A 57,671-nucleotide genomic window follows, 5' to 3' on the forward strand; every position below is an offset into this window, starting at 1 on the left:
TTCGTTGAATTTCATGACTGTCTATCAGCGTACCTACACGCCGAAGATTTTTGTCGAAGACTTGCATAGTTGGGTTAGGCATTTTCCACCTCAATATCTAATAAAGGAATTTATCACGATGTGTAATTCGCATTAGAACTGTTCTACCCGTTTCAGGATCAGTCCAGGTCAGGTTATTTTCGCCAAGATTTAAATAAAAGAAGTCTCCGTTATATAGATGAGAAACGTTCTGACCGTTGCGTAAGATTTTAAATTTGTCTGTATCAATAATGATCTGATCACCGGGATTGAACACGTCTTCAAATTCGATATAATCCACATGATATCTGGAAGCTGCGGCAATCAATCTTGCTTCACCAGACAATTCTGAGCGCATGTTTATTTCACGTACATATTCCCCACTAATTCGTGCTTCGCCTGACATAGGAACAGCTTCTAATACAATTTCCCGAACGAAATCAGCTTGTAACTGGGATTCCCCAGACATATCCGATGAAAGGCTCATTTCCATGGCATATTCCAGCTCATATTCATCTGCATCTCGTTTGGTATACATCTGAGCACCACCAGAAAGGTGAGCCGACATATCAATGATGTTTTCTCCACCGCCAGTGTTAAAAGCAATTTCGTTAAATCCTCCACCGAACAAGACCGCCGCCTCCCTCTGCCTTACGCTTCGTATTGTTGCTCTGTAATCTGTTCGAATTCATCAGGAGTAATTACGCCAAAAGATACATACTGTCTTAGCTGCGGTTCCTTGGCCCATTTCTTTTCGTAGTAGTATTGGAGTCTTTCAAAGTCAGAATTAAACATTTGCCTCGTCTCCTTTCGATTGTGTTTCCACAGTTAATACTCGTAATTCCAGACCAACAATTTGGCCGCCTAACGCTTCATTTTGTGCCTTTAGGTCAGCGCCTTCCAACTCCCTCATCACAATCTGTTGGCCCAAGATTTCATTCTGCTGCTTTAATTCGAGGGCTTCCAGCTCTCGCTGTACAAGCTGTTCGCCAAGACGATCCAGCTCGGTTGGCTCGGTAGGCTGTGGCTTGGTCAATTCGTCAATCTCTTCCTGGCTTAATCCCTCAACCCACAAGTCAGACAACTCGGGACCAACATATTGAGGCGCTTCTTCCTTTTCTTCCTCCGGCAATTGAAGCCACGCATCATAAAGAGATTGATACTCAGTTCGTGCTGTCACTTCCTCTTCGAGATGTGCTTCCCATCCCTTCAGATCGAACTTCGGCAGATACAATCCAGCAGGAACTGGCACGCCTACGATATACCCTGCAATCTCCCTCTCTACTTCTTCCTCGTCATCCGGGATTTCAGGCCCCGCAGGCTGTTCAGGCGCTTCGGGATTGAATACCACAGGCTCAGGATCGGCATAAAAAGGGACGACACCCGAAAAGGCATCGTCCACCAACTCGTCCTCTAAATAGAGTCCGTCTGTATTTACTTTAGGTACGGCTTTCATATGATTCCTCCTTTATTGTTCGGCTTGAAATGGTGGCAGGAACAATGTCACAAAACTATTCTGACTTACTCGATGGAGCGATACTGTACCGTTTGGAACAATGTTCAACAGAGTTATAGCTGGCGTATTTCCGTCAGAGCATGTCACCGTGAACATAATATGTTTTGAAGGTCTGTATCCAACAGGCAAGATAAACAAAGGTACATCAACCGCAATAGCCCCGCCGCTGATCAACCCGCGTATAGATACGTTCCCGTATGCATCTTTTCGGAATCCAACAGCAGGATAGTCATTTGTGGAGTAGTTCGTCCACCCATTTAGCAATGTCGGCGCAATCCATGCAGGAGCGTCCTTCTCGGCTTTTTTGGACTCCACAACGCTAAGTCGAGCGGTAGCTTGTTGAACATCCTGCACCAAGTCCGTAAGCAACGCCTTTTCGTTCTCAGCGACTGATCCGACGAATGGAGTTATTGGAGATTTGTCCAGCATCATGTACGTTGTCGTGTATAGTCCGTCCTTAATAAAGTCTTTGCCTTCGATATGAGCGTCTTGTTTTCCGTAAGCTTCTGGTTCGGTTTTTATGACAACTCCATTAGCTCGTTTTCCGTTAGCGTACATGTTTAATATCTTTTCAACTCGATATTTAAACGGGTTATTTACACCCGGATCAATATTATTGAAATGATAGTACTCAATACTTCCGACTTTAGTCATTACGGCTTTAGTTGATTCGCGCAGCACAATTCCCGTTCCGACTTCAACCTGATTATCTCCCTCAATTAACGTCAATTGTCCTTCTGACGTGATCGATTCGACGAATGGCGTAGCAAGTTGATATACGAGTTGGTATGGCGTATACGTGTTACCGAGAGTGTCTGTTCCTGCATTAGTCGTCGGAAGAGTTGTAGTATAGTCGATGTATCCCGTGAGTGGAATAGAATCCGACATACGCGTAATTCGTATCCAGACCTTCGCGCCTGTGCCGTTGTATGCGGTAGCTCGTGGAGTACCATCTACACTCATTTTCCATCCCATGAAATACGCCTTAATCTCGTCTGCTGTCGGTGTGTATGCGTCTCCCCATCCGCTGTCTGTATTGGCAATAGATAAGTTGAAGTCCGATAATTCAGAAGTCCTAAAGTATGCATTATCAGGACCTGTCATATTACCAGACTTCGTCAACAGGCTTCCGTTATACTTAGTCGCAAAAAAACTGCTATAAGTTACAGTGGGATTCAATAGATTGCATCCAACTATTTTATAAGTAGATGAAGCAAAGGATAGCCAACGGTACGTAAGTGATCCATCCAGTACAGCCTTACGCCACTTCTTCAACTTGAAATATTGACCGTCCTTCTCGAACACTTCGTCAGCATTCGTTTCGGTTACTGGATTGGCGTGTAGCTCCGTTTGCAATGCGAGCATAGCGTCCTCACGCGGTTTAAATGGTTTGGCTACGTTGCCAAGCGTGAGCATCCATTTTTTAATATTGAACGTTCCAACCACTTCATCATTAAACAAGTAAATTCGAATTATGTTTGCACCAGACGGAACGACAAAAGTCATTTCTGATCCGGTAAATTTAACCCGACTACCAATCATTTCTCCTGTTGAAGTAGCAGAATCCCATGTTTTATAGTAATCCCATTGAATTTTATTCGCTGCTGATTCAGCATTGAAGGAGTACGTTTCCCCCGGAATAACGTTCAATACGTATGAATAAAATCGAGCTACTGAATCAGGTGAAATAATCGTTACGTCATATGGCGCATTTATTGTCGAGTATGCAGCACTGCCAGTTTGATCCGTCCACTCATAAAACGGCGGCAACAAGTTTTCTCCATAACGAATCGCATACGGATTTCGCACGGGTTGGACGCTATCAACGTACGGAAGATACTCTCGTATGTTGGCGGCGGTTATATCTACGTCGATACGTGCGTATAGAGCGTCGGACACTTCATAAAGACTTGCTCCATCGAACTGCACCCAAGCGACAGCACCAATAGGCGTATAATTGTACAAACGTACCGTGACTGCCGTATCCGTAGTTGGTGAAAACTTAATAAAGTGAACTTTGTTCTCTTTCGATTGGGCGCCTTCAATGGTTGTGCCACTTGTGTACTGTGCGTTTATCTTGCAAGTTCCGACACCGTCAGTTAGCACATCAGCCAGAAGTACATACTTTTTGCCAGCTTGGACATTAACATTTCTTTCTACGCGTCTGAATGGGCTTGGATCGCTCGCTTTCGTTGTAATTCGTTGAGCTTTCCCTCCATATTTCGCGTTTACCGTCTCGATTGATGCGGTCGCTCCATTAAGGACACTAACCCATCCGTCACCTGCTCCATCGTTGTTTGAATCCGTTTCAAAGTTACCGTCACGTCCCAGCAAATTAACCAATGTACGTCCTTTAATGTTCCCAAGCCTAAACGCCGAATTCTGATCTGCCTGAACTACGTGGATACCTGGTTGGAGTGTAATAGTTGCACGCTCAGGAGTATCCAGCCTATCAGCTAGTTCCAATATATTTTCACGAGCTGCATCCCAATCCGCAGCCGCAAAATTACGAGCAACCCGTGTTCCAGATGTCCAAGCTCGTGCAATGCCTTGATACCCCCGCAAACAACCTTTTAAGGTATTTCCTTCAACAGATGTATAAGTTATCGTTTCTGCTGTTTCCCCATTACCTATGACGGCTATCCCCTCGCCTGGTAAGAGTACACTTGGATCAGTAACCGAAATATCTGTTTGTGTCTGCGTGATAGCCGTCGCAAGTTCCGTTTTGGGAGAATTTACGATTGCCGGATACATCTTTCTCATAAGATTACCTACCCCTCATCAATCTTTAGTTGACCCGCTAGATAACGAATCAGGTCATTGGTCAGTGCTGTTCTTGGCGTTTTTACAGCTCCGTGATACAAGAGATTCCCGCCTGTAACAGCGTCCCTTATGCCTACATGTGTAATCAGGCCCAAATCCGCTGTTGCAATAGGGAAAGATACATCTGCTGTATTCTGAACTCCTGCCCTCCGGTCCGAAATAACAGGGTCTCCGAAAACAACTTGCTGCCGGGCATAGCCTCCACCTGTCACTTCTTGTCCTGTATCGGCGTCTGTAGGGTTAGATGTGTAAAGTGCAATGTATACTTTGGGTGGAGCAGTAAAGTTAACAGCTCGGAGAGCCGCATTGATTGAAGCTTTCTTCCAATAGTTTGATTTCGATAGTAAAATCTCTGCCAAGATAATCCCTCCTATTCAATTAAATACTCATTGGCTATTCTGAATTTACGAATTGCATTAGTACCTTGATTGGTTAAAACGATAACCGGACTCGCCTTCTCATCTCCTGAAGACGTAATAGAAACAGTTTGGGGAGAATTCGTTATAACAATCTCCTTTAGATTCTCTTCACTTTCTGGAAAAGGATGTTCACCCATCTTGATCGGGATTGTCAGTTCTCCATCAAAAAGAATCTTCTCAATATCAAGCGTTCCGGCATACCGACCGATGTATCTTCTTCCGGGTAAATCGTCGAAAGTGAATACGATATCCCCTTTTTTAGCATTAAAAAGAGCCGCCACTTGGGCGACTCTTCTATGATAGTCAAGGGTAGTATCATCAGCCATGACGATACACTCCAGGTTAATTACTCTTGGGCCATAAGTGCTACCAAAATCAATCTCTCCATCCCGTCCTGCAATTTCGATACTGTAGTCCCTCGTCGGTGGTAACACCGGGATGTTATGCTTCTTCAGGCCAAGCCCAATCTCTCGAAAGGACTTTCCGTCAGCAGTAGCATTGATCATTATCCCTTACCTCCCCTTGCCTGCATCCTCCGCATCAAATTATCGCGCTCACTCCAAAAGACCTTCGCAGCCGATTCGTCCGCGATATAAGTATCTCCTGATTTAATTACGAATTGATTACTGGTTCTCTCTGGATTTACTCCGTTTGAACCTTGAGGAACTGAGAATTCAGGCATTGTGAAGTCTAGTCTGTGCATTCGTAGATTCAAGAGATTAAATAACGAGTCCTGTTGACGGTCATTAAGAATAGCCTCTCCAGCATGAGCAATAACTGGAACAGCCGCACCGCGAGGACCTTTGACAACCCCACCTTCGGAAAAATGCTGAAGTTTACCTGTGTCCTTCTCAATGCCGTATTTCTTACGAAGGGCATCGTTTTGTTCTTGAAGGAGCCGCATGGTTTCAGCATCACCACGAGCTTTAGCTGCGTCCCAGGCATCCTTGTTGGAATTGTACGTATAAAGATCAATTTCTTTCTGATATGAAGGGTCCTTCGATGCAGTACCAGGAGCCAAAGCTCCACCAGGAACGTCAGTCACTCCAATCGCAGCGTTTGCCGCAGCAATCTGATCAAGACGGCTCTGGTACTCCAAGACAAATGCATCAAGCATTCCAAGGATCGTTTCGTTTTTCTCGCTCTCCTTTAATATCTGAATGTTTTTCAGATTCTCAGCAGACAACTCAGTATTTGAAGAAAACTCATCAAAAGCGGAAGAAAGATTATCATAATGAGATTTAGCATCCTGAAGTTTATCGTCAAAATCCTTTTCACGAGTAGTTTTTTCCTCTTGCAATGCCGTTTTCTGATCCTCCAGCGCTTGTTTAGCAAGCTTACGACCATGTTCTCGATCCAGATCCTCTATATCCTTTTGGACTTGTTTCCGTTCTGCAATACCTTCTGGACCTACAGCAGACTGAAGCTCTTCAAGACGAGCGACCTTCTCTGCACGCTGCCTCTCATAATCATCCTGATCGTTACTTCGTTCCATGGCTTGAATCAGATCATCAATAGCTTTGATTTTGGCTTCTTGAGCTGAGGTAAAGGCATCCTTCTCTTCCTGGATACGTTTAATCTCCTCATCTCTCGCACTGTCCAGTAACTTTTTCTGCTTGGTTACCGATTCGGATAAGGCTTTGGTCATTTCATCCATGAGTTTTTTCTTTAGATCGTAGACCTTCTCATCGGCATCCATTCGTTGGTCGCTTCCTACCAGGTAAGAAGCTTGGAGTTTCATATACTCGGCAAGTTCTTGTTCGGTAGTCATTTCACCGATGGCCTTCAAGTGATTGATTCGTTTCTCAGCAGCAGAATAGTACTCCTTATCCAGATCATTACGTTGCTTATATATTTTCTGTTCTAGATCCCATAGCTGTTCAGAGGACATAGTCTTATCGGCTTGCATTTTCAGAAACTCTTGAAGCTCCCACTTCATGATGTCTACTTTTTGAGCACCGGACATTTCCATCTTCATAGCTTCCTTAGTCATCCACTTCTCAGAAAATTCATAACGAGATGCAATCAATTTTTTGGAAGTATCTTGATACATTTTCTCCGCTTCAGCTCGTTGTTCTGCTTTTAGCGTGGTATCGTTTCGCATCCGGTTGTATGCCTCAGCCTGCATTTGATAAATCTCAACCTCTGACTTACCTTGACGTTCCATCTGATCCGTTTGTTTATCAATCCAATTGGTTGAATTTTTAAATTTCAGATCCGTAACCTTGTTCGTCAAGTCATACACTTGTTTAGCTGATTCAACACGCTGTTCCTCAGTTAGGGCAGTGTTTTTGAGTTGTCCCTGATAAAACTGCAGCTGCGTCTTGATCATTTCCATCTCTGAACGGCCTTGTTGACGCATCCGCTCAACACGAGCTTCCATATTTGCCTGTGCCGTATCAAACTGATCACTGGCGTACTGATCCTTCATGTCTTCTTTTTCAGACTGTACATCCCCGATTTTCTCAGTCAGGCTCCGGCGCTTATTAATCAACTCATCTGATTTCAGCCCGGATTGTTCGATCATCTGACGCTGCTCCTGCATCAGTTTCTGGATTTCTGTTTTGAGTTTCAACTGCAACTCATATTCAGCTTTATATTCTTTTGAATCTTTCTTCATGTTCTTCTGCCGTGCTTCAGATTGTTTTAAATTCAACTCTTTGTCAGAGATTTTCATATCTTTGATTCCGAGTTTACTCTCTAGTTCCGAAACATCAATATTATAAAGTTCATCACTAATCCGAAGCAGTTCGCTATCAGCAGTGTTTTTTGCATCCTTCAATTGCTTCTGTGTAGGTTGTGTAGTTGTACCGGCCTTTTGTGGAGAATAATCAGCCAACACTTTATCTACATACCCCACATCTCCGTATACATTGCTTTTGTATACTTTCTTGTACTTCTCAGAATAAGCGACCATATCCGCCTTATTGTAACCACCAGACTTTTTGAACCAATCGATGATTCCTGATCCCATGTTGTATCCGCCCAGAGCCATGGCGACATCTCCACCAGATTTCTTCAGTAGCTCGGAGAGCATCTTAGTCCCTGCATCAATACTCTGTTTTACTGTCGCATTGTTCATGCCATTAACTTGCATGACATTGGTTACGCCATTGGCTCCAAAAGTTGATTCGCGTTGAATCACAGCAGCAACAAGGTATGGGTCAACATTAAATTGATTGGCAGCAGCATTAATCTCAGAAGCGTATTTCCCAGCATATGCGACTCCGCCAGAAGTTGTTTGGGAACTAGTGGATGTCGGGTAGGCAGCATCTGTCGAAAGCCCAGGAATACGAGTTGCTCCGTTGTACTTCGGCGCCCAGTAGCTGCTATTTAAATCCGAAACCTTTAATCCCGATTCCCCCATTTGAATAAACTTGCTATCACCCATATAAATACCAACATGTGAGTTGTCTTTGCCATTCGTATTGAAGAACACAAGATCTCCAACTTGAAGATTTTTCTTTGATACCGCAGTTCCCGCTTTAGCTTGTTGAGCTGCTGTACGCGGTACCTGTACTCCGATCGTTTCAAACATCTCCTGCACAAACTGAGAACAATCTGAGTAGGCTCGTTGTTTGAAGTCATCAAACGAACCGGTAAATTCACCGCCAATTTTCTTGTATCTCATTACACCGGAGTTAGCCAGGTCAACGGCAGTGGACAGCATTCTTGTAATGTCTGATGACGTTCCGCCACCTGTCGTAATCTCCGTTTGAGAGGACACGAGTTGGGATGGATCATTGTACCCTTGTTCGTAAAGTTTCTGTTCCTCCAGTAGGGCTGTACGCTTCTGAGCTAGGATATCAAGGTATTCTTTGGACGACTTCGCAACTCTTTTCTGTTGTGAATCCAATTTTTCCAAGGACTTATTGTAGCCTTCAATCGCCTTCTGTAAGTCTGTCATAATTTCTACGGTTTCTTTACGAACCTTATTATTATTTTCTACTCCATACGTATCATCTTCCAAAAGTTTGGTCATGGCCTCGATTTGGTTGTTACTTAAGTTCAATTGATCCCCGTACTCCCGGATGGCATCCTTCACAATATCTAATTGTTTCGTTTGTTCTTCCAGTTGTTCGTTTGCTTTCTTGCGAAAAAAGTCCGCCATTTCCTTGCTCATGTAAAGGGAATTGGAAAGTTCTTCTTCGGTCTTCACCTTTTTATCGGCAATTCGTTTTTCTATCTCCGCAACCTTCTGACGAGCATCTGAAATGCTGGTGATAGTCTCCAATTCCGTTTCATAGAACTGGATTCTTTTTAGCGCCTCTACAGCAGCGGCGCTTGTTGAAGTCCTCTCAGCTTTAAGATCATCTATCGCCTTTTTGATCTTTGATTGTCTAAGTTTTTCGAGCGCTTGCCCCTCAAATGTCCACCCATCTGTCGTCTTTCGAATCTGGGAAGCTAGTTCGGGATACTTGAGAATTAGGTCAGCAACAGTTTGAGCATTAAGAGATTGGCCTTCTGTTAAAGTCGCTGATGTTTGATTTAATTCGGCGACCGCAGATACACTAGCCTGCGTGACTCGCCGTAAAGCTTCAGCCTGTTCAGTTATACTTTCGGTCGCCTCCCCCGAAGCGTCTGACATTTTTCCAGAAGATCCTGCCAAAGCATCCGTTTCATCTTTAGCCTCTCCTGTGCTGATCACCAATTTTTGAATTTCTTCATGGGTTTCGCCCATTGACAACGTCAAATTAAGACCCTGAGTCTCTAAATTAGACAATTCATTTTCTAAATTATTGATAGAATCAGAGGCTTCGTCCAGACTTTTGAAGCTGAAAACATTCTTTAAAAAATCTAAACCGCCAGCCGCTAAACTATTTTTTATCGATTCAATCTTTTCTTTAGTCTTATCTATAGCTGCATTATTTTCATCAATTTGACTTTTTAAGTTCACTTCTTCTTTTTCTAAGACATCCTTACGTGCTTTTTCCCGTGCTTTGATCAATTCATTCAGTTTATCGATCTCTTTTTGCGTTGCTTGATCAGTGTATCCTGATGCTTCTAGACGAGCTAACCCCTCTTTACCGATAGTCATTGTAAGTGCCTTTGATACTTCTTCCAACTGGCGTTTTGCTTGTTCATTCTTGCTTTCCGATAACGTTCCGCTATCGATCATTTGCTTGAGAGAGTTATGCGCTTTGACCATTTTCGGTAGTAACTCGATTTGCCGTTGGTACTGACTGACCATTTGTTGGCTAGCAGAATCATTATCTTTCATGGCCTGTATCCGGTCCCGTTCAGCTTTCTCCGCTTTACCGCTACTGAGTGCAAACACAGTAATAGCTCCTACCAATAGGGATATCCCTGCGGTTGCTGCTGCCATAGTCACTGTCGCCGTTGCTTGCGCTTTACTTAAAGTACTTGTGGCGACAGTAGCCGCTCCGGTAGCGACAGTCTGGGCTTCTCTCGCCGCAGTCTGTTGTATTGTAGAGATCACTACCCCCTCACCAGACACGATGTTAACACTATTTGCTGCTGAATTAGCAACTGTTGCAGTTGTACTAGCGACAGACGATGCCGTTTCTTGAGCCTTGGCAGCATTGAGGACCTGAATAGCTGCTACAACAGACATAATGGGTCCGCTTAGCGCCTTATAGGCTAATAGCAAACCACTCAAACCTGCTGCTGCTGCAAATACTCCTGTTGGAATTTTGGTAAGACCAATCAAAAGCTGATCTATACCGTCAAGCACATCCTTAATCATCTGACGTAAACCATCTTCTCCCGCCGTATTAAAAATCTCCAAAAGAGATGTCTTGGTCTGCGCAGCCTTCCTTTGAATGGTATCCATTTGAACTTTTAGATAGTCCATTGTTGATCCAGTAGATCCAACGGAAGCAGCAGTTCCTAATAGAATGTCTCCCACATTAAGAGAGGCAGCCAGTTTTGCGTACTGATAAACCCCGCGCGAGATATCCGCATAAGACTGTGTAAGGTCGTAGTTCTTGTCCGTAACCTGGATGGATAAATCCAAGAGAATGTCCTCGGCCTTCCGCCACTGTTCGACCCCGTCAACAACTTCCTTCGTTTTAACCCCAAGGCGTTCAATCTCACCCACGGCTTTATCCGTCCGAATTGTACCAAGGACCGTTTTCCACATGTTACCCAAGTTTTCCCCGGACAAGGCTGTATTCCGGACACCGGCAGAAATGAGTCCATTCATTACATCAAAAGAGACTCCGGTTTCGGCTGCGATTTTACCCGTTCTCTGGAAAGCAGCTCCCAAGTCACGAGCTGGAGCCATCGTATCATGGGCAACCTTGGACCAGGAATCAAGCACTCGGTTACCAATGACCATAGCTTCATTAGCATTCGTGATATGAACTCCATACTGTGACATAACGGATTCCATAGATTTAGTTGCTTCTTCGAGTTCCACCATGTCCACCGTGGACAGCTTGGTAGATTGACGCACAAGCTCTTGAACCACATTGACATCCTTATACATTCGGCCCCAGAGTCGAGCAGATTCCGTGACATCCAAGATATTAGAACCGAGTTCATGAGCTGTATGGATAAACTGTTGCGTCTCCTTGTTGAGCTTCTGGTTGTCCATGATCATTTTGTTCGTTCCATCTTCAAAATGAACAAAATAGTGTTCGTTGGTCTGCACGTATCCGGCCATGTTTGACTCTATGTCCACCAAGCCCTCATGCATTGCCTGTGTGACTTCATGCATTGCTTTATACATTGTGTTGAACACAACGGCATGTGTAGCCATGTCACCTAATCTACCGATCCAGCTTTTAGAGACAGCATCCATAGTGGTACCCATGCGCTTGGTCTGTTGTTCAGTTTGGGACAACGCTTGCCGAATCCTTTGTTCCTCCGCTAGCACTTTCTCCCTGAGAGCTTCTTCTTTCCTTTGCCGTTCTGTCAGAGCAGTGCGTATCTTCTGTTCTTCTTGCAGGACACGTTCCCGCGTGCGCTCGTCTGTACCCGTACCGGTTGCTTTCGCAGCCTCTTGACCTGATTTAACTGAACGATTTTGCAGAATCTGCATCTTCTGCTGGTGCTCACGTTCGGATTGTTCGATCTGTTGATTTCGTCTCTTAATCAAGGCTTGCTGCGCCTGCATTTTAGCATCGATCAAGCGGTTAGTTTGCTCGATCTGTTGAGCCTTTGCACCGAGCAAAGCAGTTTGAGCAAGTTTTTGCTTTTGTTGAGCTTCATATTCGGCTATTATCTTCTGACGGCGCTGATCCGAACTTAAAGCCATTTTATCCATTGCTGAAGTTATATTCTTGTATGATTTCTCAGCGGTTGATAGTTCAGCATTCAAGGCCTTAAATGCATCTGCGTTTCCTCGCGCTCCAGTATCGATATTTTTGAAAGACTGAAGGACTTTGCCTGTATCTAAATTAATCCGCGCAGCAACGACATCTCTATTTGTACCCTCTGCCATATTGCCTCCTTCCTACCTTGGCTGGAAGAAACCAAGATCGGATAAGTATTTTGCTTTCTTCGGCTTTTTGTTTTCGACCGTACCACCATGAAGAACAATTTCGAATTCACGAGAACGTTGTTTTTCATTCATGAGTGCTCGGATTTTAGGTATGGTCATATTAGGCCACTCTGTATCTGATATACCGTTACTGATACAGAGTGCCCACAGACCCATCCAGTCCGTTCCTGGTTGATCTACTTCACCATCCTCCGAATCCTCATCATCGTCAGCTGAATCAGGATCTGGAGGAAAAGATTCTTTATAGAAATCGATCCAAAACGTTATCCAAAGCCTGGATGCCCTCCATGTCCACTTGTTCATACTCTTCATCCGTTAGGCCCTCAACAAAAATCAGATCGAAGGCTTTTTGATACGCCTGCTCAATAGCCGGACAGTCAATAGCTGGGATATCCTGCTCACCAACTTGCGTTGCTTCAATGGCATCCCGTCCAATTACATAGCTAAAGCGAATACCCTTGAGGTTCTTCGCTTGCTGCCGAACTTCCCGAATCAACTTGATCGTTCCGACCTTAATTGTCTTCTGTAGTCCCTCAGCCAAACGTACGGTGCTGCCAATGTTCAAGGTCTGGTCCAACGTTTTCTCTTCTTGGGTTTCAACTGCTTGTTCAACTTCACTCATGTTCATTCTCCTTTGAATTGAAATATAGTTTTTACCAAAAAAAGAACCCCGCCGAGTACCGGCAGGGTTGAGATTAAGGTTTAAATTCCGAACTTAATTGTCATAGCATGGCCTTCTGGATTATCAGCTGAGCGCCCAGGCTCCATTACTTGAAGGTCAATCGTAGTCGTGTTTGCCTTTTTACGTTCTTGTGATACATCCAATGTACCGCCGCCCAGAGCTTTGAAGATAGTCACTTGGACCGGAACAGGTTTTCCGTACTTGTCATCAAGCAGCTCAAAACGGTGAGTAAGTTTAAAAGGAGCTGGACGACGTGTTCCATCAAATGCCGTTTCTGTGCCCTCTCTAGTCCATTTATATCTGACCAGAATTTCCTTTCCTTTATTCGCATCGGAAGATACGATTTTCCCCGTTGCATCGATCGTGTATTGTTGATCTGTTGGTGTAGTCGCTGCGCGGGTCAAAAGAGTACGCTCATCAGTATCAGCATCAACAAGATGCACTTCATCACTTTCTTCGATAAATGTACCTGAGTACTTTGCCGGAGCCTTGATCATGTAGCCATCAATTCCCAGTATACCTTGCTCCGTCTCATCGAACTCCATCGCAGTGCTGCGCTTTGTTGTAGCACCCTGAGACATGTCTGCAATCACAGGAGAATAACGAGGAACTTCAATACTTACTTTGTCTTGCAAATCCCCTGCCGTGTAGTGGAAAGCATATCCACTATCGCCACCCATAACCCCTTGCCAGTCAAATTGAAGCTGCAAGGTGAGCTTTGATACCTTGTCCTCAACGTACTTCACTTTCCCGTCCAAATCTGTTGCTACAACTGTACCAACACCGTCAAATACTAATGGTCTCATGTGTATCCTCCTTAGGTATAGAGTTGATTAGACAAGCTCCCAGAGCCGCATATCAATCTCTTCAATTCGTTTGTAATCTTCGGTTTCTTTGTATCCCTCAATAGGCTTCTGACCGTCTATCAGCCCAAGTTTCTTTGCCAGTCGAATTTTTTCTTGAGTCAGCTTCTTAAGCTCAGGAATTTTTTCCTTAGCTTCAGGTTTTCCCTCTACTTCCTCGCGCTGTTGTTCAGACATATTTTCACCTCAATTCATTCGGAGATAGTCCACGTCGAAAATGGCCTTATACCCTTTGACACCTTGTATTCCAGTTGCAAAATCAGCATCATACGTTAATACGCAGAGGTATGTGCCCCAGCCCGGCATTGTAATACGTTTATCGTGCAGCACTTGAAATGATCTTTCAAAAAGCTCTTTCGCCGCATAACCTGTCCCTGCATAGAAGTCCAGACAGAATTTACCCTCGAACACCAATTGATTGGGTGAAAATCGCCCTGGCATCACATATTGGCAAATATGAGGAACTGTTTCGTTGCTGATCGTGATTTCTGGTTCCATCCCCTTCGTAAACCTCATCACTACTTCGTTGGAAGGTGAAGAGGATTCGAGAGACAACATTTCCATTAATTCCGTGTCAGCTTTCAGCGCATGCTGGACAGCATCCAACAATCTTAAGCTCAATCCTTCACCTCCCTGAAGTAGCGATGATATGGGAAGTCAGTAATAACGCGACTGATTCCGTTCAATATCCGCTCGCGATTGGATTCAAGAGCAATACGCATGAAATAAGTAGGAGGAGTGGCTTTGAACGAAGGATCAAGGTCCCCACGTTCTGCCAACTCCTCCAAATCTACACCTGCGTATCCGCCTTTGGACTTTTTAATTGTGCCATCGATAGCTCTGTAAGTACCTCTACCCCGGCCTACGACTACCCGGCTACCCTTTGACCTCAGCTTGTTCCATGCCTCACTGTTCATGTAGCTGACTAAGCCTGGGTTTTGACTCGGTCCAGCCATAAGTGAGCCTTTACCGAATTGCTCAAGCCACGCTTGCCAGTAATCAGCGGTGATGTCTCCTGAAATCATTTGGTTCGCTAGCACGATCATTTGCATCTCCAACCGCTCACGGACAGCAGGGTAGTACCGAATGCCGGTCTTCGCAGTAAGTAATACGATTTTCGTTAGACCTGTAATTTCAACCGCCAACTTGTTTTCCAAGTCCTTCGCTGCACGTTCAGCATCATAACCGGTAATCATCGCCGGTCCTCGCATAATTGGATGTACAGTAGATTCGGATACTTGATCCGATCAACTACATCTACTTGATATTTCTTACCGGAAATCACAATGCGATCTGGACTCATAAGCGTCGGATCACTCGGCTCTCTAACATCTACATCGGTTTGCAAAAGAAGAATCAACGATGTGGTTGGTAGAAGGCCAGGATCTTCTTGTTTCAGTTGTGCGGAGACACGTTGAGCGAACCCAATAACTTCAGCGGCAACAGGTGTGAACTCAGGTTTGCCCTTTGGATTGTCATTCGTATCGAACTCCTGCATGTACCGCTGGACTTCCGCGGTAACGTTCGTTTTAATCAAGGAGCAGTATTTGTCTTTGGTTGCGGTGAAACGGAGGGTTTGAATCAAGAAAGTCATGTCATTCTGTACGACATCCCCAGGTAATACAGACGACTTAGGAGCAAAAAGGCCGTTGTACATGTACTCTTTACCGAGAACCGTAGTCGCCTTTGTTTCTCTGGACAGAATGACTTTATCCTGTTCCCCATTTACAGTGCAGGGAGAATGTCTATGAGCGAAATCTTTAAAAATTAGAAACGCCGCCTTTCCTTCTCCCTCGTGGGACCAGACAACATAAATAATGGAGCATCCAAGGTCTCTTGAAAACTTGAGATCAAGCCGATGAACTCATTTGCCTCATCAACCAGTTGTGACGCACGTCTATCCCAATTGACTGCCTGATTTTCGAAAGAGAAATCGAAATCTTTCATCGTTTTTTTGATTCTCGCAGCCATAGATGGAGCCAGTATAGCAGCAACCATACAAATAGCTGCTGCATATACATAGGCTTGATCATCACCAATCAAATCAGCGTAATCTGGAACTTGCTTTACAATCCTCGCTTCAGCGATTGGTAAAACAGAAATAGCGTCTATATCGGAGTCAGTTATTACATCCTCACCAACGCCTAGACGCCCTCTTATTTCTTCGTGATATGTTTCTGTCGTAAGTATCTTATTCGCCACCAGCGTCACCACCAGTTGCGGCAATGGCCTCTTTCAATTCTTCGATACTCATTTTTGTGTAGCCGGTGATTTTCATTTCTTTAGCAACAGATTTCAATTCCTTTAGTTCATCGTCCAAATCACCATTTTGAATATCGGATTGCAGTTCAGAAATTTGAGCCAAAAGCTCCGCTTCGCGCTTCTTCGATTCGTCCAACTCTTCCTGAAGCTTTAGTTCACGTTCCGATGGAGTATGCGTAGAAGCTATATCTCCCTCAATAATCTCAGCTAAGAGTTTTCCCGTTGCAGCATTGCGAACTTGCCTTTTAGCAATCTCAATAAGTCCAGCAGGGGCATCTTCTACGATGTCCCCTGCGTTGTAATCACCAACAGCATCAACCAAAACTTTTACGATAGTCATCAGTTATTCCTCCCTCACGCCACTGTAGCAAAAATGTGCCAATTAACATATTTCAAGCGCGGCAGTACAGTTGCACCGTTGATTACTTGCCATTGGTCAGGGTCGCCTTGAATCAGTTTAGCGAGTGCGAATTTTCCAGTGTGACCAGTAAAGATGTCTTCGTAGTTGTTCGGGCTTGTCACCAAGTCCATGATAGAACCTGTCATACCTTGACCAATGATGATTACAGCGTTGTCGGGAATGAACGGGTAGAACGTTCCTGTATCGTCAATATATCCACCATCATAAACTTCGTATTGAAGCCCATTCAGGTTTTGGTTGACGATTTCTGAAAGCGAACCATCCGTAACAATATCTTTGCCGTAGGTGAATTTAATCAGCTCGCGAATCTTTTCATTCTGCTTCAGGTACGTATCCACCTTTTTGTTAGCTACAACTTTAACGCCTCTTGCGCCACTTCCCCTGAATCTAAGAAGCCATTCGTCTAGGTTTTTCAATGGGTCAGCAGTTGCGGTATTACTCCAAAGAACATCAGCCGTAGGCTTGTTATTTGCCGGAACGCCGTAGTCGATTGTCCGAGAAGGTTTATTTGCTGTTGCTGGAACAACAAGGTTGCCTGTAAGTGCTTGCCAACGCATCCACTCGAATCGAGTTTCAAGACGTTGGTTGAGATTCACCATTTTTTCAATCATGTATTCTTCGCCCCAAGTTTGCTCAAGGCTGGTGCCCGGCTTACGAAGGGTAGCAATCTTTTCTCGATCAATAATAGCCTTTTCACGCCATTCTTGATTAGTAAACTCCATTTGTTTCACAACAGGAGCGGCATGGATCGGTGAAGGATCATTGAGTCCAGTAGGTGGAGTCATGCCGGTATCGTCGTAGGTAACGTCATATTTAATTGTCAGCCCGAGTTCTGGTTTGAAATCCACACCATTTGTCAGGATTTGTGCACCTCGAAAACTGTTAATATCTGTCCGAATGTTCTGAACGACTTCCGTAAGGAAGTACGGGTCGAGTACGTTTGCCATTTATGTTGTTCCCCCTTATACAAAGTAGCAAAGCTTCAGCGCTGTTTTAGCCGCTGCATCAATGCCGGTCAATTTTGATTCAGTGAAAATTCCAGCAATCCACGCTGAAGCGCCCATATCGGTAAGCGTAGTATCCTGATCATTGTCCAAAATGCAAACCGCGTCTTGCGAACCATCGGATGCTGAAAAGAGATAGGGAACGAATTTATTAGTAGCTGTTACCCTTCCAAGGACAGTACCTTTCTTAATTACTCCGTTCCCTTTTGCAAGCAACACGCCACCAGGAATCCGCGCTTGCAAGTCCGTGGAAGCAAGAACTTCAACAAATTCCTGTGTGTTAATCTGACCAGGTCCCGGAGCACCGTTGTATTGAGATCCAATCATATTACTTATCCTCCTTCAGCAGATTACTTCTGCCGGTATTTTTGAGGGCAGCAATAGCATCAGCTCTAGCCGCTTCCTTTGCCTCTGTTTGGAGTTGTTCTGGTGTCTTTTGACCAGCAGCCTGCGCGTTAGTTGGCGCTGTTCCATTGGCAGCTCCTGCAGGAAGATCAGGGTTATCACCCTCCGTATGACGACCACCACCACCCAATGCAGCTTGAGCCTGAGCTTCGTAAGTCGCGCCGATTTTTTCAATCTCAGATACTGGCAAGTGGGACAGCATAGCTTTCATAGTTTCCGTATTAAACGCTTCTCCCAACGCACGTACACCAGCTCCGCAAGCTTGCTCAGTAACCTTTGTTTTGTAGACTGCACCATCAGCAGCCTGAGCGCTAAGTGTAGCCAACTTTGAGGTAATGTCCGCATCATTTTCAACGCCCAGCGCAGCCCGGACTTGTCCGAGTACACTATTCGCAGCAGTCAGCGCGATTGTTTGAGTTTGTGATGCTGCCAAAGCAGCCTTTTGTTCTTCTGTCACAGTGTCATCTCCTTCGGCCTGCGTTTCGGCCACATTGATTTTTTCTTGCTTGATTACGAATCCATCAAGACCGGATTTTCCGCTAAAAGAATAAAAGACACGTCCGCCGCTAGGAAGCGACTTCGTATCTTCTGATAAAGCTTCCCATTTCACAGTTGGTTGTTGCTCAGTGACATTGCTCATCCCTACTACTCCAGCACCTGGATAAGCTCCGTCAAAGACAAGCGAGTTCTCCATAAGATCACCGTCATTGATATCAACAGTGCAGAGTTTTGTATCATACTCTCTGCCGCGTATGTGTGGGCAATTCCCACCGAAATATTCCTGACCGCAGATGGAACACGTTTGGCTACTTACCGTAAAGCCGATCGAGGTATCAAAGATTGTTCCGGCATCAATACCTTCCGCTATTTGATCTATCTTGATGTCTCCGACCTCTTGACCCAGTTTCATATAATGGTCTGCATATAATGCTAGTTCATCGCCATCCATCTGCAATCGGCTGTCAAAGGTTCTTCCGAGTGGAATTGTCATGATGCCTAAATTAGCCCATGAGTGATCCAACAGCAGCGATACACCTTCTCTGGCTTGGACAGCCATCTTTCGAAGGAAGTTCGGTGTTAATCGGTAAAATCGACGTGGGATGATTTGATCACCCACAAGCTTTGCAGGAAACACATAGGCTTCTTCTTCCGTGAGCGGAACACGCGCAAGTTGATTAATTCTCGTTAATTGCTCAGTTGTTGGCTTTGCCATCTACTCCTTTTCACCTCCTTCATGTAATAAACGAATCTTCTTTCTCAACTTGCTGAATCATGATCGTTATCATCAGACCCATACTTCTTCTCAAGACTAGCAAGCAACTCAGACGGTATATTAGGATCAAGCCCCATAATCCACCGTGCTTCTGTCGCCGCTTCTTTGGCAGTGATGTAGCGTTCTTTCTCCGCCAGAACATAGTTATTAAGCTTCGCTCTCAGATCGCGTTCTCTCTCCATTTCAGAACGTAGATCAATTGGAGCGTAGTCCGCCTCTACCAGGGTTTGAACGCCACGCACTCTTGCAGCAATAGAAAAAGCCCGCTTCCAGAAACGCTTGGTTACGTTTCGAGCGGACTCTACGGACTTAATATATATTTGAGTATCCACGGAGCTGTAAGTCTCAGTAGAACCTTGATGCCTGGAAAGTAATGTGAGCAGTGTTTTCAATCCCGTCGCCATCTGCGTATCAATAATATCAATCAATTTCTTGATATCAATCATTGGGCCTGAATTTCCACCCTTGAGATATTCAACTTTCACACTATCCCAATGAATCATGGCATCGTCTGGATTAAGCGAATTAAAATGTCCCATAATTTCACTCATACGTTCAGTCAACCACTTTTGCTGACCAGCAGGATTATTCTTATATTGATTAGGCATGTTTTTTAATAAAACTTCCTCAACCACGGATATATCCAACCTTGGGTATCCCTGATTGTGAACAACTGCCTTCAAGTCCTGCAAAACCTGTAAATGAAAAAACACCGCTTGAAGAACCGGTAATATCGGTGTCCGCCCATAAGGATCATCAATCATCGGATCGAACTCTTCATAAATGAATGTCGGCGTATCGATCTTCTTATATTGACCAAACCATTCTTCACCAGCACGAGGACGTGGATTCTTGATATATTGCCAAGGAACAAGTCGATTCGTCCCATCTTCTCTCCTGAACCAAATTGTCGCAGGGTCAACAGGTATAATATCAACCACATCGTTACAACGATCGTTAAGGACTACCTCACCAGCACAAGCCCCACGTACCATGATCATCATCCGTTGAATCGTATCAAGCTTGTCCAGCGATCTTCCATGTTGATAACCAGGTGAAGGAAGTGGAGAATCTAATAAGTTCTTGATTGCATCTAGCGATCCCTGCCCATTCTTGTCATCACTACCATTCTGCTTCTTTGCTGTAAATGTAAGCGGCGTGTCTCCCATACGCAGAAAGTTGTAGAGCGCATGCGAAATATCAGGATGAACAGATACAAGAATCTCAAGTAGTTCCTCTGCTGTGTGATTCTGTAGTTTGGTCAGATCAATATTATGAGCGCTCTGGTACTTTTTCGGGAGCCAATTGAATATATCCCATCCGTTTGACGATCTTGGCGAGGTCATCCTTCCAAAACCCATCATCTGTCGCTTTACAGCAGCTGGAAGAACCGAATTCGCAAATGAAAAAATGGCTTTATGATACCATTTCAAAATTTCACCTCCAGACATAAAAATAGAAGGCAGGAAAAGTTTCCTTACCTTCTAAAGTTCTTCATTTTTCTATGGATTAATAATATCATCGAGTTACTACAGTGTTACTACGGATTTAATTAGCATCCTCGCACATACATTCATCACCACCTCCACGTTATCTTGCTAAAACAAAAAAATCGCTGTAATTTTTCTCGTCCACTTTTAATAAAAATTATGTGCAACTACTTCCTCAGATACCAGGGAAGTTTTCATAGAATTGTAACCTCTTGTCGAATCCATACCGTATTAGCAATTCCATTTTTTCACTGTTTTCTGAGAAAGCGTGAAATATAATATCTATCTCTTCATTAGTTGTGTCTACATCTAATAATTTAGCAAGCAGATCTTTTTGTTCGTCGTTTTCCATATCTAAATCAGAAATATACCGTAAAATAAAGAAAAACGGTTCATAAATTGTTCTAAAATAATAATCAACTTCGGGCTTATACCTCACGCCACTTTGACTTTCAACCAATAAATCCGATAATGCATCTAGCCCTTGCTTTCCATCATTAATAAAAGTATCAATTCTTTTATTCTTTATTTTTATCAATTCATTTACTGTTGTAATGGCTGTTTGTAGATTCATTAAACCTTGTTGCTTTTCAAGTTGGTCTGCAGATCTTGCAGTCTCTTCTCTCTGCAACTTCAATTCCTCGGTCTGCATCTTAATAGCTTCGCGTTGCAAAGATAACTCTTGACGTTGAACTGTTATGGTATAAATAAGGCCAGCAAAAGCAAGGCCCGAAAATAATGAATTGACTGCTCCGAACATATCCCCGAATGTACCAGCTTCGAGAGATGTCTTATCATACCATTGTGGAATGAAGTACCAGGAAGCCCCCCACAATATAATGATCGCTGCAACTACACATCCAAAGATAACATGTCTATTCATCTGTCCACTCCTCGTCTATTTCTGATACAACATCTTCCAGTATCAGACGATAAGTGAGGTTGGTCAAGAGCTATAGTTCAGACTCGTCAATAAATAATTGCAAAAAAAAAAAAGCCACCTCGTTAGCGAGATGACCTAATGCTTTTGAATGCTGTCCCTAGGTTTAAGCTATAACCAAGCAACCATTCTCTCCCGCAAGCCACCAGGGACAGCGTTAATACGATATATCTCATCAGCAACATTCCTTTCACTTTCAGGGAATTGAACCAGTCACACATTGCAGCACCTATTAAACCTGAAATCAAGCTCGCAAGGTACCAGTTTGATGTGAGATGAGTTAGAAGTACGGAGAGGTAAGGAATCGAACCTACGCTGGTGGCATACGCCTTTAGACACTTATATTAACACATACTCACTTATAGTTTCCAATAGCGAACGCATGGATGACCATCATATTCGTGCGTAGGCTCACTCAGCACCTGTTCTCCGCTCTTCAATGGACTGATCCCTGCAAACGGACGTTCTCATGTTAAGAAGCTCAGAACGGCTCATATTCTGTCATATGAGAGCAAAAGAAAAAGCACCCGAAGGTGCTCATTCGAATTCAATCGCTGGTTTTATATTCAACTTCCGCATTTTAACTTTTTCGCGATCGACTTCTACAGCATATATTTCTGCTGCTAAATCCTCTTCGAAAGGTATATGGACCACTAATTCTACTTGGAACCAAGGCGACTTGGATGAGAGCGCAATAAGCTCTGCCTTATTTGGTACTCGACTAAAATCATAGTAATCATTCTCCCAATCGTTATTATGAGCTCTATATGTGTGTACAAAAACTCTTGGCATGATTCCCCACCTCCTCTGCACCAGCATTCGACATCAGGAGGTTTTTTCCTCTTTTATACAAACTGGTCTACTGCAAAACTGTTTCACTCCATCCCATCTGCCCCACACACAACCTTTGCATTTCTCTGGCTGCTTGTTGGGGCGAATGCGTATCTTCTTCCGTCTTCTGCTGATCACTTCAATTCCTCCAATAAAAAAAAGCCGATCCAGTGAAGGAACGACTTTAAATGTGATATGTATGATGTTGGTGTTACGTCCTAAAAGCATGCGCCCGAAACGGTCGCCGCAAAAACGCTGCGCTCTTTGCTTTAAATGCATACGTACTATGTAGCTATAGAGGAAGAACAAGACCATTTTACTGAGATTACATTATTGAGTCAAAAACACTATGCTTCATTATAGTAGTATAGCTTTTCGTTAGCTCCTGATCTCGTCTACTTTCTCACTTTATTGATTAAGAATCCAAAATATGAATGTACCAAACACGCAAACAAGCGACACAGGATACAGTATCCATTTGCTTACCCGATCTTTATACGCGATAACCCAACAGATGATACAAATCCACGCAATTAATAGTTGCCAGAAATCCAAATATCGACACCTCCCCTACAACTAATTCGGTATCTGAATTGAATCACCTTCATAAGTTAACAGAAAAAGCGAAAAGAGGAACGCCCCGGTCATATGCCGCATTGTGCAGCCGTGCGTTTCATTCGCGCCTTTTTCTATGCTCCTAAGTATCACGGAAAAGTGGTCATGTGGGGTTCAACATGGTCTCAAAATGTACCAAGATTGTACTGCTTTTGGTTCATGTTTGGCTCAAAATCTATACTGTCTGCAGTAAAAAAGACTATGCTCTTCATTTAGAGCAAGGACATTTTACTGAAGCTACTAAAAATGAGTCAAGGAACAGAAAACGGGTGAGTCCCGTTAATATCGGAACAAACCCTCGCTTTCTCCAATTTACTCATTATTTTACTTTTCGATATATTAACATTTTATAGACTTTAGTACCCATAGTACGTTTTGTATCATCATTAATAATTTCTAACTTGTCTTTCTAATTTATTGTAAATTTGATAAATATCCTCCATACCTTTAATATACGGTTTGAATTCGCTTCTCATTTTTTTCAAGATACTTTGCAGCTGTTCTTTATTCACTGTTTCCTTTGTCTGACTCTCATCATATTTTCCATTAATTGCTCTTTTGATATAGAACCCTTCTAACGCTTCGGACCCAAATGGATAATATGCATTACCTGTTTCATTTTGGTCTAGTACATAATAATAAATAAAATGATTCTTATCATTAATAAAACTTTCAATCGTCTTGCGTGGATCATATCCTTCTACATCGATTATCATATATTTTTTAGAATTCTTATAACTTAAGCTTATGGTTAAATTATCAGCATACTCTAATGAATAACCTTCAACAAATTTATTATTTTTAAACGTTCCTTTTTTTATTGCATAAATGATTTCATTTCTATCATCTTCTGGTCTATCTACAACCAATGTAAGCATGCCTTTCCCATTTTGCGTATCATTTTTCCATATGCCTGTATAAGTACTTACAATTGTTTTATTTGAAGAAGCTAGAGTAGTTACATCTCTTAATACATATTTACCTTCGCCTGATCTCTTCCCATTAACCCAGTCACCAGAATAGGTCTTGTTCTCCCCCCAACGAGCAGTCCCTTTCCCGTTAGGTTTGCCATTCTTGACTTCCCCATAGTAAGTAGCCCCGTTTGAAAGCTTCAACGACACCTTCTTTGATGCCGCATGAGTTTCATTCGTAGTCAATGTAAATCCGATGACTAGGGTTAACATCAAACACAATACACCTTTAAACCATTTCAATTCTTTACAACTCCTTTATGTATGTTATAGGAAAAATGTCCCACCTTATTATTATCGACAATATGTTTTTTTTCAATAGAAATACAAAAAGCGAGAAGAAGAACGCTGAATTCCCGCCTTTTGCGGCTGCGCGTTCCATTCCCGCCCGATGTTCCAAAGTAAAATTTATTACGATAAATGATATGTAAAGTGCCCTATACAAAATCACATTTAGTCAGGATACTAATGAACTAATAGTTTTTTGTCTGGTGATTTATCAGATCACTTCAATTCATTTTTCAGGGTTGTGAAAGTTTTTAAATATGGCTTCATATCTGGAAGACGCTTGGCCAAGTTATTATCTAAAGTAGTAAAAAATTCATCTATATCATCAATTTTTTCTGCTTTTGATAGTCTTCCACTTGTATACTTTTCTTTGAGATAGTAAAGCTCTTCAAAGGAATCATTTACGCCATTGTATAAGTTAAAATAACTGTATTCAGCCTCTGTTACCTTTTTATATGTCCCTACCGAGTAACTTGCCCCTGATGATTCAGGTTCGTAACCATATCTATAACCTTCAAATAAACCATTGGCCTTTTTCTTATAGTAACTGATTTGAGTAATTAGACTATTACCTCGTTTACCACTTAATACTTTATTAACATTCTCTTTGAATGTCATAAAATGGATATATTTATCATCATCCTCATGTGAGAATTGATAATAACTATCAAAATACACAGTAAGAGCATTGCCGCTTTTAAATTGGTTGTTAACGAATGTTCCCTTTTGGATACGTGACATCCCGTACTCCTCAGTAGCTTTGCTGATGAAATTACCTTGCCCGTTTTGTTTATCATTCTTCCAATTCCCCGTATAGGTCACTGATTCACCATTACCGTTTAATTTATATACTCCGTATCCCGATCTTTTACCATTGACCCAGTCTCCTGAGTAGGTTTTGTTCTCACCCCAACGAGCAGTCCCTTTGCCGTGAGGTTTACCATTCTTGACTTCACCGTAGTAAGTTGCTCCACTTGAAAGTTTCAATGATATTTTTTTCGATGCTGCATCCGTCTTATCAATATTTAAAACAACATTAAACATCAAGATGAACGACAAAGCTACCATTAGTTTTCTCAAAACACATACCCCTTAACTGTTATGAATTTTTTCTTATAAGCTTGTTAGATTGATGGATTGAATAATTAATTCAATATGCCATCATTAAATTTCTCTTTTATTTTAGTTGGTAATGAAACATATAATTCGTCTGCAATTTTTTTCAATTGATAAAATTGCTTGTCAGGTTTGAGTTCTTTTGTATGGTCACCATCCACATATGTATATGCTACACCTTCACCTGAAAAACTATAATTATCGGTATAATGATATCCTTTAATAAATGCGCCGTTATTAAATATTCCTTTACTCACTTCACGATGCGGATCCTCACTTCTCCATTCATAATAATAAGTTCGAACTCCTTGTCCCGATTTCTTATCATTCTTCCAGGTTCCTGTATAAACTTCTTTTCCCAAATTATAATAGCCTCCATGCTCCTCAAAAGCATCACTCATTAAATATTCCGTAAACTTGCCATTTCCCGAACGCTGACCGTTTTTCCATTCTCCGGAGTACGTCTTGTAATCCCCCCATGTAGCCGTACCTTTTCCGTGAGGTTTGCCATTCTTAACTTCTCCATAGTATGTACCGCCGTTTGAAAGCTTCAATGACACCTTCTTTGATGCCGCCTGCGTTTCATTTGCAGTCAAGGTAAATCCGATGACTAGGGTCAACACTAAACATAGTATTCCTTTAAAGCTCTTCAATTCTCTGCAACTCCTTTATGTATGTTATAGGAAAAATGTCCCATACTATTATATCGACAAATTATTTAAATTCAACAGCCGATAGGAAAAAGTTGCAAATAATCAGGAGTATTTGTCACTATACCTTTTCTAAAATAGAAAAAGCGAGAAGAGGAACGCCCCAGTCATATGCTGCATGTGCAGCTGTGCGTTTCATTCTCGCTCGATCTCCACAATACAAATATATCACGTTAAAAATCCAGCAGACTCTCACAATCCTGTCATAATACGATCAATTTATCCGTCACTTTTTCATAGCTCCAAAAAATCTATAATTTGTTCAGCAGTAAATTCCCCCTTCCCAATTATCGGCATGCATCCCTCTGCAAATATTTCATATTCGAAGGATAGACTGATACCCTTATCATCTTTGTTAAATAAGGTGTCTTTTTGAAACCAATCTGTTGTAGGATGTAAACTCACTACATCAATGCTGATATAAGGATGTATAGTGTCATTTATGCCTCCTGCAAAGAGATAGCCTGTACTCAAACTTTTATCGTTCGATTGCGGGATAGAATTCAAATTATAGTTTCCGCGTTTTAAAGCAAGAGGAACAATTTCTCTTCCGGTCTTAATTCTTATAGCAGGATAAGTAGCTAAATACTTACCTATATTTTCAATACCGATTAATATACTAAAAGTTCGATCCTCCCCTACGCTCGGACCCTCTTTAAGTTCATAATTTATTTTCAATTTTGGTTTTTGTCTCCTACCGAATGCGTCCTCAAGCATGTGATGTTCCATTTTTATGAAACTATCTCCAGCTCTAGTGTAGTATTGGTTGTCACCAAACAAAGCTCTATGAGGAGAAATACCTGACTCAGGTACATACGTAATGAGAAAACCTTCATCAGTTGTTTCATCATCATTTAAATAAATTACTGAATTGATTATGCCTGTATTCAATGGGATGATTGCTTCATTAACTAAGGAGTTTAAGTCAGTTAAAAATTTTTTTAAGTTCTTTATCGGTTTTTCCTCAGTTGCAATGTCTGGAGAGTCATTTGTTGTTTTTCTAGCTTCAACCCCCCAAATTATGACTCCACCTGAGGAATTAGAAAAACCGGATAAAGCCTTCCCATAAATTTTTCTATCCTCTTTTTGAGCGCCAGGTATATTTACATTTAGTTTCTCTTTGAAATCTATAAATAGATTTTCTTCTTGTGCCCCAATCATCTTTCTTAAACCAAAATAACCATCAAGTAAAATTTGGTTAAAAATGGAGTATCCATTATTCATAATTCCACCCGTCCTCAATAGAAATTTGTGTAATGCAAATCATTTTTAGATATTTGGGTAATTTCGTCTTTTTCAACTCATTTTTATTACAACATTATAACAGTAAGATTGATTTTTATATTACATGAATTTCACCTAACTCCTATAATTATACTATCTCGTAAATATAACTCTAATCCAAGAGCTGCATCCATTAATTCCATGGCTCCTGATATTATCCTTCTATAAGTACTGTCTCTAGTCCTCATCTCACCACAACTGATATAATCAAATTCACCCTCGTTGTCCAAATAACTCCGTTGAATTACTTCCCTTTGAACAGAAGAAAGTCTCTCCATTGCCAAACTAAGTAATCGATTCTTCTCCTTCAGTTCAGCTTCTTTATCCACATTATTTATAGCAATAGTCTGTATCTGTTTGCTGTCCGAATCGACGAACTGATGTTCTCTATATACATACGCGTGCGTGACTGCTACCTCACCTACTTTACATAAAAGAAAGAAATCTGATTTCATCTTTTTACTGCTAAACTTCCTATTGACGGAAGCATTATAGCCTGAGGTGTTCCCAACAAATATTCACCGAAAGTGAGGACATATGCGTCTGCTCTGTCAGGTGACTTTAATCCGCGTTTCTTCATGTCCTTCTTACTTTCAAGTAGTATCTTACCCTTGCTCGTCATTGACCATTTTCTTGCAGTCAATTGGGAAGTAAGTACATCGTCATCGGGTAATTGTAAGACCGCAGGGTCATTGTTCATATAATTGCTCATGTTTTGTTCCAGTTTCCCCTTTATATAAGCCCACATTTCAGCGCCCAGGTTTCCATAATGTTCATCCAAAGATGATGATCCGTTGTTAATTGGAATGACTTCATACGGGAGTCCTTCTTCTGCTATAACCTCATTCAAACGATCCGTGACACCACCACCTACACCGGTATCATCTATTCTGATTCTCGTATGAACGACTTCTGGGTACTGTGACAACAATTCTCTTATCAAGTTCAACACCCATCCAGCAGTAACCATTGTATCTTTCTTGAAATGATGATGCTGTCCGACTGTTACTGGACCTATCCCTGCGTATATAGACGTCTCATCATCGCCAAAACGGGCAACGTCACAGCCGATGGTCAGAGTATCACCGACAGGTTCTAAGGTCACATCTTTGGTAGCAAACTCAGCCACTTCCAGAGCGATAAAGGTTTCTGACTCGCCCCGCGGAAACTCCCCTTCAACCCGGACACGCCATACATCAGAACCTTTTCCATACTTCCGTTCAAGCATGGCTATATTCTCTTTGCTTGTCCGAGGACTGTTCAAGCAGGACACTTTATGTGTATTGTAATCTGCCCGGTCCCTGTTGTGAGAATCATAAAAAACACCGCTGGTCCGAGTCGGGTTTCCACACATGAGCAACTTGTTGAATTCGCCTGAGAGTGTACCCAAGATCGCTTCCATGATCCGATCCTCAACCCCTGAAGCTTCGTCCACAATGAAAAGCATGTAGTCTTCATGGAAACCCTGCATGTTCTCGGGCTTGGTAGCTGTCCGAGCTGTAGCAAACCATCGTTCCTCGTAATTTCGCATATAAATCTTAGTCTTTGTCCACTTAAGTATCTTTTTGAGTACTGGGCTTTTCTCTTGCCACTTACTAATCTCTGCCCACAAGACATCGTGCAGTTGCTGTCGAGTCGGTGCAGTACAGATAACCTTCGGAAACGGGAAACACGATAGGAACCATAATGCCACCGCAGCCTCAAGGCCGGTCTTCCCCACACCTTGTCCAGATCTCACCGACACCCGTGGACTTCCCGCTATATCCATCAACACTTCTGCCTGCCACTCATCAGGAGTGAATTTCAGCAGCTCCACGCAAAAAAGAACCGGGTTCTTCCGGTACTCAGGGATTCGCTTTTTGAATGCAGCAAAGCGGCGTTTCGTTTGCGGAGACTCTTTATTCACCAGACTCCACCGCCTTTACCCAATCTTCGATCAGATCTTCCTCTGTATCTCCATCACCGTTCTTCAGTTTCTCGATCTCAAGGCGGGTTTTATCAACTTTGGCCTGCATCTGATCCAGTTTCAATCTGCGCTCATCTTCCTGTGGTGCAATATCAAGGAATTGTTTGATGGCTCCCCTAATCTCACGCATGACCGTAGCCTCTGCCTTGATGAAACTAGCGTATTTATCCCAAGCGAATTGAATTTCCCATTCGTATTCATCTCCATACTCACCTGGTTTCTCCCTTTTCAACTCTTTGGTCATATCCTCTTTGTCTTTGATGAAGAAGATACGCTGCGCCCAAATGATTTTACGGAATCCCTGGGTGATGTTATGCCAGATCATGTCTATAGGTTCCATTTGCTGAACAATATCTATGAGTTCTAAATACTCAGGATCTTGCGGCTCGAACTTACGGAACAATCCATGTGTTACAGCTTTCTGATTGCCGACTGGACCTCCTTTACCACCTCTGTTGCCTTTAGCATTCTGATTGCCACGAGGAGCACCGGGTTTAGAGTTCGCCATCTTCCCTTCCCATTGATCAAGAGATTTCCACTTTCGGACTGATTCAGGTGTAATGCCCAACTTTTCCGCAATCTCTTTCGGCTTCATCGCCCCGCCGCTATCTTTCCAGATTTTGAACGCTTTCTTCCGATTCGGATTCTGTATCCTGCTCACAAAATTATCACCACTTTCATGTAATTGAGTTGGAATTCCTATTTAAGGTCAGTAATAGTCAAACGTTACGAATCAAAATAAGCCTCCGTCTGAATCGCAGGCTGTTGTTCTGTATTCATATCCACTAAATAATGTAAGTTGACTGAAACATAAAGGTAATAGTGTTTCACTCAGTTTAGGCATAAAATATTGTGTTTCTTCATCTAATGCCACGATATCTCTTTTCCGAGTGAACTAATAGTTGAGTTATGTTTCAGTCATTTCATCGCAACTTAAGAATTGCTCTGTCCATCATGTCCTGAGTTAGCCCAATATAGTCCAATGTCTCCCTTGGATCGCTGTGTCCGAACATCTCCATTAGTAACGCTAAATTCTCTGGATCGTCCATATACAGACGGTATGCCCAGGTCTTTCGCAATGAGTGAACGCCTATATCTTTGAGGCGAAATTCACGGGCTGCTTCACTCAGAAAACGATACGCTGTCGTTCGGTCAATCGGCTGCTTCCGCATCCGGCTAACCGTCTTTGCCTGACGACTCGGATATAGAAAATCATTCGGAAGCATGTCGATTGTGTAGTCATCCAGATCTGATCGAATACTTGGATGAATAATAAAAGTTTTGGCATGCCTGTTCTTTTGCTCGACCATGCTGATGTGTGTACCTTTCGTTTGCCACACCCTTAGACTAAGCAAGTCAGATACACGCAGTCCGCTGTATATACCCATACAAAAAAATAAGTAATTGCGCATACTCCGTATATAGAAGTATTCCTTCATCCCATCTATAACCCGTTCATCACGGATCGGTTGGACTTTCCTCATTTCATCACCTTCTCTGGATCATGGTCCTTTTTCCAACATCTCGGCATAATACATAGTTGATTCACTCCTGTCCACGTTCCCCATCCACACCCACGACATTGTTCCGGCTGCCGATCAGATACCCTTGGAATAGCCGGTTCAGTTCTACTGAAATAGTTACCCTCCACTTTCTTCCCTCCAATGCAAAAAGGCCGCTCCAAAGAGCGACCTTTTTATTTACGTTATTATATGGATTTAAGATAACATTCTTTTAATACAGAATTACTTCATATTCTACCAAACTATCTAATCATATATACCAAAAGAGAGGTTTTGATTGGATTTCTACCGAATAATAACATTATAACTATTTAAGGGGGAATTATAAGGTGAAATCAAATAGATTAAAAATAATTATTAGGACTGTGTTACTAGTTTACTTAAGTTTTCTAGTCTTTATTTTACTTTTTGTTGATGATTGGAATACTAGTGGCACATTAGGAGATACATTCGGAATTCTAAACACACTTTTTTCAGGCATAGCTCTTGCAGGCGTGATCTACACATTAAATCTACAAGCACAAACAACAGAGCTTCAGCGTAAAGACTTCGCACGAAGCATCCAACCCATGCTATCAGTAGAACAGAGCAATGAAGAAAAATATAAATATTTCATCTTGAAAGTAACTAATATTGGAAATGGTTCTGCCCTCAATATTGAATTTAATTTTGGCGGTCTGAATCCTGATGTTGGTTTAGAATTTAAAGCAAATGACATTATTTGTTTAATGCCTAATCAATCAATAGAAATTAAAGTTAAGCCGATTTACCTTGATCAAGAAATGCAACCAGAGTGGACTTCTCATTTAGATAAAAAATATGCGAATTCTGTTATAACATTAGAGACTACATACTATGATATTGAGTTTAACAACTTGAAACAGGATTTCGATTTGGGTTTAGGAGAGACAAAAATCTCTAAGGTCCAGCACATTAACAGAAACAATTAAATCTAATTCTAAAACTCTGTTAAAATCATAAATTTTGACAGAGTTTTTATATTAATCTTTTGTTGGTGAAATAATACCCACCTCCCCTTCTTCGTTCCGTCCACGACCATAATCTATAGTAATAAAGTCCAATGTCCGGTTGAATTTCAGACTGTTGGCGATGTTTGCTATAGCTCTGCGGCGTTTATCTGCAAAGGTTGTAGCTGCAATACCAGGGACATCCTTACGGTATCCTTTTTCCATGTACCCTTGTGCTTTCAGATACTTCTTACCTTCCAAAAACAACAACTTTGCCGCCACTCCCTCATGAGGATCTTTTATATTGCTAATAGCAAAACGAACGTTGTTAGTTAAGAATACATACAATTTGTAGTTATCATGACGCTTATCCTTCATTATGACTGAATTAGCTGTAACGTCTGCTGTCAGTTCATGACCTGATTCTCGCTTGGCAACCGAACCCTCAGCAGACAACAATTCGTATGCCGACATTCCATTTTCGATTTGTTTAAGTGCATATTCATAATTTTGTATGATGTCAATCATATCTACATATTTCCCAAGCAGCCATTTAGTTTTACGGATATCTTCTTCATCCACGTCTGAGAAAAAGTTTAGTTGAATGATCTTATTCGTGTCTTCGACATCTTCTCTGTTGACTACTACAACTACTTCATCATTACTCACGCTTATCCGCTCCTTCCTTGGGAGCCAACAGCTCAGGGTTTTCGTAGACGTTTCCTACTACATCCCACATATCTGTGTAGTCTGCATGCATATCATCTGCGCGGAACATAATCCCTCTGAAGCTAAAACTCGCTTCTGTTTGATCCCAAATCACAATGTTCAAATTAGGGGCATGTGAGCATGTTCCATAATATCCGGGGTCACAATCGCAATCAACAGCTACGATATCTCCTTGGTAGATTTTTCTGTCATCTCGATCGACAAAACCGATGAACTGACCTACTGTTGCTGGATCTACCGGAACCCATTCCGACTCTTGCTCAGTGCCACAGTCGATCCATGTACCACTTTCATCCACTGATAAATTCCCATACACCATTGACCCATGATGCTTGCCGTGATCGATGGCTTTACCTCTGAATTTAATCTCACGCATTTGTATATCCTCCTATTTGGGGAGACCGACCAACACCTGATACGGCCTCGCTTCGCTTAGTATTTCGGTCGATATCGATGGCCTATCGGCCTTATGCGTCATTTCGTTGTGCTGTGCATTAGCTGAACGATGCTTCAGGTTTTTCTTCTGGCTCAACTTCATCACTATCTCCATCAGAATCAAGTATGAGTTTTGTTCCATTTTGACTTATCTTCATCAAAAATATTGCGAACTCGTCCAAATGTCTTAGGGAATTTATGTCGTGAACAGATTTGTAGTCAATTGTCCATTCTTCTTTATCGAACTTTTTCCAATTGTGAATTCTGATTTGATAATTCATTTCTGAATCGTGTTCACATTCAAAAACTAATACTGCATTTCTCATATCGCTCCAAGACCGTTCTTCGTTATAATCAACTTCAAAACTTACACTCACATATTCGTAAGTAGGCGGCCCATCTTCGTAACAAACATCAAGATCATCCGTTTCAACATTTTTCGCTACATATTTCATCCAACGTTCGAACAATTCTGTTGCTTTGATTGTTTTGTCTTGTTCAGGAATCATTAGTTCTTTGAAATTTTCTAGCAGCTTTTTATTTTCTAACGCAGAACTTTGTAATACATCCACTAAAACGGAATCGAGCTTGGTGATGTACTCGCTGTAATCGTAATTTTCCAAATAAGGAATCATTACCGATTTGACTTTTTCCTCAATAATTTTGGTAACATCCCCATATGATCTGAATAAGTTATCTAAGGCGTTTACCACACCTTTTTCAAGGTGCTCTCCAATTAGCTTTTCAACTGTTCCATCCTCCAATTTCGTGTTGATTACGTCTTTAATTCCATTTTCCAATGACATATATTTCGCTCCCTTTAATTGAATTATTTTTTGTACAGTTTTTGTCTACTGCGGCAAAGCCGCCATCGGATCGGCCGAATATGCTTAGCGTAAGAGAAGGCCGTATGATGTTATATCCTCCTTAGTAGGGAGAGGCCCACAGGACCCGCACCTTAAGATTGGTTTGCAAAGTTCCACAACCCTTGCTGTCCTTTAGCTGCTTGAGGCTTCATAAGCATCATTACATCCGACATTTCCCATGCATATCGCCCAAGTTCAAAGTCTCCGAATTCATATTCAGGAGAGTAAACCAATCTGTTTCCTTCCAACTCATAACCATCTGTCCATGTATCCACCGATTTAAGGCAGTTGGTCAGTTTAGCAATCGCTACAACCGCGCCGTTGGCAGGTTATCTACTGTGTATCCATGCTGTTCTAGTGCTGCGCGAATCTCAGGATACTTGCAGGCATCCTTGTCGATCTTCTTCCCGGCATGGATGGCAATCTCGCCCCGATGCTTAGTAGGCCAGCTGCGTGTTTCATATTGTTTTGCTCCAATGGCGATCAATGTCGCCCACGGCTGAATAATTGTTATAGCCTTCATGACAGTTCTTCCTTCCCTTCTATATACTGAATGCCATCTGCCCAGCTTCCTGCTCTGAATACCGCTCCAGAGTAAGGTTATTTCCCGATCCTGTGCATATTTCCGGCAGATTAGCCCGGACCAAAGCTTGAGCAAACGGTGGAGGTACCGCATTTCCACACCGAGCTACTTGGGCGCTCTTGGAGTACTTCTTACCGTTCGCATCAACTGCGATAGTGTAGTTGCTCGGGAATCCCTGAGCGGCAAACAACTCTTGCGGCTCCAGCATCCGCATTCCTATATCGATAATTTGGTAATCCACGCCTTTAATTGTCACTAGCCCGAACCGGTCTTTCGTTGTTATCGTGTGCAACGGCTTGTCTATGGTCTGGCCGTTTTCGGCGCTACCGTAATACTTGAGAAGGAAGGCCCTAACCTCTCCAAAGTGCAGCCCACCTGCCGTAATCGTTTGAAGCGGGTCTGTAACCAGCTGACCTGTATTGGTCCCGCGCATCTTGACCAGATGACTTGTGACGAGGGCACTTTTCCCTCCTCCTCCTGCGGTTACAGTTCCTATCGGTTCATCGACTGAGCTGCCAACTGATTCTCCGAAGTGACGGGCAATGAATACTGAAGCTATGGCGAATTTGTTTCCTCCTGCTGTCACCGTTCCAAGCGGTTTATTCAGATCCAGCACCCTTCGACCTTCTGGGTCTCCGTAACCCATCTGTATCAGTGCAGGGCTGATTAACATGTGCTGATTTCCTGTCGTCACCGTCCGAAGTGGTTCGTCTGGAGGGCTACCAGGATGCCCTGTTGTATTAACCCCAAGAACCGGAGTCACAAGTAAATGTTCTGCCTTGGTTGTAATGGTCGTCAGCGGATCAGTAGCCTTGTATTGCAACCGATCCCCGGCATATCCCGTCTGCCCAATCCTCGCAATATATGGTGTAACCAATCCCCATCCGTTCTTTGCCGTGATTGTCTTCAACGGCTCATTTATAGAATCACAGTAATGGTGATTGCTGCCAGAGAAGTTGACGCGCATTACGAATGGCTCAGGATTGTCTATGACGAACTTCTGCATGCCACGTGCTATACGGCGCATCGTGTTTTCGGCAAGAGGCTTTTTCCGTTCGAATATCGAAGGGCAAGGGATAGACCAGTCAATAATTTCAGCTGCTGTTCTCCATGGAAGCCGCTTCCCTGCTTTCACGTCCGGGCTGTCCGGTGCTCCGTGCGTTGGCTCGGGCCAGACAATGGGACTCCCATCCCTCCGCGCAACCATGAACAACCGCTTGCGGATCGTAGGCGCTCCATAATCACATGCTCTCAACTCTTTCCATTCGACCTTGTATCCCTGTCGACTTAGAGCATTCACGAAGGTACGAAACGTCCGGCCCTTCTGTTCCTTGTCTGGGTAACCATCTGCTGTTAACGGACCCCATGTCGTGAATTCCTCCACATTTTCCAACATTATGACCCTCGGCTTAACTGTAGCTGCCCAACGAACAGCAACCCACGCCAGACCACGTATTTCCTTTGTTACTGGCTTGCCGCCTTTGGCCTTGGAGAAGTGTTTGCAATCAGGGCTGAACCACGCCAGACCTACCGGACGACCTTTTACCGCTTCAATCGGATTCACTTCCCACACAGATTCACAATAGTGCTCCGTATCTGGGTGATTGACCTCATGCATTGCAATAGCTGCCGGGTCATGGTTAATTGCTATATCTACGCTGCGGCCTGTTGCCAACTCTATTCCCGTACTGGCTCCGCCACCGCCTGCGAAATTATCGACTATGATTTCCTTCATATGATTTATCCCCTCCCTATCATCTAAAAGTCCTTTATTCTCGTTGTTAGGAGAATTTAATGTATCTTAATCATCGAAGTGACCATATCCGAACGGTACTTGATGCTTCTCATCAACGCTTACAATATCGTTAATTAAAGTCTCGAAAATTGCGATTTGTTTATCATCCATCATTTCAATAAGCCGGACCTCTTTTGCTTTCAATGAACGCCCTGCCGCCGAAGAGATAAGTTCCTTAACCGGGTTTAATGATTGCTGACGGTTCTGTTTTTCCTGATCCACTTTCTGCTGCGCCTCTTGCTTCCGGTTGTATTCATCCCAATCCTGTTCATCAAACCAGAATCGGTCCCCATACTTTTCGCGGAACGCAGATATCCAAAACTGGAGCAATTCCTCATTCGTTTGTATCCGATCATGACAGGGCCAGCAAAGCCGAAGGCCGTTGGTTTTAACTCCGCGTCCTTTTCTGCCTCGCGGATATACATGGTGAGTAGTTGTTGCTTCAATAATCTTGCAGCATTCACAAATCCCATTTGATTCTTCAATAAGCTGAGCTATGACTTCTTTCGGGAAATCGCCGCGCTCCTTCGAACCTGGTCTGGATTGGTGATGAGATAATATTCCCTTCTTCCATTCCGGAACAGGTCGCTTTTCTTTCTTGCCACGTCCGAAACTGCTCGCTTTCTTTTCTTTCGCTTTTTTCTCCGGTTTCCAGAATGTCTGATGGGCCATTACTCATCCGCCTTTCCCTTCGCATTTCCTGTGCTTATGCTTATATTTTGAACCTAATTCACTACGATTCCACTATGGATTTAGCGGTCCCAATAATCCGAACTTTTCCAAAACAGTGTAATGCGCTTGTCTTTCTTCGGCAGTCGCTTCCACTTCTTGAAGGGAGTATCCAACATAAAAAGCAATGGCTTTCTGCACTTCAATAGGTTGTTAATCGAAGTTGTTCAGATCTACAGTACTCATATCCAAACCTCCTTTACAAAGCCGACAATCGATTTTGTTTTTCTTCAAATTTTGATTTTATATCGGGTGGTAAATCGCTGATCACTGCATCCCATGTATTCATCAGTTCTTTGTTAGAAGAACTTAACTGTTTAACCTGCGCATACCTTTCAGATAAAGCTGTGGAGAATTCATCTTTCTCAGCTTCAGTCACAGAGCCCACCTCCCAATTGACTATTAAGTTCAAGTAGAATGTTCCGTAGATGAGGTAAGGAAATGTTTCCTTTGCCCTTGGGTCCAGGGCTTTGTCCACTCATGCCTCCATCTCAGTTTCTGGAAGCTCCATCGTATCTCCCTCTTGCCTAAACTCGACTTGATTTGGATCGTATGTTGGTTCCCAATGACCGTTTTCTTGTAAGATACGTACAACGTCTTCAGCGTAAGTTTCGTCTGTATTTACGACCAGGTACATGTTGAAGCCAACTTTCCCCTCCGAAACTCGACCATACTGAATTTTATGAAACAAGCGCAGTAAGTCTTCTTTCTCCTGATGGTTAAGGTGCTTATTAACGTCCTCGTTTTTGATTACGGTATGTTTGATTTTCATTTTGCCTTCTCCCTTCATCTACTCGTTTTTTAAGTGCATTTACCTCTCGTTTACGCGCTGATTTTTCCTTCTTATACTGGGCAAGCGGTATGAATTCTCCGCGTTTTTTAACAAGTACATCTATAGGCAAAGTCGGATATTTAGCTTGGAATAGTTTCAGTTTGACTCGGAACGTGGAGGTCTCCACTCCTTTAATATCCACCACCCGTTGACTGTCATTTAATTCTGTTACCAGGAAGTCAGCAATGTAAGTGACCTTCGGTTTCTCTTGAAGAACAAATTTAGGATGACATTCAAAGGCTTTAATCTCCCCAAACCTCTTTTGCTGGAGTAGGAGCTGATAATACTCTCCCTCAGCCATGCTATCGAATCGTATACCGGTTATATTCAGATTGTGCTTTTTAACGATCCATTCCGAGAACAATGTCCCGTCTTCAGTAACAATCACTTTGGTTGCATTGTATTTGTTCATTACACTTCTTCCGTCCTATAAGGAAGTACAATGTGAACCGATCTTTCATCACTCTCATCCAGAATATAGATAGGTTTGACTTTACCTGAGCACACCAAAGTCACTTGATCTCCATCCAATGCTTTGATGGCATCCATGAAGTATTTTGAGTTTAAGGCAACAGCGAAATCTTCACCGCTAAAAGACAGAGGGACAATGATTTCACTTGCCTTGCCAGTCTCTTTCCCTTGTCCTCGAATACTCATTTCATCTTCTGAAATGTTGAGAATTATTTTGTTATGCTTATCTTCCTTTGCAAGTGTGTAAATCATTTCAAGACAATTCATTAACTCTTTTTTATCTACTGTTATTTTAGTGACACCCTCTGGCACAACTGACATTCGGCTCACATCCGGGAAGGCACCTTCCAGTACCCTGGAGTAAAAAGTGAATCTGTCCGTTCTCGCAAATACGTGGACCACTTCTCCTCCAGCAGACTTCGAGAAACCAAATTCGATATTGTCTTTATCCAAAATTATCTTTTGGAGATCCCCGAGTGCCTTGGCCTCAATAACAGCTCCGCCTAATTTAGCAACATCTGTGGCATACTCCGTTTTCGCAAGTCGATGTCTATCTGTCGCTTCAATACCAATCAAACCGTCATCGATATAGATGTGTGCTCCTGCGAGTATTGCTGCATTTTTACCTGTGGGATCGGCTGCATAAGTCGCCTTTTTGAATAATCTCCTGAGTTCCTTGCCAGTAGTTTCGAACAGCTCACTATCGTCAATAGTCGGCGCTTGCGGGAATTCCTCCGGATCGAAAATACCCATGTCGATTTCTTTTTTTCGGGACCTAATAATCACAGTAGTTCCCTTTGTCTCAATACTGACATCGCCAGTAAGTTTCCTCATCATTTCCAACGATAGTTTCGGGATCGCTATCACTCCATCCGAATCTACCTGGACATCCTTGCTGAAGATGTACGACTGAATTGTTGTCCGAGTATCCGTCCCTGTAACTTTAAGCCCTTCGCTGTTTGCTTCGATCAGGAAGCAATCAAGAATCGGCATGAGGCTCTTACTCGCAAAAGCCTTACTTGCATCTTCGAGAGCTTCAACTAGCAGCTCACTATCCACGACTATTTTCATAAGGTCGGATTCCCTCCTTCACAGCTCTTTTAGCATTAGGATTGCATGCTGGACAAGGACCCAAAATCATCATTGCACCATTGAACTGGTACGTTACCTTTTGACCGTTACATGTTTTGCACATTCGGTTATCCCCTCCGTCTATTTCTTCCGCCTACTGGCAGCAACTTTACAAATGGTTCGATCCGCTCAATGATCCGAGCTGCCTTCTTCTCATCCTGAGATCCCTTGGCATTAGCAAAATGTTTGAACAACTCTTGTATCGTTAGATTGGATGTGTAGATGGTCGGCAACCGCTCCATACGTCTCTGGAGAACCGGACCAATAACTTCATCCCTTACCCAACCACTCATCGACTCTGCCCCAATATCATCCATGATAAGCACTGGTACCGTTCTGAGAGCATCCAGTTTCTTTGCTACGCTCTCTTTGGAGCCAATGGCATCCTTAACCTCTTCGATAAAGTCAGGTACGTACACCATGAGGACATCCACTTCACATTTGGCTAACTCCCGTGCGATAGCTCCGGCAAAACGGCTCTTGCCCACTCCCATTGGGCCGTACAAATACAATCCTTGTACCGTTTCTTTGGGAACAAATTCACTACAAAACTTCACTGCTCCCGCAATAGCTGCCATCCTCGGAGGATCAGGTTCAATGTCGTCAAAGGTTGCGTTCAAAATATGCTCAGGAATGAAGTGACTCTTAATTCGTTCTCCTATGCCCTGTTGCCGCTCGTAAGACTTCAACAGTTCGCATTTTTTGAGCCTGAACACTAACTCGTCCTGTTTATCTGGGCTTGGTTCTTCAACGCTCCTATGCCCCTTCTGGACGTTCTGACAGCCTAATAGACCGGGGCACGTGGCGCATGCATCGCATTGAGCCAAATGCTCTGATACATCCCTGTATCTTCTAGGGCTTGTCAGGTCTCCTGAGCGATCAGGATAGGCCTGTCTGAGCCGTTTGATTTCCGGATGGCTATCGATCTGCTGAATAGCTGCCTGCTGCCTTTCTGCAAACATTGGGGGAATTAGTGCCTTGAGTTCCTCCTGAAAGCTGCCCATGTACTCACACTCCTTGCTTTGACCTTAGATTGGCAAGCATCTGTTTTAAATCATCTGCGGTCACGTTAGATACCGTTTCAATCGGCGCATCTGGTACGGAAGTCGCTATTTGAATTTCGGCTGTGTCTGATTTTTCACGTTTGGCATGCAACGAATATACAACCGTTGCACAGTAGCTCAGGTTTCGTATCTGATCCCATTTGTTCTTGGGTTTAAAATTGTCAAACGATTGGTCAATACCATCGATAACTGTTTGGAGCGGAATCCTCTCAGCTATGAACTGTTTAACCGCATCTTCATCGTTTAAGGTTATCTCCAGTCCCTTACCTCTTCTCTGGAGATAACGAGTTGCCACTTGATTACGATATTCCGTTTGGGAAACCTCCCGATCAGAGTCAGTATCTGCTTCGGTATTAGGAACAGAATCCGGGTTTCCCGTGTACGGTTCAAATACCGAATCGGGATCAGTTAAACAACAACCAACTTTAATACTGTCTTTAAACATGTCTTTAGAGGTGCCTTCATCCTTACTCCCGCAAGGGATTGGACTCTCTTCGACTTCCACTTTTCGTAACTCATCAGTTACACTTTTCGTAACTTCGGAGTTACACTTTTCGTAACTTCCATCTTGTTCTTCACTTTCTGGAGTTACACTTTTCGTAACTTTTTTACTGCCTATATTTAAAGAGATAAGTTCTGAAAATTTTTCGCGATCCCACTCTTTCACAAGACTGACACGCCATTCATCATAGTTTTTGTTGAGAGAATAGACCTGTTTGCCATCCCAATAAATCACCTTACATTGCCCCAAGTATGTGATCTCTTTTTTAGCGTCCTGTATGCGTACTCCACATAGTTCGAAATGCTTCAAGAGAGGGATAACTGCCTCTTTCTTCTGGCAGCCATATGACAGCCTTAGAATCAGCTTGAGAATCTTTTGTTGCCTTTCTGTGAACTTCCGGCTGATTATCTCATCCCATATTTCATTAGCAATCCCGATGAACCCATTCTTTAACTGGGGACTTGCCACTCACCTCACCCCGGAAACTTCGAATGACACGCTGTTATATTTGCAAAAACAAAACAACATGATATAATTTTCTTAATCGTTTAAATATTTGATCGTGTTGGTAGCACGATTAACTCATTGGACTTTTCTGTATTATCTACTCTGGAATACTCTCCGGCAGTAGTAATAACAGAAGAGTCCTTCTTCATTTGGATCAGGAATTTTCTCTGAAATGGAATCATGATTTTTTCTTCCGATCAATGTTTCGAGTGAGTATGGCATGCTGTAAAGGCTTGTGCGACCAGATACGTGCTAAATCATCAAGCGTCATTAATTTTAGTCCCATTCGACTCAGCTCCCCTCAGATGTAATCTTCTGGACGAAATTCCTTAATGAATTCAACTGCATCATCGAAGTCGATACGCCGTACATGGCTGTATTTTACCACTTCAAAATGAGCCTTCAACTTGCTCCAGATCATGCGGCGATAACGCCCAACCATGTCTTTAAACTTCTCATCTGATTCTGTGTAACGGTCTTTGGTTAACGTGTTTGATTTCTTGTGAACAAGAGACTGGAGTTGATAACACTCTGTATCAGTAAGCGTCACACTGTCCCGGACCTCTTGTACCATCATTTGGACCTCTCCAACCTTTTCGGCGACATCCTCTTGCATCTGTCTGATGCCATCTACCAAACCGCGAATAGCCATACCTTGTGCTTCAGTTAACTGCATCTGTCTTTCAACAACCGACAAGAAGTCAGGCTGATTAGGATTCATCAATGTCATTTCGATCTACCACCTTTCTGGAATTGATTGCTGGTCTAAGTTGGTCAATGAAGGACTGTAGCATATCAAGACCTTCTGACAAGCGTTTTTTCTCACTCGTGCTTGCGCCAGATACTGCCCCAAGCATGAATGATGTAATACCAACCTTCTGGAGAAACTGCTTCACATGATAGCTAACTTGTACCGAATTATAATCAGCTTCAAAACGCATTTTCTTCATCTGAGCTGCGGCATGTTGTTCATCGAAGTCGTCAGGTTGCTGAAGCTTGATTGCCTCAAGTTCCTCTTTGGCCCTCTGATATCCAGATTTCAGTTCTTCCACTTTCAGACTCTCAGCTTCCACGCCTTCTTGAAGCTTTGCCTTCCAGTATTGGTCTCGCTCTTTTATCTTCTTAGCAGCTTCCTTAGCTTTCTGTTCGAGAAGAACTTCTGTCTCTTCATCTCGGCGTTCTACTGCCGCCGCTACTGCTTCGTCCACCTGATCGGCTGGAATCGCATCCTTGTACCGCCGCTGAAGTTCTTCCTTCTCCTGCTCGGCTTGGTTAGCCCGAGTCTCAGCATCTCGCAAAGCAGCTTCAAGTCGCTCTTTTGTCTCCACATAAGCTTTATGTGTGGAAATGATCCCTGCATCAAGCTGCTGAATGATTTCCGGTGTGGCGTTTTCCATAATGAACTTAGCTTTGTCGTAGGTTCTGCCTGATCCAAAGCCTGCTTGGTCAGCTACGATATCACGGACTTGTCCAGCAGGATGCTCAGGAACATTTTCCTTGCCTCCAGCCATCCGTTCTTTAGCTTTGATGCGTTCTACATCCTCCAACCGTTTAGCCCACTCAACTCGCTCTGAGAAGGTGAATTCTTTCCGGTGCTCGTTTTCAGATATTTCTAATCGAAGCTGATGTTCAAAATCGCTGATTTCCATCACCCGGACTACAACCTCTTTGCGTCCCAGATATTGATGAGCACGCAAGCGACGCTCTCCAGCAATTAACTGAAAATCTGGTGTTACTACTATAGGATTGATAAGTCCGTTTTGATCAATGTCTTGTGCAAGTTCTTCAATACCACCGAAGTCCTTGCGGATACGATCGCTGACTTTAATTTTATTAATGTCTATGAGCAAGATAAGGCCCCTTTCAAACAGAAAATAGAAGTTCATCGGCATGTTAGAGCGAAATTCAGCTTCCTTTTTTGTAACTAGCAGCCCGCTGCTCAGCTCTCCATGCCTCCAAATCGGAAAGACGTAACTTGATTACAGGTCTTCTGGAACCTGATGTCCCATAACGTTCATGTGGAATGCTTCCTTCTTGACACATACGGTATATCAGTTTTTCAGAGATCCCTATGTGTGCTGCCGTCTCTGCTACGTCCAAAGTTTTATCACTCAGTCCAGCGAATTCTGCCCTAAGTCGATTTTCTGCTATAGTTACATGCTCGGTTATCATTGAACGAATTGCTGCCTCAAGTAAAACTAAGGGATTATCCATTTCACATTTCCTTTCTATTGAGGTATGGTATACTGGGCTCATTGATGATCCCTTACCAATTCATCAACTGTTACATCTAAAGCAGTTGCAAGTTTTACAAGCGTTTCAGCGTTTGGCCCCTGTTTTTTTTCTTTCAAGCCATATATTACAGTCATTGAAACACCGCTTTCCTTACCCAGCCTGTACGGCGTCCACCCTCTTTCGTCAAGGAACTTTTGAACGTTATTTCCGATTGTTAACCCCATGTTGTGTTCACCCCCTTAACACACTATATCTCCGTTTTAGGTTATAGTAAAACTCATTCATCACCGTTTTAGGTTATAAAACTATATGTTTACTCTTTGATCCTCTCTTAAGCTTGACATATCTCCTCTTTTTGTTTTATTATAACCGTATTGGGTTATATCCTTTTTAGGTGATACTATCGGAGGTCGGATGTTAATGCTGTCAGATAAAATTAAAGAATTGATGGATTCGAATAATCTAAGCGCCTATAGAGTCTCTAAAGACACAGGTATACCTTATACAACACTCACTAAGATTCTAAACGGAGCAACAAAAAGTCCTAAGATTGACTTGATTAAGATAATTGCCGATTATTTTAACAAGCCGCTTGACCACTTCACTGAGAGTGAAGACACTACTCACAACGCTCCAGAATGGGCCACAGCTAAAGACTTAGCCGATATTAAGAAAATCCTTGAAGAAGACCAACCTGTCTTGTTTGATGGGGTGCCAATTACAGATGAAAATCGTCAGAGAGCTATGGACATTCTTACCGGGCTACTTTGGGAAGCTAAAGAGCTAAACAAGAAAACTTATGGACGTAAGAAAAAGGTAACCCCTAAAGACGAAGAGTAGGTGACCGGTTTGGATGAGATCATTCGCAAGCTCGTTCGCAGATTCAAGACCAATGATCCTTTTGTAATAGCTAAAGGACTTAATATAATAATTCAACACGCGGAATTCGGACCCGGTACGAGAGGCTTGTACTACAGACGGTTGCGAAGGCGATTTATTGTTATACATAACGGCTTGCCTGAAGAGTGGCAGCGTGTAGTGTGTGCTCATGAACTTGGACACGATCGACTTCATTCTGGCCTAAGTCAATTCTGGATTGATGAGCATACTTTCTTCAATACAGGCAAATTCGAACGACAAGCAAATATTTTTGCTGTAAAACTGTTAACCCAACTCACTGAGCGCGAGCCAGGAGAAACAGAAGAAACATACCTCTTGAGATGCGGCATACCGAAACAGCTTCATAACTTAGAAATGTAACTTTGCGCTTTCCAGCCGCAAGGCTGTTTACCATACACAAAAACAGAACTGACGTTCGAATGGAGGAAAACAGATGGCAAAAGGAAGTATAGAAAAACGAGGGGAAAACAAGTGGCGACTGACCGTAGATTTGGGACTTAATAATGACGGCAGCCGAAATCGTCCTCGAAAGACAATAACTGTTGAGGATAAAGCACTGCTGAAAACAACTAAGAAACTAAAAGATTATTTGGATGACGAGCTCGCGAAGTTTAAACAAGAAGTATTGAGTGGCAATTACATTGCGCCCTCTAAGCTTACTTTTCAAGAATTTTATGAGAATGAATGGAAGCTTAAATACGGTGAGCCAAAACTAAAGCGAACGACATATCTGTCACATTGCTCCAAGATCAATCATCATGTTGTTCCCGTCATAGGGCACTTACAACTTGATGAGATCACTACAATGAGATTGGTGACATTATTTAATGACTTGCGTAAACCTGGCGCGCGAATTGATAAGCGAGGCGGTAAAGAAACCATTAGTTCTCGAACCATTCAATATGTTTATGATGTGACCATGAGTATTTTCAAAAGGTCTGTAGAATGGAGCGTCCTTAGCAAGAACCCACTAGAAGGCGTACAGCGCCCTCAGATAAGCAAGGAAGACAAGAAGGCAAAGAAAGACCGTAAGAACTTTTTCGAGGAAGACGAAGCCACTGAGGTCATTGAAAGGTTAGTCAAGAGCGACACGCACTGGAGACTCTACTTTTTAGGAGCGATAATCGGAGGATTCAGACGCGGGGAGTTAATTGCGTTGGATGAAGACGACTGTGACTTTGTAAATAACCGGTTGCGTATCGATGAAAGCATTTCAAATACAGAAAATGGACAGGCGGACATTACAGATACAAAAAACGAAGCATCCGAAGATTATGTAGACATGCCACAATGGTATATGGAACAATTGGCAACACACGTCAAGGCCATGCGCAAATTACGCTTTGAAGCTAAAGCAGCGGGGACATGGAAAGGCGGAGATAGAAACTTTGTATTCCATGCAGGGACAGGTAAACCTTATTACCATACCTCCCCTTCGCAACAATGGAAAATATGGTGTGATCGGAATGGATTCCGTAATGTATCCCTGCATGGTCTGCGGCATACAAATGCGACCTATTTGCTTGGGCAGGGTGCATCAATTAAAGAGATCCAACATCGGTTACGACACTCGACATCCCAGGTAACCACAGACACATATGCTCACGTCACCAAGAAATTAAGTCGCAAAACAACAGCACACCTCGATGTCTTCGATCCTAAATCTCGTCCCCAATCCGTCCCCAACGGAAAAAAAGACGCTCAATCCCTATGACTCAGGCAATTCAATCCAAACAATAAAAAAAAGAAAACCCCTTATGTATCAAGGAGTTTCCTTTTCTTAATGGATGCCGAGGACCGGGATCGAACCGGTACGGTAGTCACCTACCGCAGGATTTTAAGTCCTGTGCGTCTGCCAATTCCGCCACCCCGGCATGGATATTATTTCTTGGCGACAAGAAATATCTTACCATGAACTAATTAACTTTGCAACACCTTTTATTAAAAATAATAAAAAAATGAAACAGGCACTGCAAGCGTCAGCTCACAGTGCCTAGAAAGTCCGAGTTGCGGTCCCGGACTTCCGGTAAACCAATCTATATTAAGGGAGGTGTAAGATAAGAATACCTCCCCAACATTAAAGAAACCTAAAATCAGCCTTAAATTAAACTAAAAAAGTAGAATGGGTCGAACGCGAGCAGCTTCTTCCTCACTGCATTCCACGATAACCAGAATATGGTCCTTTAACAGCCATTCTTCGTAGTACCGTGCGTCCTCTTCCGAGATCCCTGCTTCCGTCAGTGTAAGCACCAAATCATCGGTCTCACTCCCAATCTCATTACCGGCAAGTCTGCGTACTGCTTTTCCGATCGACATCGTCTGATCCATTCGCTTCCCCAGACCAGCCAGTATGCCTTTCAGAGCACCAAAGGCACCATCTGTTCCCGCACCTTTCAACGGTTTGGGCAGACCTGTCTTCTCGCTCACCAGCTCAAGATTAAGCTGTCCCTTTGCCACCGCTCCCAAATATTTATCCTTAATGCCTTCCTCTTTCACCTGATTCAGCATCAATATCGCCTCGTTCTCGGTACGGGCCAGCCCAATCATCAATTGTGTCATTCCGTTCCCCTCCTTTTACCCTAATATAACCCCGTAACCCCCATTCAAAAACGGCTGAACCACAGCTAAGACAAATCACCTATAGAATTGTTGATTTCTCTTCTGGAAATCTATACCTAGTTCTGATAGACTAGATAAAGAAGTCAAATTAACCATTGAAAACATTGACATATGGATTTAACATCTCATAATCAGGAGCAATGACTTATGAAAAAAGAGGTAGAAATTGCCATCCGGCGCAAACAACAGATCATGGTTCGTAATACAAGCGGTCAGACGGTAACCGGGTTTCCCGAGCGAACTGCCGATACATCCATTCTCTCTTTACGTACCGTTCACGGCAGTCTGTGGATACCGTTCGATGAGGTTGAACATGTTACGCGTCTGTTAAGTATCCGGTCCCATCATTTAAGCGGAATGCAACTCGTTTAGTCGGATCTATAATCATATAGAAAATCAGTTCTTGTATAGATACGTCAGCAAGATCCATTTATGCCAGCACTTTATACCAGAAAAACCAGACGCCTGAACGTCTGGTTTTTCTCTTCACCTTTTCCTGTACCATGCTGCCACTGCCACGCAATGAAAGCATTACTATCCTTTTTTCTGCTCACCCATATCCTGTCGTTACTTCACTACAAACTTCACTCGTGTTCCATCTGGATATGTACTTAACTGATTCCCTACCCAAGAACCTGCACCGCGATTATCCTTCGGGGTAATGTACTGGATATCTGCACCTGTACCACCTTCTGAACACATCGCCATCGGCCACTCATCCCGATCCTTACCCTTTTTGACCGGAACACCCTTGAGTGACAAATCCCGATTCCCTTCTGCTCCACTACGATCAATGGTGCATACATCCGAATGCCCAGCCTTAATGGCAGCCTTAATATGGTTGGCCGTTTCAGGATAGCGCTCTGAAGGGAACGTAATGGTATGGTCTACACTCTTGTTAGTCCCACCGAATGGAGATGGTATCTCCTCCGGCCATTCTCCCCCAGCCCAGGCATAAAGGGCTACCAGCAGCATCGCTACCAACGTCAGTACCTGCTTTTTGAAGCCTTGCTTACCTTTGTGTTTTCGTCTTGTGCGTCTCTTACTCATGCTGTGTCTCCCCCATTCACCACTTGCATTATACCAGAACGCCCGTTCGTAAAACAATACAGTACAATAAAAAAACAGCCGAGACCGCCCGGCTGTTCTGATTGAATGATTATCCTACATTGGGAATGGCCTGTTGACGCAGCAATGGCAGTGTAACGTCAAACTGTGTACCTTTCCCCTCGGTACTCTCCACCGAAATCTGACCATTCATCAGTTCCAGCAGTTCTTTGCAGATGGTCAGACCAAGCCCGCTTCCGCCAAATCGGCGTGCATGGGAGATATCGGTCTGTGTAAATGCATCAAACAATTGTTCCATATGCTGCTGAGGAATGCCAATTCCCGTATCTCGTACAGAGAATACCAATACAACGGTGTCCATTAACTGTTGCTTGACATCCACCTGTAATTGCACTTCACCCTGTTCCGTAAATTTAATTGCATTGCTCAGCAAGTTATCCAGTACCTGCCGAAGTCTTAGCGGATCACCCACAAGCACATCAGGAACATTCAGATCAGCGTGGCAGAATAGACGTATTTGTTTATTCTGCGCCGCAGGCTCATGTATCTTCATAATCTGTTGAATCAGCTTCAGAGGCTGAAATTCAATGTTCTCCACATCCATTTTCCCTCTGCCCAGTTTCGCCATATCCAGACTATTGTTAATGATATTCAGGAGCGCCTCACCCGATTGACGTGCAAGATCCAAATATTCTTTCTGCTCATCGGTGATTTCACCCATACTGGCAAGTTCAATCATACCCATAATGCCGTTAAGCGGGGTACGAAGCTCGTGATTCAGCTTGCCGATGAATTCCAACTGTCCTCTGCTGTTCATCTCAGCCATGGAAGTCGCGAATTTCAACTGCTGTTCGGCATACTTCCGTTCAGAAATATCGTACTGAATGCCTACAAAATACAGACACTCCCCGGATTCATTGAAGATGGGGTCAATATTCAGCTCGTTCCAGAACTTCTGGCCACTTTTTGTATAATTTAAGATATCAATCTTAATGGACTGTTGTTTTTTTAATGCATCCCGAATCTGCATTACCGTTTCGGGGTCTGTGTCCTGTCCTTGCAAAAACCGACAATTCTGTCCAACAGACTCTGCATAGGTGTACCCTGTCAGCTGAGTGAAATGTTCATTTACATACATAAGCGGAAGCTCAGGCAGGGTGGCGTCGACCACCGTCACGGAGGATTTCACTTTCGAGATGATAAATTCCCATTGTAATGAGAGTTGATTATTTTGGCTCATGCCTTCCTCCTTCATCTCATACACGTTACTGTTTGTATATTCTGTTTTCGTACTTTATATGAAGATACAACTAACCGAATGGTATGTGTTGATATAAAACCGATATATTTAATTGTAACACAGTTATTCAAATGATGTGATTCATGGGTAATAGCTGATAACTAACATTCGATTTAATTTAACTTATCATCAGGAGGAACACGTATGAAATTTCTGTTAATTATCATCATTATTATTCTGATTGTAGTCTTCTTTACCAGACGCAAACGTTGAGATGAGATCTGTTATGTAAGTCAAGAAAGGAAGATGGGTATGAGAACCCTCTTTTTTATATTCATGATCCTGTGCATCATCAATTTCTGTTTCCCAAAATTCGGCTGGTATCTACGATATGGCTGGATTTCCCGGGGTGAAACGGAGCCCAGCAGGCCTTATATGACTATGGTCAGAATGACCAGCTTATTGATGTTGCTTATCGCCTTCACTCTGACTATGGCATGAACTATAGAAATCCGAAGACAACTGTCCTATTGGGCAGTTTCTTTTTTTGTGCTGAAATGACGGGAAAATGATAACTTTGTTTGTGGTGCGAAGATGACAATGGCCGTAATATAGACATATCGTTTCGGAAAGGACATCTTGGCATGAACATCGCATTTTATCCGTACTGGGCTGCCAAAACGCTGCTCTCTCTTATTAATATCATATATATCATGGTCATCACTGCGTATATTTACGGTCAGACTGGATCGGTACTCCATGCTGCGATGTTTCCATTCATTCGTATGATCGTACATATAACAGCAGGATTTACTTTGCCATTACTTGTGAACCGTTTCCCATTCTCCAAACTGTTGATCGGCATTCCCCTAGTCAAAACATTCATCATGACTGGAATTGCGATTTCGTTGACTCACTTCAGCACACAACTGCCACTTCTGTTGATAGGAGTTATTCTTCTCTCCTTTTTGGAAGGATGGGAATCTACGTTACTGAATGCTCTAACGCCACGATTGGTTCAGGGAGAAGACCTGGTGAAGGCCAACAGCCTTCTCTCATTCTCTAATCAGACTGTCACCATTGTCGGGTATGCCATGACAGGATTCGCAGTGATGAACTGGGGTTCGTCACAGATATTCTGGGCAGCTACGAGCCTGTCCTGGGCCGTTCTGATCTTCCTGATTACCCTTGGTTCCCTCACACGGGAGATTGTAGAACAACCCGAGAAATCTACCATCAATCGAGATATCCTGCGAGAAGGTTGGAGTATGCTTTGGAAGAACCCATCCTTACGATTGATCACGCTTATGGACATTGCCCAGGGTCTGGCCGGTTCCATCTGGATTGGCGCTATTACACTGGCCTTTGCGAAAGAAGCACTGGGACGAGGAGAAGATTGGTGGGGACTCATGAACTCCAGTTACGCTGTTGGGACCCTGCTTGGTGGTATTCTGGCTCTTACTCTGGCCAAATGGATTCAGAAGCACCTAATCGCCAGCATGACCATGGGGTCGCTTCTCTTCAGCCTGATGACCATTGCTTATGGTTTAAACAGACTGCCATGGCTCGCACTGGTGTTATGCCTAATTATGGGGTCAGTTTATCAGATTCGTGATGCGGCTCAGCAGACAGCGCTTCAGAGCATTATACCTGTCGAGTCCCTATCCAAGGTATACGCCGCACATGGCATTTTAATCTCTACAGTCATGAGTATCTCCATCGTCATATTCGGTCTAGTCGCTGATCAACTGGGCGTTCGATGGGTATACCTTATTGGTGCAGCCTTGTTTATCATGTCTGCGCTATGCTCTTTATCGTTGAGTCGGGTTCACAGGAACCAACACATCGCTAAACATACGAAGAATATGTAAATCAAAAAGACGAGCAACCATCTGCTCGTCTCTCACATTCTCAATCCAATCGATAATCCGTCAGCGGCTTGCCTTGTTTATAATACAAAGCGGGTGACAATATATTGAAGAAAATATGCACATCCGGCATGTATGCTTCTTCCAGAATAGCCTGCAACGACGATGCAATCCGATTATGAATCTCCTGGTCACGTTGAAACATCAGAATCTCTATAGAAGCTGGAGAAGGTGTTAGCGCTTGTACATCATGACGCTCTGCCTTCATTCTCTCCCGTGGAATATGAGTAATAAGGGCCATCTGCTCTGTAATTTGGGGTACAACTTCCTCTAGCTGAGGACCTGTGAATCCTTTAAAGCGAATAAACGGCATTGCTATCCCTTCAATCTCTGTTAATAGTCTCTTATGTGATTTTAAGCACATTGTTTTCAGTTGTCAAATGTCACGAATGTCATACTACACTTCTTTTAACAGGAAAAGCCCCGCTGAAGTCTCAGCGGAGCCATTGCCTGCACGATTCTATACGTGACTTACAGCCAGAAAGATTTTGTGATGATTACGAGCAGAATGAACAGTACGAGAATTGCGCTTGTAGAAGTCCATCCGCCGCCAAATCCTCCAACATTACCACCACAACCGTATCCAACTTGACTCATTTGATTGGCCTCCTTTGAATTTCAAGGTATGCCATAACATATGCGTATTCTGCACAAGTGACCGGGCGATTCGGCAAGTTCATCAGCCCATTCATTTGGATTTACGCCCCATGCTTTAAAAGGATGGACTGACAGTAATATTCATTCGGTTTTCTTGCGTCGTGTGACTTGAAGGAGCTAAATCTCCTCTATTCAGAAGAATCGTACGAGTACGTGTATCACTATGAGATGCCAGAACAACCTCTCCGCCCGGCGCTATACAATAGGCGATGGAAATGGAGATCTCGCTATCGCGGTATGAACCATCCGCATGGCTTGTCCCCATAACGACGCATTGATGCTGCAAGGCAATCTGCCGAGCCGCTTCGACCCATTCGCTATACTGTTCTTCACTGAACATGCCTACACCAATCGAATGCATAATGATGTCCACGTGTCCTATATTTTCGTTGCGAAATCCTTGCAGCACCAGCTCATCACACAATAAAGTGCTTATCACCCACCCTTGTTCTTCAACCACTTCAGCAGGTGTGTATTTGGTTTTCTCCAAGACAATCTCTCCAGCCTTATTGATGATGATTGATCGGTCCTTCGGACGTTCGTCCAGTCTGCGATGACCTGATACAATCATGGTTCCGTATCCAGCCGCAAGGCGGCAAGCTTCCTCAACATTCTGGTTCAGATAACCCTCAGGAAAGAACAATACATCTGCATCAGGGTGTTGCTTGAGTTCGGCTTCAAGCTGCAGCAAATGCTGTTCGAGCCTCGGTTGTCCAATGATAATCTTCAACTGGCATCCCCCATTCAATAATAAAAGCCGGTTCATACCCAAATAAGGTACGAAACCGGCTTAAAGGTTGGACGAACAGATTCCTGCTCATCGTACTTCGCTTCAAGAGTAATTGTTCTAAAGCCATTAATCGCTGAAACAATTACCTTTACAGTTCAATGGTATGTAGTTAGGCATTTCTACGTTCAATATTATCATATACAGCCTGTCCATCATAGCTTCGATCTGTAGCGATATCTTTCACCAATAGAGCGTTGTCTGCATTTCCTGATAAAACACTTAGTGCCCCCAGTACCCAAGCTAATGGATACAATGCAACGGATAACATTTTCTTCATAGTTCTGTCTCCTTCTGTTGGAAATAGGTAATTGGTTTAATATCCCAGTAATACGATGATCGTCTATTAAACGTTTCAATTTCTATATAAACATACCCATTTCATACATACAGGAGACAAGACAAGATTACAATTACTTTGTTCAAATCAACTCGAAACTCTGGAGTAACGCTGCTGCCTCTTCATGATCAGGTTCCAGGGCCAGTACTTTATGGGTATAAGCCAGGGTTTCTTCTTCCAGTTCAAGTTCATAACAGCATACAGCCAAGTCGTACAAGACTGCCGGATTATGGTTACTTGGATCTGCAACCAACGATATCTCAAGAAACCGTTTGGCATCCTCATACATATACATCTCATACAATAACTGCCCTGCCAGAAATGCCAGTCCCCCTTGCTGCTCCATCACATAGTAGGACGACCACATCGTATGAATCCCAGACTGAATATCGAGCATTTCCTCATCACTTGCATCAGGAAGAAGGCTGGAAATATGCGTAGCACTGTGGATCAAGAACTCAGCATCATATCCGCCCAGACGCCAAAATGGTAAAATATGCTTCAACTCCATACTCTCTATTCGAGAGTCTACCCATTGTTTCATGCTGAAAAAGTCATCTGGTCCAAAACGTTCAACAAATCGATGATAGGCTAACCGCGTGTTCACATAATTCATCGGTTCTTCCACCATCAACATGCACCCAACATTCAGATCTTTATAATGATGTGTCGTGAATCGAGTATAGGCACCCTTTTGTTCCAGGACATATTGAATCGCATGGTAGTTGGCTGTTAGAGAAAAACTCCCGTGAAGAACGAATTCAGGTGGCTCTGCGAACTTCCAGTTATCCAGCCGATGATCCCCTTTATCAGCGGTAATCAACACATAACCTGACTGTGACAATTTGTTCAACCGTTCAAGACAGGACAAGCCGATGGCAGGAAAAAGAATATGTGAATCCTCCAGCTCTGCCTTGTACAATGTGATCAGCTCCGAATACGGATAGTTATCTGCACTGTATTCGGGCGCCCGGCGATACTCATAATTCAGCGTCATGTTCTTCAGCATCTCAGCGGGATCAAGTTCACGATGATCCGGAGACTGAACAAGCAGATCACATTCATATATCTCGCCATCCCCAATATAGATTAGTTCCTGCGGGATGCTGTCAAAAAAGTAATTGGCAATCAACAACAACGGTTGTTTCAGATTACCCGGCTGAATAACCGTACCTGCGACGACCAATTTTAACTCCGTATCTTCTACAGCGTCAAAACGCGCAAAATCCAATATCCCTTGGTGAATAAAGGATTGCATCGATGGATGCTCTTTCCAGCCTAGCACATTCTCCGCTACAAGATCAGTCATCACATATCTGAATGGAGGTAACTCTATTCCGGCAAAATCCTTTAACTCGATCAGTTTAACGAGGATTTGATGTGCCAAACGCCCTACTCCCGCCCCAAGTTCCAGAATGGTCACAGTCTCGGTGATCTGTCCCTTGTTCGCGAGGTCCTGGAGAAAACCAAAAATCATCTCTGCATACGCCGTTGCAATCATTGGATTACTGGTAATATATTGAGGCACCTGATTCTCAGTCCAAGCCTCTAGCCCTTTCTGTTCATAGTAAGCTCGCTGCCAATCCCAGACCGGAGCTTCGCTGTAACGAAAACGTTGAATTTCATTTGACGTCATTAAACGTTAAACCTGCTTTCTATCTATAATTTCATAAGATTCTTAGATGTTCACGTATCACTTTATTATCGAATACCATTCCAATCTCTGTAATGTATTATATCATAGAACCTTGTCAACTCGATGGAGTTCAGTGTTCCCTTTCAACAAGAAAAAAACCTGCTTTTGAGGGCAGGCCTGTGATGTCCTTCATTTTAAGAAAATGAATGATCTAATCCACTTTGGAGCAGGTACACTCAACATTAATCGGAAAACAAGACTCCGTCGAAGTTCTCAGGGCCAACACGGACTGTTCCCAACAAGTTAGAGCTCACAAATGCAGTATACGTCAATTGCGGTGTGATTGGCGGATTGAAGTCATCGGCAGAGAAGGTAATAATCTGAGGTGCCAGGATGCTCAAGCTAAACGTAGAAGTTGCAGAATAAATGACAGGGTCTGTTGGCGCAGTTCCTCTGACAATCGTAATGGTTATTCCAGCAACCGCCAATGGAAGTTGCACAGACACAGTTCCCTTGAACTGAACCCGTGGGTTTGCTCCAATGCCAGCAGTGGTTATCAAACCAATCTGTCCAAATAACTGAGGCGTGTTAACTACAAGGATTGGTATGGAGATTGATCCTGCCAAACTCGCATTCTGCGAGGTTCTTGCATCAATAAATTGACTCATGAAATCTACCTCCTGTGTGTGGGATAGGATAGTATATGCGAGATTTGATGTACGGCATGGACATACATTGAGATTCGCAAAAAAGGGCATACCAACAATCCCTTGAGGATGATGACTTTTTACCTTTTGACCCAGCCCCTAAATGAAGACAGAAAAAAACCCTTGCTGAGCAAGGGTTTCAAGAGTATGGGCCCTACAGGACTCGAACCTGTGACCAATCGGTTATGAGCCGACCGCTCTAACCAACTGAGCTAAGGGCCCTAGACATAATGTATAACGTGCAGATGATGGCTGTGAATCATCCAAGTGAAACTAAATTGCGGGGGCAGGATTTGAACCTGCGGCCTTCGGGTTATGAGCCCGACGAGCTACCGGGCTGCTCCACCCCGCGTCAGTAAGAAATATTAAAACAGCGACTTAATTAATATACACCATACTACCCTAATAAGTCAAGGGGTAATGTCAGGGAATAAAACGTACACCATAACGACCTTTGCGTGAACGATACACTTCGACTTCTGCCGGTTCATTGTGACCATAGATCCATCCGTCCTGTTCCATACGTTTGGCCAGACATCCTGCCTGAAATTTGGTTGCATACAACTTGCTGAAATATACCCAGTGCATACCGCTCGTCCTTTCCGGAGTCGTCATTTATTCCTGCTTTTTGTAGAATACCCCATTTCACATAAAAATAGCCGCCAAAGATTAAAATCTTCAGCGGCTATCCTCGTCATGATCGGGCTACATCATCAAATCTCATTGAAACGTGGCTTTAGGGTCTTTTTTCAATTTCTCCAGCATCTCGTTACCTTTAGCTGCCCACTCGCCAAGCGCTTCTTTTGGAGTCTTTTTGTTCTCAATTACTTGATTGAAGTATTCCATCCCTTTTTCGCTTACTTGCCATAAGCCTGGGGATTTCTGATACAGTTTATCCAGATTGGTATTCGTTGGCGGAATAGGCTTCAGGGAGTAGAATGCTTGAATGTTATAATCCAAGCCATCTTTTGGTTTAATGAAGCTCTTCCGGGATACCATCTCATAACTGCTGCGTGCCTTGATCTTGGCCCAATCTTCACTGTTCATGTACTTGATCAATTCCCATGCATCATCCGGGTTCTGAGCCGCACTATTGATCGTCATGAGATTGCTCAAATAGATACTTCCCCCAATTTCAGGAGCTTCCGGGTGAACTGGGGGTGTTACAACATCCCAATCTACCTTCGTAAAATCTTTCATTTTATCTGCATTTTTATTCGCATCGATTAATTGATTAATATAGCTATAATCACCAATAACCATGGCTGCCTTGCCACTCAGGAACAGATCACCCTGAACTGGATCATAACGTCCACTCGGATCCTGATCCTGTGGTTCGTCGCCTTTAGGAATAACTTTGTCAATCGCAAGTTTGCTGATGGTGCTCCATACTTTCTCCCATTGAGGAGAATCTACTGTCATCTTCTCTGCTTTGTCGTCAAACGTCTTCAGCTGCAAAGAGCTGTAGTACTGCTGCATGGAATGGTAAGGAGACCCACCTTGATATGTGGTGAAGGAGAAACCAAATACGTGGTCTTTACCTTCCCCTTTTGTAAGCCGTGTACCCAGATTGAAAATATCGTCCCACGTCATATTGTCCGTGGGTGGTTCCACGCCTGCTTTCTCAAACATGCCCTTGTTATAGAACAAAGCGGAGGAGGAGAACGTTGGTGTCAAGGCATAGATGCTCTGATCCCCAAGGTCTTTAATTCCTTCCAGTACACTAGGAACAATGTCACTGGTGTCAAACTTGTCTTCCTGTATCAACGGGTCCAGCTGTTTTACCAGATTTTCCTGAATTAATGATTTGACTGTAGAAGTATCGGCAACGATGACGTCAACCGGGTTATCGCCAGTCATAATCTTCTTCAGACTTTCCATCGTATCCGGAGCTTCCTGCTGCTCTTCCGTGTTGCCATACCCATACATGCTGCTCTGATCAACGGCGGCTACAATCTCAATGGTTACATTGGGATGTGTCAGTTCAAAAGCATCGGTAAATTGCTGACGGAAGTAACTGTCATCCTGTCCTCCCCACATTGTAGCCACACGCA

General features: G+C 43.1%; 67 protein-coding genes and 3 tRNA genes (2 of these 70 only partly in view). 7 read left to right on the top strand and 63 right to left on the bottom strand.

All coding sequences use genetic code 11. The annotated features are described in order from the left end of the window. From FS628_RS14825 to FS628_RS14975, 31 genes are all read right to left on the bottom strand, one after another. Positions 1-82 carry the start of a phage tail protein gene (locus tag FS628_RS14825; RefSeq protein WP_145323008.1) on the bottom strand. 2,141 nt of this gene lie to the left of the window's left edge, so the window shows 82 of its 2,223 coding nt (coding positions 1-82); its start codon is at positions 80-82; its stop codon lies beyond the left edge, outside the window. Between the two features lie 15 nt (positions 83-97). After that, entirely contained in the window at positions 98-649 is a 552-nt protein-coding gene (locus tag FS628_RS14830; RefSeq protein ID WP_145323010.1) for a phage distal tail protein, read from the bottom strand. A gap of 20 nt (positions 650-669) precedes the next feature. Beyond that, positions 670-813 carry an XkdX family protein gene (locus tag FS628_RS14835; RefSeq protein ID WP_145323012.1) on the bottom strand — a complete coding sequence of 48 codons (144 nt, stop codon included), beginning with the start codon at positions 811-813 and terminating at the stop codon, positions 670-672. After that, a complete protein-coding gene (locus FS628_RS14840) occupies positions 806-1,474 on the bottom strand; it encodes a hypothetical protein (protein ID WP_145323014.1) in 669 nt (222 codons plus the stop codon). Before FS628_RS14840 ends, FS628_RS14835 begins: the two co-directional genes overlap by 8 nt. Positions 1,475-1,486: 12 nt before the next feature. Continuing rightward, positions 1,487-4,297 carry a hypothetical protein gene (locus FS628_RS14845; RefSeq protein WP_145323016.1) on the bottom strand — a complete coding sequence of 937 codons (2,811 nt, stop codon included), beginning with the start codon at positions 4,295-4,297 and terminating at the stop codon, positions 1,487-1,489. Positions 4,298-4,305: 8 nt separating this feature from the next. Then, positions 4,306-4,716: a phage tail fiber protein gene (locus tag FS628_RS14850; RefSeq protein ID WP_145323018.1), complete on the bottom strand. Its 411-nt coding sequence runs from the start codon at positions 4,714-4,716 to the stop codon at positions 4,306-4,308. A gap of 11 nt (positions 4,717-4,727) precedes the next feature. Next, the gene (locus tag FS628_RS14855; RefSeq protein WP_145323020.1) at positions 4,728-5,282 is read right to left on the bottom strand and encodes a phage tail domain-containing protein; all 555 of its coding nucleotides are present in this window, start codon (positions 5,280-5,282) and stop codon (positions 4,728-4,730) included. Further along, positions 5,282-12,184: an NlpC/P60 family protein gene (locus tag FS628_RS14860; protein WP_145323022.1), complete on the bottom strand. Its 6,903-nt coding sequence runs from the start codon at positions 12,182-12,184 to the stop codon at positions 5,282-5,284. The genes FS628_RS14855 and FS628_RS14860 overlap by 1 nt, the downstream gene beginning before the upstream one ends. Positions 12,185-12,196: 12 nt before the next feature. Further along, positions 12,197-12,547: a hypothetical protein gene (locus FS628_RS14865; protein ID WP_145323024.1), complete on the bottom strand. Its 351-nt coding sequence runs from the start codon at positions 12,545-12,547 to the stop codon at positions 12,197-12,199. Beyond that, complete coding sequence (locus FS628_RS14870) at positions 12,486-12,866, bottom strand: hypothetical protein (protein WP_145323026.1); 381 nt, start codon at positions 12,864-12,866, stop codon at positions 12,486-12,488. Before FS628_RS14870 ends, FS628_RS14865 begins: the two co-directional genes overlap by 62 nt. An 80-nt stretch (positions 12,867-12,946) precedes the next feature. After that, entirely contained in the window at positions 12,947-13,732 is a 786-nt protein-coding gene (locus FS628_RS14875; protein ID WP_145323028.1) for a hypothetical protein, read from the bottom strand. Between the two features lie 27 nt (positions 13,733-13,759). After that, positions 13,760-13,966 carry a hypothetical protein gene (locus tag FS628_RS14880; protein WP_145323030.1) on the bottom strand — a complete coding sequence of 69 codons (207 nt, stop codon included), beginning with the start codon at positions 13,964-13,966 and terminating at the stop codon, positions 13,760-13,762. Between the two features lie 9 nt (positions 13,967-13,975). Continuing rightward, the gene (locus tag FS628_RS14885) at positions 13,976-14,410 is read right to left on the bottom strand and encodes a hypothetical protein (RefSeq protein WP_145323032.1); all 435 of its coding nucleotides are present in this window, start codon (positions 14,408-14,410) and stop codon (positions 13,976-13,978) included. Further along, the gene (locus tag FS628_RS14890) at positions 14,407-14,985 is read right to left on the bottom strand and encodes a hypothetical protein (RefSeq protein ID WP_145323034.1); all 579 of its coding nucleotides are present in this window, start codon (positions 14,983-14,985) and stop codon (positions 14,407-14,409) included. The genes FS628_RS14885 and FS628_RS14890 overlap by 4 nt, the downstream gene beginning before the upstream one ends. Beyond that, on the bottom strand, positions 14,982-15,446 hold the full coding sequence (locus FS628_RS14895; RefSeq protein ID WP_260871039.1) for a hypothetical protein: 465 nt from the start codon (positions 15,444-15,446) through the stop codon (positions 14,982-14,984). Before FS628_RS14895 ends, FS628_RS14890 begins: the two co-directional genes overlap by 4 nt. A 110-nt stretch (positions 15,447-15,556) precedes the next feature. Further along, positions 15,557-16,015 carry a hypothetical protein gene (locus FS628_RS14900; protein WP_260871040.1) on the bottom strand — a complete coding sequence of 153 codons (459 nt, stop codon included), beginning with the start codon at positions 16,013-16,015 and terminating at the stop codon, positions 15,557-15,559. Beyond that, on the bottom strand, positions 15,981-16,391 hold the full coding sequence (locus FS628_RS14905; protein ID WP_145323038.1) for a hypothetical protein: 411 nt from the start codon (positions 16,389-16,391) through the stop codon (positions 15,981-15,983). Before FS628_RS14905 ends, FS628_RS14900 begins: the two co-directional genes overlap by 35 nt. Positions 16,392-16,405: 14 nt before the next feature. Further along, entirely contained in the window at positions 16,406-17,419 is a 1,014-nt protein-coding gene (locus FS628_RS14910; RefSeq protein WP_145323040.1) for a major capsid protein, read from the bottom strand. A gap of 15 nt (positions 17,420-17,434) precedes the next feature. After that, entirely contained in the window at positions 17,435-17,803 is a 369-nt protein-coding gene (locus FS628_RS14915; RefSeq protein WP_145148495.1) for a head decoration protein, read from the bottom strand. A gap of 1 nt (position 17,804) precedes the next feature. Next, a complete protein-coding gene (locus FS628_RS14920; protein ID WP_145323042.1) occupies positions 17,805-19,094 on the bottom strand; it encodes a hypothetical protein in 1,290 nt (429 codons plus the stop codon). Positions 19,095-19,138: 44 nt separating this feature from the next. Beyond that, a complete protein-coding gene (locus tag FS628_RS14925; protein WP_145323044.1) occupies positions 19,139-20,587 on the bottom strand; it encodes a hypothetical protein in 1,449 nt (482 codons plus the stop codon). A 232-nt stretch (positions 20,588-20,819) separates the two neighbouring features. Further along, positions 20,820-21,527, bottom strand: coding sequence for a hypothetical protein (locus FS628_RS14930; RefSeq protein WP_145323046.1), 708 nt, complete (start codon positions 21,525-21,527; stop codon positions 20,820-20,822). A gap of 594 nt (positions 21,528-22,121) precedes the next feature. Next, positions 22,122-22,376 carry a hypothetical protein gene (locus FS628_RS14935; protein WP_062324310.1) on the bottom strand — a complete coding sequence of 85 codons (255 nt, stop codon included), beginning with the start codon at positions 22,374-22,376 and terminating at the stop codon, positions 22,122-22,124. 1,040 nt (positions 22,377-23,416) lie between these two features. Next, the gene (locus tag FS628_RS14945) at positions 23,417-24,244 is read right to left on the bottom strand and encodes a hypothetical protein (protein ID WP_260871041.1); all 828 of its coding nucleotides are present in this window, start codon (positions 24,242-24,244) and stop codon (positions 23,417-23,419) included. 261 nt (positions 24,245-24,505) lie between these two features. Continuing rightward, positions 24,506-25,369, bottom strand: coding sequence for a hypothetical protein (locus tag FS628_RS14950; RefSeq protein ID WP_145323050.1), 864 nt, complete (start codon positions 25,367-25,369; stop codon positions 24,506-24,508). A gap of 65 nt (positions 25,370-25,434) precedes the next feature. After that, entirely contained in the window at positions 25,435-26,058 is a 624-nt protein-coding gene (locus tag FS628_RS14955) for a hypothetical protein (protein WP_260871042.1), read from the bottom strand. 291 nt (positions 26,059-26,349) lie between these two features. Further along, a complete protein-coding gene (locus FS628_RS14960) occupies positions 26,350-27,339 on the bottom strand; it encodes an AlbA family DNA-binding domain-containing protein (RefSeq protein ID WP_145323052.1) in 990 nt (329 codons plus the stop codon). Positions 27,340-27,470: 131 nt separating this feature from the next. Continuing rightward, complete coding sequence (locus FS628_RS32015) at positions 27,471-27,728, bottom strand: hypothetical protein (RefSeq protein ID WP_222125239.1); 258 nt, start codon at positions 27,726-27,728, stop codon at positions 27,471-27,473. A 122-nt stretch (positions 27,729-27,850) separates the two neighbouring features. Beyond that, a complete protein-coding gene (locus FS628_RS14965; protein ID WP_145323054.1) occupies positions 27,851-29,308 on the bottom strand; it encodes a DEAD/DEAH box helicase family protein in 1,458 nt (485 codons plus the stop codon). Then, entirely contained in the window at positions 29,298-30,026 is a 729-nt protein-coding gene (terS, locus tag FS628_RS14970; protein ID WP_145323056.1) for a phage terminase small subunit, read from the bottom strand. The genes FS628_RS14965 and terS overlap by 11 nt, the downstream gene beginning before the upstream one ends. A 262-nt stretch (positions 30,027-30,288) precedes the next feature. Then, entirely contained in the window at positions 30,289-30,849 is a 561-nt protein-coding gene (locus FS628_RS14975; RefSeq protein WP_145323058.1) for a tyrosine-type recombinase/integrase, read from the bottom strand. 368 nt (positions 30,850-31,217) lie between these two features. On the opposite strand from FS628_RS14975, the gene FS628_RS14980 reads away from it, so the two are divergent. Further along, positions 31,218-31,838, top strand: a complete 621-nt coding sequence (locus FS628_RS14980; RefSeq protein ID WP_145323060.1) for a hypothetical protein — start codon at positions 31,218-31,220, stop codon at positions 31,836-31,838. Between the two features lie 51 nt (positions 31,839-31,889). Here FS628_RS14980 and FS628_RS14985 read toward each other — a convergent pair whose 3' ends face one another. The 18 genes from FS628_RS14985 to FS628_RS15060 all read right to left on the bottom strand — a co-directional run bounded on the left by FS628_RS14985 (position 31,890) and on the right by FS628_RS15060 (position 43,959). Then, positions 31,890-32,525, bottom strand: a complete 636-nt coding sequence (locus FS628_RS14985) for a hypothetical protein (protein WP_145323062.1) — start codon at positions 32,523-32,525, stop codon at positions 31,890-31,892. Further along, positions 32,518-32,961: a YopX family protein gene (locus FS628_RS14990; RefSeq protein WP_145323064.1), complete on the bottom strand. Its 444-nt coding sequence runs from the start codon at positions 32,959-32,961 to the stop codon at positions 32,518-32,520. Before FS628_RS14990 ends, FS628_RS14985 begins: the two co-directional genes overlap by 8 nt. 118 nt (positions 32,962-33,079) lie before the next feature. After that, complete coding sequence (locus FS628_RS14995) at positions 33,080-33,826, bottom strand: hypothetical protein (RefSeq protein WP_145323066.1); 747 nt, start codon at positions 33,824-33,826, stop codon at positions 33,080-33,082. Between the two features lie 152 nt (positions 33,827-33,978). After that, positions 33,979-34,161 carry a hypothetical protein gene (locus FS628_RS33025; protein ID WP_313958610.1) on the bottom strand — a complete coding sequence of 61 codons (183 nt, stop codon included), beginning with the start codon at positions 34,159-34,161 and terminating at the stop codon, positions 33,979-33,981. Positions 34,162-34,193: 32 nt separating this feature from the next. Beyond that, positions 34,194-34,409 (bottom strand): ASCH domain-containing protein, encoded by a 216-nt coding sequence (locus FS628_RS33030; RefSeq protein WP_313958611.1) that lies wholly within the window; start codon positions 34,407-34,409, stop codon positions 34,194-34,196. Positions 34,410-34,428: 19 nt separating this feature from the next. Continuing rightward, the gene (locus FS628_RS15005) at positions 34,429-36,204 is read right to left on the bottom strand and encodes a DNA cytosine methyltransferase (RefSeq protein ID WP_145323068.1); all 1,776 of its coding nucleotides are present in this window, start codon (positions 36,202-36,204) and stop codon (positions 34,429-34,431) included. Positions 36,205-36,270: 66 nt separating this feature from the next. Further along, the gene (locus tag FS628_RS15010) at positions 36,271-36,936 is read right to left on the bottom strand and encodes an HNH endonuclease (protein ID WP_145323070.1); all 666 of its coding nucleotides are present in this window, start codon (positions 36,934-36,936) and stop codon (positions 36,271-36,273) included. Positions 36,937-37,008: 72 nt separating this feature from the next. After that, complete coding sequence (locus FS628_RS32660) at positions 37,009-37,134, bottom strand: hypothetical protein (RefSeq protein ID WP_260871043.1); 126 nt, start codon at positions 37,132-37,134, stop codon at positions 37,009-37,011. Positions 37,135-37,192: 58 nt separating this feature from the next. Further along, entirely contained in the window at positions 37,193-37,372 is a 180-nt protein-coding gene (locus FS628_RS15015; RefSeq protein WP_145323072.1) for a hypothetical protein, read from the bottom strand. Positions 37,373-37,471: 99 nt separating this feature from the next. Further along, positions 37,472-37,765, bottom strand: a complete 294-nt coding sequence (locus FS628_RS15020; protein ID WP_145323073.1) for a hypothetical protein — start codon at positions 37,763-37,765, stop codon at positions 37,472-37,474. Then, positions 37,725-38,237 (bottom strand): DUF1064 domain-containing protein, encoded by a 513-nt coding sequence (locus FS628_RS15025; RefSeq protein WP_145323075.1) that lies wholly within the window; start codon positions 38,235-38,237, stop codon positions 37,725-37,727. The genes FS628_RS15020 and FS628_RS15025 overlap by 41 nt, the downstream gene beginning before the upstream one ends. Further along, positions 38,237-39,367, bottom strand: coding sequence for a DNA polymerase III subunit beta (dnaN, locus tag FS628_RS15030; protein ID WP_145323077.1), 1,131 nt, complete (start codon positions 39,365-39,367; stop codon positions 38,237-38,239). The genes FS628_RS15025 and dnaN overlap by 1 nt, the downstream gene beginning before the upstream one ends. 128 nt (positions 39,368-39,495) lie before the next feature. Next, entirely contained in the window at positions 39,496-40,431 is a 936-nt protein-coding gene (dnaI, locus tag FS628_RS15035; RefSeq protein ID WP_145323078.1) for a primosomal protein DnaI, read from the bottom strand. Between the two features lie 4 nt (positions 40,432-40,435). Beyond that, positions 40,436-41,461, bottom strand: a complete 1,026-nt coding sequence (locus tag FS628_RS15040; RefSeq protein WP_145323079.1) for a replication protein — start codon at positions 41,459-41,461, stop codon at positions 40,436-40,438. A 340-nt stretch (positions 41,462-41,801) separates the two neighbouring features. Beyond that, positions 41,802-42,230: an ORF6C domain-containing protein gene (locus tag FS628_RS15045; protein ID WP_145323081.1), complete on the bottom strand. Its 429-nt coding sequence runs from the start codon at positions 42,228-42,230 to the stop codon at positions 41,802-41,804. Then, the gene (locus tag FS628_RS15050; RefSeq protein ID WP_260871044.1) at positions 42,211-43,386 is read right to left on the bottom strand and encodes a ParB N-terminal domain-containing protein; all 1,176 of its coding nucleotides are present in this window, start codon (positions 43,384-43,386) and stop codon (positions 42,211-42,213) included. Before FS628_RS15050 ends, FS628_RS15045 begins: the two co-directional genes overlap by 20 nt. A gap of 19 nt (positions 43,387-43,405) precedes the next feature. Further along, positions 43,406-43,756, bottom strand: a complete 351-nt coding sequence (locus FS628_RS15055) for a helix-turn-helix transcriptional regulator (protein WP_313958612.1) — start codon at positions 43,754-43,756, stop codon at positions 43,406-43,408. Next, positions 43,753-43,959, bottom strand: a complete 207-nt coding sequence (locus FS628_RS15060) for a helix-turn-helix domain-containing protein (protein WP_145323087.1) — start codon at positions 43,957-43,959, stop codon at positions 43,753-43,755. Before FS628_RS15060 ends, FS628_RS15055 begins: the two co-directional genes overlap by 4 nt. Before the next feature lie 196 nt (positions 43,960-44,155). On the opposite strand from FS628_RS15060, the gene FS628_RS15065 reads away from it, so the two are divergent. The 3 genes from FS628_RS15065 (at position 44,156) to FS628_RS15075 (ending at position 46,349) form a co-directional block, all read left to right on the top strand. Continuing rightward, positions 44,156-44,575 carry a helix-turn-helix domain-containing protein gene (locus FS628_RS15065; protein ID WP_186327824.1) on the top strand — a complete coding sequence of 140 codons (420 nt, stop codon included), beginning with the start codon at positions 44,156-44,158 and terminating at the stop codon, positions 44,573-44,575. Next, complete coding sequence (locus tag FS628_RS15070; protein ID WP_313958613.1) at positions 44,576-44,995, top strand: ImmA/IrrE family metallo-endopeptidase; 420 nt, start codon at positions 44,576-44,578, stop codon at positions 44,993-44,995. It abuts the gene before it with no gap. Between the two features lie 73 nt (positions 44,996-45,068). Next, complete coding sequence (locus FS628_RS15075; RefSeq protein ID WP_145323091.1) at positions 45,069-46,349, top strand: site-specific integrase; 1,281 nt, start codon at positions 45,069-45,071, stop codon at positions 46,347-46,349. Positions 46,350-46,423: 74 nt separating this feature from the next. On the opposite strand, the gene FS628_RS15080 is transcribed toward FS628_RS15075, so the two are convergent. Together FS628_RS15080 and FS628_RS15085 are read right to left on the bottom strand one after the other, a co-directional pair. Further along, positions 46,424-46,509, bottom strand: a tRNA-Leu gene (locus FS628_RS15080). Between the two features lie 235 nt (positions 46,510-46,744). Next, positions 46,745-47,194, bottom strand: a complete 450-nt coding sequence (locus FS628_RS15085; protein ID WP_145323092.1) for a general stress protein — start codon at positions 47,192-47,194, stop codon at positions 46,745-46,747. Positions 47,195-47,401: 207 nt separating this feature from the next. Here FS628_RS15085 and FS628_RS15090 point away from each other — a divergent pair, with 207 nt between their 5' ends. Beyond that, positions 47,402-47,626 carry a hypothetical protein gene (locus FS628_RS15090; protein ID WP_017687353.1) on the top strand — a complete coding sequence of 75 codons (225 nt, stop codon included), beginning with the start codon at positions 47,402-47,404 and terminating at the stop codon, positions 47,624-47,626. A 195-nt stretch (positions 47,627-47,821) separates the two neighbouring features. On the opposite strand, the gene FS628_RS15095 is transcribed toward FS628_RS15090, so the two are convergent. Both FS628_RS15095 and FS628_RS15100 read right to left on the bottom strand, forming a co-directional pair. Beyond that, a complete protein-coding gene (locus FS628_RS15095) occupies positions 47,822-48,304 on the bottom strand; it encodes a NucA/NucB deoxyribonuclease domain-containing protein (RefSeq protein ID WP_145323094.1) in 483 nt (160 codons plus the stop codon). 109 nt (positions 48,305-48,413) lie between these two features. Continuing rightward, a complete protein-coding gene (locus FS628_RS15100; RefSeq protein ID WP_186327825.1) occupies positions 48,414-49,562 on the bottom strand; it encodes a sensor histidine kinase in 1,149 nt (382 codons plus the stop codon). Positions 49,563-49,874: 312 nt separating this feature from the next. Between FS628_RS15100 and FS628_RS33125 the strand changes: the two genes are divergently transcribed. Together FS628_RS33125 and FS628_RS15110 are read left to right on the top strand one after the other, a co-directional pair. Then, on the top strand, positions 49,875-50,063 hold the full coding sequence (locus FS628_RS33125) for a DUF6199 family natural product biosynthesis protein (protein WP_145323098.1): 189 nt from the start codon (positions 49,875-49,877) through the stop codon (positions 50,061-50,063). Positions 50,064-50,206: 143 nt separating this feature from the next. After that, positions 50,207-51,433 (top strand): MFS transporter, encoded by a 1,227-nt coding sequence (locus tag FS628_RS15110; RefSeq protein WP_145323100.1) that lies wholly within the window; start codon positions 50,207-50,209, stop codon positions 51,431-51,433. A 40-nt stretch (positions 51,434-51,473) separates the two neighbouring features. Here FS628_RS15110 and FS628_RS15115 read toward each other — a convergent pair whose 3' ends face one another. The 10 genes from FS628_RS15115 to FS628_RS15155 all read right to left on the bottom strand — a co-directional run. Then, on the bottom strand, positions 51,474-51,803 hold the full coding sequence (locus FS628_RS15115; RefSeq protein ID WP_145323102.1) for a DUF1904 family protein: 330 nt from the start codon (positions 51,801-51,803) through the stop codon (positions 51,474-51,476). A 158-nt stretch (positions 51,804-51,961) separates the two neighbouring features. Further along, a complete protein-coding gene (locus FS628_RS15120; RefSeq protein WP_083657089.1) occupies positions 51,962-52,087 on the bottom strand; it encodes a sporulation protein YjcZ in 126 nt (41 codons plus the stop codon). Positions 52,088-52,202: 115 nt separating this feature from the next. After that, positions 52,203-52,877 (bottom strand): hypothetical protein, encoded by a 675-nt coding sequence (locus FS628_RS15125; RefSeq protein WP_145323104.1) that lies wholly within the window; start codon positions 52,875-52,877, stop codon positions 52,203-52,205. 169 nt (positions 52,878-53,046) lie between these two features. Then, positions 53,047-53,214: a hypothetical protein gene (locus FS628_RS31395; protein ID WP_186327826.1), complete on the bottom strand. Its 168-nt coding sequence runs from the start codon at positions 53,212-53,214 to the stop codon at positions 53,047-53,049. Positions 53,215-53,356: 142 nt separating this feature from the next. After that, the gene (locus FS628_RS15130; protein ID WP_145323106.1) at positions 53,357-54,910 is read right to left on the bottom strand and encodes a tetratricopeptide repeat protein; all 1,554 of its coding nucleotides are present in this window, start codon (positions 54,908-54,910) and stop codon (positions 53,357-53,359) included. 242 nt (positions 54,911-55,152) lie between these two features. Further along, entirely contained in the window at positions 55,153-55,578 is a 426-nt protein-coding gene (locus FS628_RS15135) for a hypothetical protein (RefSeq protein WP_145323108.1), read from the bottom strand. A gap of 187 nt (positions 55,579-55,765) precedes the next feature. Further along, positions 55,766-55,839 (bottom strand) — tRNA-Ile (locus FS628_RS15140). A 56-nt stretch (positions 55,840-55,895) separates the two neighbouring features. Beyond that, positions 55,896-55,969: transfer RNA gene (locus FS628_RS15145), tRNA-Met, on the bottom strand. A 71-nt stretch (positions 55,970-56,040) separates the two neighbouring features. Continuing rightward, the gene (locus FS628_RS15150) at positions 56,041-56,232 is read right to left on the bottom strand and encodes a hypothetical protein (RefSeq protein WP_047843730.1); all 192 of its coding nucleotides are present in this window, start codon (positions 56,230-56,232) and stop codon (positions 56,041-56,043) included. A 105-nt stretch (positions 56,233-56,337) separates the two neighbouring features. Next, positions 56,338-57,671: the 3' portion of an ABC transporter substrate-binding protein gene (locus FS628_RS15155; RefSeq protein WP_145323110.1), read on the bottom strand. The gene runs 118 nt beyond the window's last position; 1,334 of the gene's 1,452 nt are visible here — the last part of the coding sequence; its start codon lies off the right edge, out of view; it ends in the stop codon at positions 56,338-56,340.

It is taken from the genome of Paenibacillus xylanexedens, from assembly GCF_007676705.1.
GTDB lineage: Bacteria > Bacillota > Bacilli > Paenibacillales > Paenibacillaceae > Paenibacillus > Paenibacillus xylanexedens_C.

What these genes read in the sequence shown, in the direction of transcription:
- FS628_RS14865 (WP_145323024.1), bottom strand. Translation starts at nt 12,547, where the DNA reads ATGAACAAGTGGACATGGAGGGCATCCAGGCTTTGGATAACGTTTTGG.
- dnaN (WP_145323077.1), bottom strand. Translation starts at nt 39,367, where the DNA reads ATGAAAATAGTCGTGGATAGTGAGCTGCTAGTTGAAGCTCTCGAAGAT.
- FS628_RS15130 (WP_145323106.1), bottom strand. Translation starts at nt 54,910, where the DNA reads ATGACGTCAAATGAAATTCAACGTTTTCGTTACAGCGAAGCTCCGGTC.
- FS628_RS14915 (WP_145148495.1), bottom strand. Translation starts at nt 17,803, where the DNA reads ATGATTGGATCTCAATACAACGGTGCTCCGGGACCTGGTCAGATTAAC.
- FS628_RS15085 (WP_145323092.1), bottom strand. Translation starts at nt 47,194, where the DNA reads ATGACACAATTGATGATTGGGCTGGCCCGTACCGAGAACGAGGCGATA.
- FS628_RS15055 (WP_313958612.1), bottom strand. Translation starts at nt 43,756, where the DNA reads ATGAGCCCAGTATACCATACCTCAATAGAAAGGAAATGTGAAATGGAT.
- FS628_RS14860 (WP_145323022.1), bottom strand. Translation starts at nt 12,184, where the DNA reads ATGGCAGAGGGTACAAATAGAGATGTCGTTGCTGCGCGGATTAATTTA.
- FS628_RS15050 (WP_260871044.1), bottom strand. Translation starts at nt 43,386, where the DNA reads ATGAACTTCTATTTTCTGTTTGAAAGGGGCCTTATCTTGCTCATAGAC.
- FS628_RS14960 (WP_145323052.1), bottom strand. Translation starts at nt 27,339, where the DNA reads ATGAATAATGGATACTCCATTTTTAACCAAATTTTACTTGATGGTTAT.
- FS628_RS31395 (WP_186327826.1), bottom strand. Translation starts at nt 53,214, where the DNA reads ATGAAGAAAATGTTATCCGTTGCATTGTATCCATTAGCTTGGGTACTG.
- FS628_RS14990 (WP_145323064.1), bottom strand. Translation starts at nt 32,961, where the DNA reads ATGCGTGAGATTAAATTCAGAGGTAAAGCCATCGATCACGGCAAGCAT.
- FS628_RS14880 (WP_145323030.1), bottom strand. Translation starts at nt 13,966, where the DNA reads ATGTCTGAACAACAGCGCGAGGAAGTAGAGGGAAAACCTGAAGCTAAG.
- FS628_RS14855 (WP_145323020.1), bottom strand. Translation starts at nt 5,282, where the DNA reads ATGATCAATGCTACTGCTGACGGAAAGTCCTTTCGAGAGATTGGGCTT.
- FS628_RS33125 (WP_145323098.1), top strand. Translation starts at nt 49,875, where the DNA reads ATGAGAACCCTCTTTTTTATATTCATGATCCTGTGCATCATCAATTTC.
- FS628_RS14845 (WP_145323016.1), bottom strand. Translation starts at nt 4,297, where the DNA reads ATGAGAAAGATGTATCCGGCAATCGTAAATTCTCCCAAAACGGAACTT.
- FS628_RS15020 (WP_145323073.1), bottom strand. Translation starts at nt 37,765, where the DNA reads ATGAAAATCAAACATACCGTAATCAAAAACGAGGACGTTAATAAGCAC.
- FS628_RS14840 (WP_145323014.1), bottom strand. Translation starts at nt 1,474, where the DNA reads ATGAAAGCCGTACCTAAAGTAAATACAGACGGACTCTATTTAGAGGAC.
- FS628_RS15110 (WP_145323100.1), top strand. Translation starts at nt 50,207, where the DNA reads ATGAACATCGCATTTTATCCGTACTGGGCTGCCAAAACGCTGCTCTCT.
- dnaI (WP_145323078.1), bottom strand. Translation starts at nt 40,431, where the DNA reads ATGGGCAGCTTTCAGGAGGAACTCAAGGCACTAATTCCCCCAATGTTT.
- FS628_RS15005 (WP_145323068.1), bottom strand. Translation starts at nt 36,204, where the DNA reads ATGAAGGAAATCATAGTCGATAATTTCGCAGGCGGTGGCGGAGCCAGT.
- FS628_RS14895 (WP_260871039.1), bottom strand. Translation starts at nt 15,446, where the DNA reads ATGTACAACGGCCTTTTTGCTCCTAAGTCGTCTGTATTACCTGGGGAT.
- FS628_RS15095 (WP_145323094.1), bottom strand. Translation starts at nt 48,304, where the DNA reads ATGAGTAAGAGACGCACAAGACGAAAACACAAAGGTAAGCAAGGCTTC.
- FS628_RS15090 (WP_017687353.1), top strand. Translation starts at nt 47,402, where the DNA reads ATGAAAAAAGAGGTAGAAATTGCCATCCGGCGCAAACAACAGATCATG.
- FS628_RS15115 (WP_145323102.1), bottom strand. Translation starts at nt 51,803, where the DNA reads ATGCCGTTTATTCGCTTTAAAGGATTCACAGGTCCTCAGCTAGAGGAA.
- FS628_RS15060 (WP_145323087.1), bottom strand. Translation starts at nt 43,959, where the DNA reads ATGGGGTTAACAATCGGAAATAACGTTCAAAAGTTCCTTGACGAAAGA.
- FS628_RS14875 (WP_145323028.1), bottom strand. Translation starts at nt 13,732, where the DNA reads ATGAGACCATTAGTATTTGACGGTGTTGGTACAGTTGTAGCAACAGAT.
- FS628_RS15010 (WP_145323070.1), bottom strand. Translation starts at nt 36,936, where the DNA reads ATGGCCCATCAGACATTCTGGAAACCGGAGAAAAAAGCGAAAGAAAAG.
- FS628_RS15025 (WP_145323075.1), bottom strand. Translation starts at nt 38,237, where the DNA reads ATGAACAAATACAATGCAACCAAAGTGATTGTTACTGAAGACGGGACA.
- FS628_RS15100 (WP_186327825.1), bottom strand. Translation starts at nt 49,562, where the DNA reads ATGAGCCAAAATAATCAACTCTCATTACAATGGGAATTTATCATCTCG.
- FS628_RS15045 (WP_145323081.1), bottom strand. Translation starts at nt 42,230, where the DNA reads ATGACATTGATGAATCCTAATCAGCCTGACTTCTTGTCGGTTGTTGAA.
- FS628_RS14890 (WP_145323034.1), bottom strand. Translation starts at nt 14,985, where the DNA reads ATGATTACCGGTTATGATGCTGAACGTGCAGCGAAGGACTTGGAAAAC.
- FS628_RS15135 (WP_145323108.1), bottom strand. Translation starts at nt 55,578, where the DNA reads ATGAGTCAATTTATTGATGCAAGAACCTCGCAGAATGCGAGTTTGGCA.
- FS628_RS15065 (WP_186327824.1), top strand. Translation starts at nt 44,156, where the DNA reads ATGCTGTCAGATAAAATTAAAGAATTGATGGATTCGAATAATCTAAGC.
- FS628_RS14920 (WP_145323042.1), bottom strand. Translation starts at nt 19,094, where the DNA reads ATGGCAAAGCCAACAACTGAGCAATTAACGAGAATTAATCAACTTGCG.
- FS628_RS15150 (WP_047843730.1), bottom strand. Translation starts at nt 56,232, where the DNA reads ATGACGACTCCGGAAAGGACGAGCGGTATGCACTGGGTATATTTCAGC.
- FS628_RS14995 (WP_145323066.1), bottom strand. Translation starts at nt 33,826, where the DNA reads ATGTCATTGGAAAATGGAATTAAAGACGTAATCAACACGAAATTGGAG.
- FS628_RS14930 (WP_145323046.1), bottom strand. Translation starts at nt 21,527, where the DNA reads ATGAATAGACATGTTATCTTTGGATGTGTAGTTGCAGCGATCATTATA.
- FS628_RS14910 (WP_145323040.1), bottom strand. Translation starts at nt 17,419, where the DNA reads ATGGCAAACGTACTCGACCCGTACTTCCTTACGGAAGTCGTTCAGAAC.
- FS628_RS14905 (WP_145323038.1), bottom strand. Translation starts at nt 16,391, where the DNA reads ATGACTATCGTAAAAGTTTTGGTTGATGCTGTTGGTGATTACAACGCA.
- FS628_RS14870 (WP_145323026.1), bottom strand. Translation starts at nt 12,866, where the DNA reads ATGAGTGAAGTTGAACAAGCAGTTGAAACCCAAGAAGAGAAAACGTTG.
- FS628_RS15120 (WP_083657089.1), bottom strand. Translation starts at nt 52,087, where the DNA reads ATGAGTCAAGTTGGATACGGTTGTGGTGGTAATGTTGGAGGATTTGGC.
- FS628_RS14935 (WP_062324310.1), bottom strand. Translation starts at nt 22,376, where the DNA reads ATGCCAAGAGTTTTTGTACACACATATAGAGCTCATAATAACGATTGG.
- FS628_RS15075 (WP_145323091.1), top strand. Translation starts at nt 45,069, where the DNA reads ATGGCAAAAGGAAGTATAGAAAAACGAGGGGAAAACAAGTGGCGACTG.
- FS628_RS14975 (WP_145323058.1), bottom strand. Translation starts at nt 30,849, where the DNA reads ATGAGGAAAGTCCAACCGATCCGTGATGAACGGGTTATAGATGGGATG.
- FS628_RS33030 (WP_313958611.1), bottom strand. Translation starts at nt 34,409, where the DNA reads ATGAAGGCTATAACAATTATTCAGCCGTGGGCGACATTGATCGCCATT.
- FS628_RS14835 (WP_145323012.1), bottom strand. Translation starts at nt 813, where the DNA reads ATGTTTAATTCTGACTTTGAAAGACTCCAATACTACTACGAAAAGAAA.